This is a genomic window from Zoogloea sp. (assembly GCF_044344315.1).
In the GTDB taxonomy this organism is placed as follows: domain Bacteria; phylum Pseudomonadota; class Gammaproteobacteria; order Burkholderiales; family Rhodocyclaceae; genus Zoogloea.
Genome location: NZ_JBIJDC010000010.1, coordinates 1 through 55,771 on the forward strand (window position 1 = coordinate 1; position 55,771 = coordinate 55,771).

Here is a 55,771-nt window from a genome sequence, read left to right on the forward strand (position 1 = left end):
CACGAAGCGCAGGTACATGGGCATCAGCTTCTCGGCGTCATCCATGATGAAGACGCGGCGCACGTAGAGCTTCACCCCGTGGCGGGCCTGGCGGTCCCACATGTCGAAGGGGGCGTGACCAGGTACGTACAGCAGCTGGGTGTATTCGTGACGACCTTCCACCTTGCTGTGGGTCCAGGCCAACGGCGGCTCGTAGTCGTGGCCGACGTGCTTGTAGAACTCGGTGTATTCCTCGTCGCTCACCTCGGACTTGGAGCGGGCCCACAGGGCGTTGGCCTTGTTGACGGTCTCGTCTTCGTCGGTGACCACCTGCTCCTTCTTCTCCTCGTCCCACTGCTCCTTCTTCATCACGATGGGCTGGAGAATGTGGTCGGAGTACTTCTGGATGATGGAGCGCAGCTTCCAGCTGGACAGCAGGTCGTCCTGGTCATCACGCAGATGCAGGGTGATCTCGGTGCCGCGGTCGGCCTTGTCGATGGGCTGTACGGTGTATTCACCGGCGCTGTCGCCGGTCATCGAGCATTCCCACTGCACCGCGTCGGTGGTGGCGAGGCCGGCCCGGCGAGTGCGCACGGTGACCTTGTCGGCAACGATGAAAGCAGAATAAAAACCGACCCCGAACTGCCCGATCAGATGGGCGTCCTTCTTCTGGTCGCCGGTCAGCTTGCCGAAGAACTCCTTGGTGCCCGATTTGGCGATGGTACCCAGGTTGGTCACCACCTCGTCGCGGCTCATGCCGATGCCGTTGTCGGCGATGGTCAGAGTGCGGGCAGTCTTGTCGAGGGCCACGCGTATCTTCAACTCGGCGTCGTTCTCGAACAGCCCGCCGTTCTCGAGGGCTTCGAAACGCAGCTTGTCACAGGCATCGGATGCATTCGAGACCAGCTCGCGGAGAAAGATCTCCCGGTTCGAGTACAGCGAATGAATCATGAGGTGCAGCAGCTGCTTCACCTCGGCCTGGAAGTTCAGGGTTTGCGCAGACGACATTTGCTCGACAGTCATAAAGCTTGCTCCATGGGGACCGTTAACGACCCACATATGGGCCCGCCCTTCTGACTTTCAAGCCCCTCGCTTCCAACTTATGGAACGACTTCCACTGTCTTCCTCAATTCTCCCTGCTGCAAAGCCGTCCGAATCGGAGGCTGCACATGTCACCCAGACCAGCCCATCCCTGCGTCGCTTCCGCTTCGCAGTGTGGCTGGCCTTTGCCCTGCTCGCCTCGCTGATCGTCGGCGTGGCACTTTCCCTGATCCGCTTTGACCGGGAACAAGCCCTGCAGCGGGCCGAGTCCGAACTTCTGAGCCTGACCCGCGTACTCGAGGAGCACGTGGCACGCAGCTTTGGTGAAACCGAATCGGTCATTTCCGAGATTGCCGGTCACGTGGCCCAGCGAGGCGGCCTGGAAGCCTTTGGCGACCGGGAGCTTCAGGCCCTGCTGCGCCAGCGCGCCTCCAGCCTGCCCGAAGCCGACTACCTGTTTGTCGAGCGGGAAGACGGCAGCCTGGCCGCCGATTCAAATAACCTACCGGAGACCGCTCCGCCCACAGATCGCACGGGTGGCCATAAGCCGGCGATGCCCCAGCTACTGCGCGATGGCGTCGAGATTGGCAGCCCGACCCGCAGCCCGGCCAGCGGCCAGTGGGTAACGCCCCTCAGCCGGCAGATCTTCGATCCCTCGGGAAAATATCTCGGTACCGCCGGTGCAGCCATGAGCCACCGTTACTTCGAAGGGGTTTATCAGGAGCTGGACCTTGCCACCCGGGACACGATCCTGATCCTGCACGCGACCCGCGCCATCACCCTCATCCGGCACCCCCAAGCCGAAGGACAGATAGGCTCCAGCGTTACCGACTCACCGGCCATCGGCGCTGATCTGCAACAGCGCAGCATGATCGTCACGGCATCTACGGTGGCAGACCCGGTGGAACGCATCACCGCCTACCGCCGCCTCGCCGACCGTCCGCTGATCGTTGCCACCAGCCGGCCGGTGGACAGCGCCCTGAGCGACTACTACGAACACCGTGACCGCATCCTCGCCGCCGCCGGCGTCATGCTGGCCCTGCTCGGCGCCCTTGCCGTCCTGCTGCACCGGGACACCATGCGCCGGGACACGGAGCGTGCGGCCCTGGCCGAACTGAACGCCACCCTCGAACAAAGGGTGCTGCAGCGCACCGAGGAGCTCGAGCACTCCAACCGCGAGCTGCTCAGCTTCAGTTACTCGGTCTCCCACGACCTGCGTGCCCCCCTGCGTGCCATCAACGGCTTCTCCCACGCCCTGGCCGAGGACTACGGTGACCGCCTCGATGAAACCGGGCAGAGCTACCTGATACGCCTGCGCCGGGCCAGCCTGCGCATGGGCGAGCTGATCGACGAATTGCAGAAGCTCGCCAGCGTATCCCGCCACACCCTGCGCATCGAACACACCGACGTGAGCGCCATCGCCCATGAGATCCTCGATGAACTGGCCGCCACCAGCCCCGGGCGGGTCGTACAAAACCACGTGGAGGCCGATCTGAGTGCCGACGCAGATCCTGTGCTGATCCGCAATGCCCTGCAGAACCTGCTGGCCAACGCCTGGAAGTTCACCCGTGACAGCCAACCGGCCCTGATCCACGTGGGCGGACGCCCCCATGGCGATGAAAAGCTCTTCTACGTGACCGACAACGGTATCGGCTTCGACATGGCCCACGCCGCCAAGCTCTTCCAGCCTTTCCAGCAACTGCACCGGCGGGATGGCTTCGAGGGCTCGGGGATCGGGCTGGCCAGCGTACGCCGGGTGATCGAGCGCCACGGCGGCACGGTGTGGGCCGAGTCGTCACCGGGCACCGGCACGACCATGTTTTTCACGCTGCCCCGTAGCCCGGCGATGGTCCGCCGGCCCAGGGAAAAGCTCAACGCCTGACGCGCTCAGCCCTTACACGTAGCGGATCTCGACCACCTCGATCTCGCGCAGGCCGGCCGGGCTGGCAAAGCGGATCACGTCGCCCTCCCGCGCCTTGAGCAAGGCCCTGGACAGGGGCGCGATCCAGCTGATGCGCCCCTCCGAGGCATTGGCCTCATCCACACCGACGATCTGGTAAGTCTGCTCGTCCGCCCCGTCGATGTCACAGACGGTCACCGTGGCACCAAAGAAGACCTGCTCGGTGTTCTCCTGCTCGGAGGGCGTCACGACCGTTGAATTCTCCAGGCGCTTGATCAGGAAGCGGATGCGCCGATCGATCTCGCGAAGGCGTTTCTTGCCGTAAATGTAGTCCCCATTCTCCGAGCGGTCGCCATTGGACGCAGCCCAGCGCACGGTTTCCACCAGTTGCGGGCGCTCATCCCGAACCAGGTTATCGAGTTCCATGCGCAGCACTTCGTAGCCCTTGCGGGTCATATAGTTGCGGGTACCGGGCGGCAAGCTCGGCACACCAGGCAGTGACTCTTCGTCGTCCTGGTCGTTTTCCTTCACGAAGGCCTTGTTCACCCTGGCGAACTCCGAAGATGCAGATTGAGGGAGGCGAATGTTAGGGGCCACCCGCCGGGCTGGCAAGTTGCCGCGGCAGGTGGCCCCACTTGAGAATCAAAGCTTCAGTGGTAAATGGCTGGCTGGGTCATCAGGGTATCGTAATCGGCAATCCAGTTCTCGAAGTCATCCATTTCCGTCGCGGAAGCGCTCAACTCACGCAACTCCTGACGAAAACGGCGTGCTGCCTCGTCGCGAAAAAGCATCCCGACCCCTCGCCGTTTATCGATCACCTCGACCGCATCGACATTCGGGTAATCCACCACGTAAAGCACCGGATTGTTGAGCATGATGTTCATGGCCGTTCTCCTGATTGCTGGGTTTTACCGCGTGGGTACTATCGCTACTGCAGATGGGAACACAATGCACCACTTCAAGTTCCCCGCCAGCGTTGTATTTCGACGGCCCCGCGCCTAAGATTCACGAGAGCCCATCGCCCGTCCGCACCCCATCAGGCATGAATGACTGCATAGAACCCGACGCCGACGTAACCAGCCTGTCCTCTCGGCTGACTGCCCTGTCCACCGAGCATCGGGATCTCGACGCGGTCATCACCCAGATCTCCCATGCCCCGCCCCCCAACAGCGAGTTGCTGTTGCGGCGCCTGAAGAAACGCAAGCTCCTGCTCAAGGACCGAATCGCCCTGATCCAGCGCATGCTTGATCCGGACGTTCCCGCCTGAGTCCCCTTTTCATCTCCCGCTTTTCGATAACGCATGTCCATTCACCGTAACGCCGGGGCCGACACGCTCGCCCTGCACGCCGGCCAGACCCCCGACCCGGTGCATCACTCCCGCGCCACCCCGATCCACTTCACCACCAGCTACGTCTTCGAGGACACTGAGCAGGCCGCAGCCCTGTTCAATCAGGAGCGGGCCGGGCACGTCTATTCGCGCATCTCCAACCCCACCAATGCGGTCCTGGAAGAGCGCATTGCCGCCCTCGACGGTGGCGTGGGCGCCATCGCCTGCGCCAGCGGTCAGGCCGCCCTGATGCTGGCCATCACCACGCTGATGGGCAACGGCGGACACATCGTGGCCTCGCGCTCCCTCTACGGTGGCTCCCACAACCTGCTGGGCTATACCCTGCCCCGCTTCGGCATCCACACCACCTTCGTGCCGGCCGGTGACCACCAGGCGTGGCGTGACGCGATCCGCCCGGAGACCCGCCTGTTTTTCGGCGAATCCATCGGCAACCCCGGCCTCGAGGTGCTCGACATTCCGGCCATCTCGGCCATTGCCCACGACGCTCGTGTGCCGCTGCTGGTGGATGCCACCCTGGCCACACCAGTCTTGCAATGCCCTCTCGATCTCGGTGCCGATCTGGTCATGCACTCCGCCACCAAATACCTGGGAGGCCATGGCGTGGCCATCGGCGGTCTGCTGGTAGATGGCGGCAGCTTCGACTGGGAAGGCTCCGGCGGCAACTTTCCGACCCTGACCGAGCCCTATGACGGCTTTCACGGCATGGACTTCGCCGAAGAGTCGCCGATCGCCGCCTTCCTGCTGCGGGCGCGTCGCGAAGGCCTGCGCGATTTTGGCGCCTGCCTGTCGCCCATGAATGCCTTCCAGATCCTGCAGGGCATGGAAACCCTCGGACTGCGCATGGAACGTCACGTGGCTAATGCACGCCAGCTGGTGGCCCATCTGGTCAGGCACCCGCTGGTCGAGTCGGTGTCCTGGCCCGAGCTCGACAGCCATCCCGACCACGCCCTGGCTGCCCGCCTGCTACCCAAGGGTTGCGGTGGCGTGTTCAGCTTCAGCCTCAAGGGCGGGCGCAAGGGCGGCACCGCCTTCATCGAAGGACTGCGCCTGTTCTCCCATCTGGCCAACGTGGGGGATGCCAAATCCCTGGCCATTCACCCGGCCAGCACCACCCACTTCCGCATGTCACCGGAGGCCCTGCGGGCGGCGGGCATCACGGAAGGCACGATCCGCCTGTCCGCCGGACTGGAAACCGCTGCCGATTTGATCGAAGACCTGGACCGTGGCCTTTACGCCGCCCAGAAAGCCACCGCCTGAGCCCCCAACCGATGAAACACAGCCTTCCCATCTACCACTACACCGGTGGCCGCAAGACCGAAGCGGGCCGCCCCACGATCCTCTTCATTCACGGTGCCGGACACGATCACAGCGTGTGGACGCTGCAGAGCCGTCACTTCGCCTCCCATGGCTGGAACGTGATCGCCCCCGACCTCCCCGGCCACGGCCGCTCTGCCGGCCCACAACTGGGCAGCATCGAAGCCCTGGCGGAGTGGACGGTGGACTTCGCAGCCGGACTTGGCCTCGGTGGGGTCGCCCTGGCCGGCCACAGCATGGGGTCACTCATTGCCCTGGAGGCCGCAGCCCGCGCTCCCGAGCGAATCAGCCACCTCATGCTTATCGGCTCGGTCTTCCCCATGCCAGTGGCTGCGCCCCTGCTGGACGCGACCCTCTCGAACCGGGACAAGGCCCACGCCATGATCAACCAGTGGTCCTATGCTCCCCGCGCCCAGCTCGGCGCAAGCAGCATTCCCGGCATCAACCTGACGGCGCTCAATGAACGACTTATGCAACGCCAGGCTGCCGGTGTACTGCACCGGGACATGGCCGCCTGCAATGCCTACACCGGTGGATTCGACGCCGCCGCGCGGGTAGCCTGCCCCACACTGCTGCTGAGTGCCGCCCTTGATCGCATGACCCCGCCTAAGGCCACCGCGCCGCTGGCGGCTGCGTTTGCGGACACCACCACGGTTCGTAAAGCCATCATTCCCGACGCCGGTCACGCCATGATGTCGGAAGCACCCGGTGCCGTGCTCGACGCCCTATGGAACTTTGTCGGTGCTTTCCCCTCTTCCGCTCAGGTGCCGCGATGATCTGATCCTGCCCTGCCAGCCATCCCCATCCAAAAAACGATAACGGAGACAAACCATGGCTCAGCAACCCACCCCCGCAGACGAACAAGCCGGCGCCGGATTACCCTTCCCAACTATCCGCAACATTGGATTCGGCGCCCCCTTTCGCTGGATCGCCCGCGGTTTCTCCGACCTCAAGGCCTGCCCGACAGCCAGCCTGTTCTACGGCTTCTGTTTTACTGCCATGGGCTTACTGGTCACCTTCGTGTTTGAACACGCCTACCAGTACACCTCGGCAGTCACCACCGGCTTCCTGCTCCTGGCCCCGTTTTTTGCGATGGGCCTCTACGAACTGTCGCGCCGACGGGAGCTGGGGCAGGCATGCGCCCTGGTGCCAACGCTTACGGTGTGGCGCCGCAATGCCGGCAACATCGCGGTCTTTGCCGCCGTCCTGACCGTCATCTTCCTGATCTGGGCGCGCGCCTCGCTGGTCGTCTTCGCCATCTTCTACACCCGCGAGATGCCCAACCTCAGCGGTTTCCTGACCCAGGTCCTGAGTATGGAAAACCTGGAATTCCTGCTGGTTTACTGCGGGGTCGGTTTCATCTTCGCGCTACTGGTCTTCGCCGTCAGCGTCGTCTCCATCCCGCTGATGCTGGACCGTAACCAGGATGCCGTCACCTCGATGCTGGCCAGCATCAGGGCGCTTGCCGAAAATCCGCTACCGCTGCTGGTGTGGGCCGCCCTGATCGTCGGTCTCACCCTGCTGGGCTTCATGAGCTTCCACATCGGTCTGGCTGTGCTCATGCCAGTGGTCGGGCACGCTACCTGGCACGCCTACCGGGATCTGGTCGAGCCCCTGAAAACCTAGGCCCGGCTGCGGGCCAGCGCTATCACCGCAGTCAACACGATCACACCCCCCGCGACCTGGATGAGCGTCACCGACTCATCCAGGAAAAGAGCGGCGAGAACAAAGGTCACCACCGGCTCCAGCGTCGACAGGGTTGCCGCATCGGAAGCCCCCAGGCGCTTCATGCCCGCAAAGAAGCCGACCATGGCCAGCACCGTGGACACCAGCGCAATCGCCAGCACACTGCTCCAACCGGCGAGGGACGCGGGAAATCGCGGCGACTCCAGCACCACGCCCAGGCCAAAGACCACTGCCGCCGCCAGCATCACCACCGTGGCCGCCCCGAGGGGCTCCTCTTCCCGCAGGACCCGGCTGCCTACGAGGATGTACACCGAGTAGATCAGCGCGGCCGCCACCCCCAGAGCGATTCCCAGGGCGCTTCCGCCCAGGCCGGACCCGATGGTGAGGCCGGTACCCAGCAGCGCCGCCAGCACCGCAGCGGCCCGCAAGGGGGTCATGCGCTCCCCCAGGAACATCACGCCAATGAGCGTGACGAGAAAGGGATAGAGATACAGCAGCAGAGCTACCAGACCGGCGGAGGCATGATTGAGGGCCAGGAAGAAACACAGGGACTGGCCCACGTATCCCACGCCCCCCATCAGCACCAGTACCATCCGGTTGCGCCCATGGGGCCAGGAGCGCCGGGTCACCACCATCACTAGGGCCATCACCACGCCAGCGATCAGAAAGCGCAGGAAGAGCAGCGCCGACACCTCGACACCGTCCGCCAAGGCAAAGCGGGCGAAAATTGCCATGGCGCCAAAGGAAGCCGCTGACAGCGCCACCAGCCCAGCCCCCAACATGCGTGAATCCGCCATCACCAGCCTCCGGGCCCAAGCCCGCGCAAAAGGGGCCGATGCTGCCGTCCGCATCGCCGCGGGCCAACGCCAACTGTCTGCGTCACTTCCGGAGGCTTGCATCCCTTGCACGCTTGGCCAGAATGTCGGGGCCATGCTCCAATGCACTCCTGCATTCTGAATGAGGCTTCCATGACCCTTCGCCTGATCCGGCCCCTGGCGCTGCTCGCCGTCGGCTTCGCCCTTCCCCATGCCCAAGCCGCGGACACCCCCGCCACGCCGGCCCTGCCCACCGCTGACATCTCCGTTGAGAGCAGCCGCAGCGCGCCGAACGACCTGTTCCGCGCCCAGGTTTATGCCGAGGCCACCGACGCCAACCCGGGCGAAGTGGCCCGCAAGGTGAATACCATCGTGACCCAGGCCATCCAGACTGCCCGAGGCGTACCCGCAGTCAAGGTCCGCTCGGCGGGCAATTCGACCTACCCGGTCTATGGCAAGACCGGTCGCAGCATCGAGGCTTGGCGCATGCGCTCCACCCTGGCCCTTGAAAGCAGTGACGCCGCAGCCCTGTCGGAACTCCTCGGCAAGCTGCAGCAAAGCATGGCGGTGGCGGGGCTGAGTGCCGCCCCCTCGCCCGACACCTGGAAGAAGATCGAGGACGAAGCCATTGCCGACGCCCTCGGCGCCTTTGAAGGGCGTGCCCGCCTGGTTGCCGGCAGCCTGAAGAAGAAGTGGAAGATCAAACACCTGAGCATCAACACCGGCGGCATGCAACCCAAACAGGCGATGCCATACATGCGCGCCTCTGCCATGATGGCCGAAGCCGCCCCCCCACCGGCCCCCATCGAGGCCGGCGACAGCCCGGTGACAGTCAATGTCAGCGGTCAGATCGAGCTGCTTGAATGATCGCCCTGATCCAGCGCGTGCTCGAAGCCCGCGTCAGTGTGGCCGGGCAGACTGTGGGGGAGATCGGCCCGGGCCTGCTGGCCCTGGTGGCAGTGGAAAAGGCTGACCAATCGGCCAACGCAGCGCGCATGGTGGAACGCCTCCTGGGTTATCGGGTGTTCTCGGACGACGCGGGGAAGATGAACCGCTCCCTCACCGATACCGGGGGCGGGCTGCTGCTCGTATCCCAGTTCACCCTCGCAGCCGATACGGCCAAGGGCACCCGCCCGAGCTTCACGCCCGCGGCCGCCCCGGCCGACGCCGAGCGCCTCTTCAACGAGCTCGTCACCCTCGCCCGCCAGCGCCACCCCGTGGTGGCCACCGGCGAGTTCGGTGCCGCGATGACGGTTTCACTGGTAAATCATGGCCCGGTCACCCTTCGGCTCACGGCCTGAGCGCTGGGCTGCCGTGGTGCTGGTGGCGGTCCTGGCCGGCTGCAGCCAGACACCCCCGCGCCCAAGCGGGCCACCCACCGTCCGTACGGTGCCACCGGCAGGCGGCTGGTTCGCCCTGCCGAGCCACGACCACGCCCAGGAGGTCGTGCTCTATGCACTCGGACTGCTCGACACGGGTTACCGCTTCGGCGGCAAGAACCCGGAGGCCGGGCTGGACTGCAGCGGCATGGTGAGCTACATCGTCGAGCAGGTCAGCGGCCGCAAGCTGCCCTACAACGCGGCCGGTATCGCCGAGCGCACCCGCCCCGTAGCCACCCAGGCACTCCGCCCCGGCGATCTGGTGTTCTTCAACACCCTGGGCCGGGCCTATTCGCACATGGGCATCTACATGGGAGACGGCAAGTTCATCCATGCCCCCAGCAGCAAGGGCAAGGTGCGGGTAGACCGCCTGGACAGCCGCTATTTCTCCGAGCGCTTCGAGGGCGCCCGGACGCTGTTGCCGGACGGATGAACCCCTCCGGCAACAGGGATCAGGCCTCTTCCTTCAGCCAGCGGGCTGCATCCAACGCGTAGTAGGTCAGGATGCCGTCTGCCCCGGCCCGCTTGAAGGCCACCAGCGACTCCAGCACGCAGGCCTGCTCGTTCAGCCAGCCGTTGGCCGCGGCGGCCTTCAGCATCGCGTACTCGCCACTCACCTGGTACACATACGTGGGCACCTGGAGCTCGCTCTTCACCCGACGAACGATGTCCAGGTAAGGCATGCCGGGTTTGACCATGAACATGTCCGCCCCTTCCGAGATGTCCAGGGCCACTTCACGAATAGCCTCGTTGGAATTGGCCGGGTCCATCTGGTAGGTGTACTTGTTGCCCTTGCCCAGATTACCGGCCGAACCCACCGCATCCCGGAACGGTCCGTAGAAGCTCGATGCATACTTGGCCGAGTAGGCCAGGATGCGCGTATGGATCTGCCGGGCCTGGTCGAGTTCGGCACGGATGCGCGCCACGCGGCCATCCATCATGTCGGACGGCGCCACCACGTCGGCACCGGCCTGGGCGTGGCACAGGGCCTGTCTGGCCAGCACCTCCAGGGTTTCGTCGTTAAGCACGTAACCCGTATCGTCGATCAGCCCGTCCTGCCCATGGCTGGTGTAGGGGTCGAGCGCCACATCGGTGATCACCCCGAGCTCGGGGAAGCGCGACTTGAGGGCCTGAACCACGCGGGGGACCAGGCCGTCGGGGTTGAAGGCCTCTTCGGCTCCCAGGGACTTCTTGTCGCCCTCCACCACCGGAAACAGGGCCAGGGCTGGCACCCCCAGGGAGACAGCCTCTTCGGCCACCTGCAGCAGGCGATCCAGGGACATGCGGCTCACCCCGGGCATGGACGGCACGGGTTGGACGATCTGCTCGCCCTCGAGCACGAACACCGGGTAGATCAGGTCATCCGCCGACAGACGATGCTCGCGCATCAGGCGGCGGGAAAAATCATCGCGACGCATGCGGCGCATGCGGCTTGCGGGAAAGGCAGACTGGACTGGACTCATGAGGATCTCGTGTACTTACATCTGGAAACGAAATGGGGCAGGAACTTTCTTCCCCCACACATGCACAAAGCAGCAGATGGTGCTGAACCGTCTCCCGCTATACCTCCCTGAGCGGGGCCTTGAGCAAGCAAGGCGCTTTTGACCCCCGGCTCCCCTTGCCGGGGGTTTTTCTTTTCTGGCATCCCGCATCAGGCTTTCGGCTCGGCACAACTGAAGTCAGGATTCTATGCCCAAGCGCCCCTCCGGAACTTGATCCCTGAAAACACAAAACCACTCCATGGAGTGGTTTTGCCTGACATCGACCCCCGCCGCAGGGGATTTCACCGCCCTCAGTGCGGCTCACGCTGTGATGTACCTGCCGGCGTCTCTCCGCCGTCCGGCGGTGTCCGTACAAGAAAATGCACCGCACAGGAGTCCATGACACCTGCCCAATAATCCAGCCACCATGCAAACGGGCCCATCGCCTTCCCTTCCATTACAAGATCAAGCTGCCGGGTGACCGGAAGGCCACTCACGGAGGAGCAGGCAACTTGAAATGTTGATTTCCTGGAGACAGCTTGCACCCGGGCGGCAGGCGTAAGCGAGAACTAATGCTCACTACCCGTCAAATACCCATCATGCAGGGCACTGGCCGTGATAAAGCGCCTGCCGATAAAAGCGGGCTGGCCGGCACTGTCCTTGCTGAGGTCAGAGCACTTGTCTGTTTTTGGCATCATCCAGACATCGGCCCAACTGCCCCTTTGGAACACTCTGAATCCTGCGCAGGAGCGCATGGGACACATCGAGAACCCGGTAGCGGCCGCGCAGTTCGTCCTCAAGCCTGAGCAGCAGGCTGGCGGCCATTTCGGCATCGGCCAGCGCCCGGTGATAGCGACCGACCACAGGCAACCCGGCAAAATCGATCAGCACACCCAGCTTGTGACTGGGAGCCTGGGGAAAGACCCTTCTTGCCACCAGCATCGAGCAGGCAAACTCCTGATGTCGGCGACGGCCAATGCGAGCCAACTCCGCATCCCAGAAGCGGCTGTCGAATGAAGCATTATGGGCAACCAGCGGATAGTTGCCGACAAAATCGGCAACCTGCCCCATCACCGCATCCGCCGCGGGTGCGTCACGCACCATGGCATCGGAAATGCCCGTAAGCGCCTCAATGTGCGAGGGAATGCGCACGCCGGCGTTCATCAGGCTCTGGTAACGATCCACCACCTTGCCATCCTGCAGGATGACGGCAGCGATCTCGGTGGCACGGTCACCATGTGCCGGAGACAAACCGGTTGTTTCGAAGTCGATGACAGCGACAGGCTCCATGGCGTTTTCCTTCTGCACAACACAAGATCGTATGATCGACGAGCCTGCAAAGGCAGGCAGGTTACGAAACGCCAGTCTCTGAAGTAGCGACGAAGCACCCGAACGATATAGCCGTCGAGTGCGTGTCAGCCGAGCGGCTGATACAAAACAAAAGGCCCAGTCCGAAGACTGGGCCTTTTGTTTGTTTCTTTTGGTCGGGGCGGCGGGATTCGAACTCGCTACCCCTTGCACCCCATAAAGGTGAAAGCCTGTCTTGGCAGATCCAACGGCGAGTCTGAAAGACACCATAAGACTCTGTTTTGTATGATAATTAGCCCTTTACCTGTCTCATCCCGTCCCATACAATACAACCTGATCCACAGATTTTGTGGGGGGAAATGTGGGGGGAATTTTTAGCCTCTTCGAATTCCCCCCTGCACAGGGAAACGGAAATGGCAAAGCTCACCGTCAAGGAACTGGAAGCGCTCCGCGAAGCAGACCACGGCAAGAAGCTCCGCGAGGATGGAGGCCTGATCGGCACCGTCCGCGCCGGCACTGGCGGCGTATCGGTGTATTTCGATTGGCGCTACCGCTTTGAAGGCAAGGTGAAGCAGATCGCCGTAGGGGCATGGCCGAAGCTCAACATCGCAGCCATCCGGGCAGAGCGTGACCGCCTCAGGGTTGAAGTTGAAAGCGGCTCAGATCCGGCAGAGCGCCGTAAGGCCGAACGCCTCAAGGCCAAGGCCGACCAGCTCGAAGCCGTCGCAGAGCAGGAGCAGCGGATTACAGAGCTGGCAGCGCAGCAAGCACGCCTAAGCGTTCGCGACCTCTTCGAGCGCTGGGCATCGGTGGATCTGATCCGGCGCAGGGACGGCGGGAAGGAGATCCGCCGCATGTTCGAAAAGGACGTGCTACCCCTCGTTGGCGCAATTGCAGTTGAGGACGTGCGCAAAGGGCACATCACGGGAGTAACAGACGCCCTCCTCGCCCGCGGCGTACCTCGCATGGCGAAACTCATCTTTTCCCTGATGCGGCAGATGTTCCGCTTCGCAGTGGATCGCGACGTCATCGAAGGCGACCCAACCGCAGCCATCCGGAAGGCCAAGATCGGCGGCAAAGACGTGGAGCGTGACCGCGTGCTGTCCGAGGATGAAATCCGCCAGCTTGCCGCCCAGGCACCGCTGGCAGGCCTGATGCCGACCACCGAGGCGGCCATTTGGGTTGCCCTCTCCACATGCTGCCGCATCGGTGAGCTGCTGGCCGCACGCTGGGAGCACATCGACCTTGCGCAGGGTACGTGGTGGATTCCCCCGGAAGTCGCCAAGAACGGCAAGGCGCACACCGTCTATCTCTCGGACTTCACCAAGCAGCAGTTCCAACGGGTGAAGGACTTGAACAGCGCCGCGCCCTGGTGCTACCCCAACCGCAGCAGCACCGATTCCGTGTGTGAAAAGACCGTGACCAAGCAGCTGGGCGACCGGCAGCGCCAGGGTAAGGCGCCAATGTCTGGCCGAGCCAAGGCCGACTACACCGACAAACTCGTACTCCCCGGCGGGCGTTGGACACCCCACGACCTGCGGCGCACAGGCGCAACCCTAATGGTCGCGCTGGGCGTCCTGCCCGAAGTCGCGGAACGCTGCCTGAACCACACCGAGGAAAACAAGGTAAAGCGGATCTACCAGCGCCACAGCTACGAAGCCGAGATGCGCCAAGCCTGGAGCCTGCTAGGCGAGCGCCTGGACCTCCTCACCCGCACCGATGCAGGCAACGTCGTAACCCTTCGCCGAGCCTGATTTTTTATTTTTCCGCCCCCAAGGAATACCGGAAAAAGATCTACACGATCTACACATCGTCACAACCCCTTGAAAACCCGCGCCAGCACTGGGTTTCCAAGGGGCAGGCCCGTGAACATCTCTCCTAGCCGTGACGATCTTTCACCCGTTTCCACCATCACACGACTGCCCAGGAGGCACCATGTCCACCCAAGCCACGCCCGTTTACACCCGCTTCTCCGATGCCTACCCCGACGAGTTCGCCGAATGGTCCGACATCTTCGAACAGGAGAACATGACCCCGCAGCACCAGCGCATGGCAGCTATCATCGACGCCCCCGCGGTGATGCACGCCGCCAAGGCCGTTATCGACAGTATCCTGGCCGACGAAAGCGAACGGTGGCGCGGTGAGGATCGACTGACCCGCCTGGATGCGGTCTGGCAGTTCTTCGGCCGGGCATCTCATCTGCCGGAAGAGCAGCCCCCGGGTTCCCACCTGCGCCGCAAGGATGATGAACCGCTCGCCTTCTCGTCGCCAAGTCAACTGCGCCAAGGTATCACCAGCACCGCAGCCAAGGCCCTGGAGCTTGCCGCCCTGCTGCGCCAGACAGCCACCACAATCGGTGATGTGACCACCCTGGACCACGCCCCCGCCCTGGTCTCACAGTTGGAGGACTTGCACGACGCTGCAGTGATGGCCGCACACCTCTACCTTGACCACCCGCTGCCCAGCGCCGGGAGTTGGCACGGGTGGCTTCAATCACGCCTCGCCGTTCTCAGCATCTATCACCTGCGAGAGAACCACACGGCCCTTATCGCCGCGACGCAGTGCGCCCTCATCGCACATGAAGAGGAGCGCGGGGCATACTGACCGACTGCAGGGGCGGGCGTGGTGCCTGCCCTATCGAGGAAATCAGATGGCGCGCAACGAAGGATGAAGATTCACGAAGCCCACGTGCAGGAATGGCGAAAATGGCCCGGCCCCCCCGATCGTTTCGCCCAGGCCCTCGCATTGGAGGCATCGCACGCCTTTGCCGAATACCGCCAGCTTCATGAGGCGCGTGAGGAGGAAATTGCCCAGTCAAAAAGACAACGAGAGCAGGCCCGCAAGGCGTTGCAGCAGATACAAAAGCAGTTCTCCCTAGCAGAGCAAAACCCTGTTCTTGCACGCGCAATCATCGCGACATTCACCGGCACACCGCACGATAGCTGGGGGAGGGGATCGAGCCTAGAGCCCCCAGAGAGCACGGAAGGATTGCGCCTGTGCGTCGCAGTGCAACGTGAGGCAGCATTTAGCCAAGCCGTGGAACGGATGGCACAGACAATCGACGCCCTGTCGATGCCTGAGAACCCAGGGGGGCGCCCAGCAGAACCAGAACTAGACCGCCTGATACTGCGCCTCTCGGAGATGGTGTGCCGCGCAGGTTTCAAGCAAACAGAACCCCAAAGCATTGCCATCATCGAGAAGCTCATGAGGCAAGGCAAAGTTCCGCGCGCTGCCTTCAGCATCAAATCGCGGATTGCAGAACTGTCCGATCAACACTACCTGACGATACCCCTCACCTCCGCACAACGGGATGCCCTGGAACGGATTGCCGCCGCGCGTCAAGGCTGTGAAACCGAGGCGTAAAAATGGGGTGAGTTTCACTTTCTGGTGACAACTGAGGCCGCGCCAGACAATCACCGACATGTTCAACGAGGCTCAAGGAGTCACAACATGTCGCAGCAGATCCCCGCAACCGGCTTTGTCCGACTGCCCCAAGTTCTCAACGTCATTCCCGTATCCCGTGCATCCTGGTGGCGCGGGGTAAAGGACGGCCGCTACCCCCAGAGCGTAAAGCTAGGCCCGAACACCACGGTATGGAAGGCCGAGGACATCCGCGCCCTCATCGAGCGCATCGGGGGTGTCCAGTGAAACCCCCTCTCCTCATCCTGTTCAACGAGAACGGCACCCACACCGTTCACGTCTTCCCCAGCCGGCCGGCCTACCGCGCCCAGCTCGAAACCGAAGAGGCGCACGCCCAGGCCAAAGGCTTGAAGCTGTCCGGGTACGCAGGCCCGGCCGGCCTACGCAAGGCGAACTTCTACGTGACCCACCCCGCCGCCGCGCCCGCCCCCATGCCCACACCCAAGGAAGTGCGCGCCATTCTCAAGCAATACAAGGAGGCCAACCGATGAGCCCCGCCGCTATCGTGCCGCGCACGAAGAAGAAAGCCCCCAGCGCCCGGCCGAGTGTTGCCAATCCCGTGCAGGTGAAGCTCTTGAAAGGCAAGGCCAAAGGCATTGAACTGTCGTGCGTCGATTTCCTGGCCCATGTCTTCGCCGGTATCGGTGCAGATGAGGTGCCATGGCTGGCGGGCTTCCCTGGCGACGTTGCGAAGGCCCCGCACTCCGTCTGGTTTGGCTCGCCCGCTATTCCGATGCCTCGCTTTATCCGCCCCGACCACAACAATTACGTTTGCGTCAGCACATTCAAACGTGCCGAAGACGGCCGCTATCGACGCCGGAAAGACTGCTGGGCAGGGCTGCACATGGTGCTTCTGGATGACCTAGGTTCGAAGATCCCGTTCGACGCCCTGCGCCTGGAGCCTTCGTGCATCGTTGAGACCTCGCCCAAAAATTGGCAGATTTGGTATCTGTTGCAGCGGCCCGAACGCGACCCGCTCAAGGCGGAGGCCCTGATAAACGGACTCATCAAGGCCGGTGCCAGCGACCCCGGCGCCGGGGCCCTCACTCGGTACGGGCGCCTGCCGACGGGCAGCAACGGCAAGGCCAAGCACCAGGGCAAGGACGGCAAACCCTTCTCTCAAAGGGTGCATGTGTGGGAGCCTTCGCGCCGCTACACTCCCGAGCAGATCGCGCAGGCATACGGCTTCGACCTTGAGGCAGCCAGCAAGCCACGCGCCCAACGAAAGGGCACCAAGCCCATCAGCGCAAACCGCCATGTCGAGGTGCTCGACGCCGCCGGCCTCTACATCCGCCCCATCAGCGGCATGCACGGTGCGCACCAAATAATATGTCCGTGGTGGGAACAGCACACCGACAAAGACCAGACCGGCACAATCTACTTCATACCCGACGAGCATAACGGCGGGCGCGGGGGCTTCAAGTGCCAGCACGGCCACTGTGCAGACCGAAGCATTGCCGACCTTGATTACTTCATCCTGACGCTTCGGCGCCGGGCAGCGAGGGCCGCAGCATGAATGCCCGCATCTCCCCTGATCTGGTCAAGGCCGCAGCCGAACAGACCGCAGACCCCGAAAACCTCGTACGCGATGCACTGGCCCGCCAAACCACCGACAAAGGCGCTATCTTCGCTGACGATGTCATCGAAGCCCTGGCCACCATCCGCCGCAAAAGTGAAGCCGAATACATTCGCCTGATTGCCAACGTGAAGGGCGTCAGAACGAAACTCGACAAACTCACAAAGCCCCAGGGCCAAGCCGCCCAACAAGACAGCCTGCAATCGATGATTCTGGATGTTGCCCGAGACGGCGCCGAGTACGCCCACACCGCCGAGGGTGAAGGCGTCGCCCTGGTGGAAGTGGCCGGGCATCGTGAAACTCACTTGCTCACCTCGCAGACCTTCGATAAGTGGCTGCGCGGTGAAGTGTTCGACGCACGTGAAATAGGGATACCCGATTACGCCATGGCAACGGCCGTTGCCACCCTCAAGGCGATAGGCACTTTCAAGGGCCCGGAAGTGGAGGTGCATCGGCGAGTAGCGAAGCACGACGGCGCCTACTGGATCGACCTGTGCGACGACCAATGGCGAGCCATCAAGGTGCAGCCCGGAAAGTGGGAAGTGATTGACCGCCCGCCCGCGCTCTTCGTGCGCACCCCTGGCATGCGCCCGCTCCCCGAGCCTGCGAAGAAAGGGAATCTCACCCTGCTGTGGCGTCACCTCAACATCCCGAAGCAGGCGCAACCCTTGGTTCTGGCCTACATGCTCGACAGCCTGAGGCACGACACACCCTATCCGGTGCTTGAACTTGTCGGGGAGATGGGGAGCAGCAAGAGCACCACACAGCGCCGCCTGCGCGCCCTGATCGATCCTCATCAAGTGCCGTTGCGCGGTGCGCCGAAGTGCGTGGAGGACTTGCACATTGCAGCAGCAAACGCCCATATCGTCAGCCTGGAAAATCTGTCTCAGCTCAACGGCGAACAGCAGGACGCCCTGTGCATCCTGAGCACCGGGGGCGGATACGCAACGCGCCAGCTATATACGAACGGCGGCGAGCATGTGATGCAGAGTAAGCGCCCGGTGATGCTCAACGGTATCAACGCCGTGGCAACGCAGCCGGACTTGATCGAACGCACCATTTCGGTGGAACTGCCCACTATCACTGCGAAGGCGCGCAAGGACGAAGAGAGCATGGGGGCGGCATGGGAGAAGGAGTATCCCGCCATCTTCGCCGGCATGCTCGACCTCTTCGCCAAGGCCCTGGAGCGCTTGCCCGCTGTCGTCATCCCTGAAGGCATGGCAAAGCGCATGATCGACTTCCAAAGGCTAGGCGAAGCTATCGCCCTGGCTCAGGGCGGTAAGGCCGGGGAGTTCTCCAAGCAACTGGACACCCTGCACGGTGAATCAGCGCTGCGTGGCCTGGAGTCTTACGGCGTGGCGGTAGGGCTTCAGGTGCTGGCCGCACGCCCCGAGGGCCGAGAGTGGGAAGGCACCTACCTACAACTGCTCACAGAGTTGGGGCGACTGGGGGAGATCGACCGGAGCAACTGGCCGAAGTCACCGCGCCACCTATCCAGCCAGATCAAGCGGATTGCACCAGGGCTGCGCCGGGTAGGCATCCGCATCGAAACGGCAGGGCGCGGGGCGACAGGCGCCAAGGTGCGAATCGTCAGGGAGTGACACCACACGCTCAGGAAGACCGCACGCACGATCAATAGCGGGGTTCCGGCTCGCTCCGCCCTTCGAAAGGCACGAAGCATTCAACGATCACCTATAGCGCCCATTGTGAATCATCAATGAATGCTCACCACCGCCATCTGTCCGATATCGCCACATTGCCGACGTCTTTCGCCCGTCAGAGGATCTCACCTCAATGACAGAGCCGGGGGGGCCAACAACAGCGACAATCTCGGCCTCCGTCATTCCAGGTTTGATTTCGGAGAACTTCCAAGCTGGCACCAGCCCCTCTTGCGGAATAGGCTGCAACGGCGATGTTGGCACCGGTTCAGGGGCCTCAATAATTGGCCCTTCGAGTTGGATCGCGCGCGGCTTCAATTCAGCGGTGGGGCGAGATAGAGAACGGACTGATTCATCGTTAGCCGCAACCTCGATTACCGCCGCGTGGTTGGTGTAATACCATAGCCCAGCCGCGCCACACGCGACAACCCCCAGAACAACCCCCGCAGCCTTACCAGCAAAAGCGAGTATCTCGCCGGGGGTCTCGTCGCCCCCATATGGTGTGAGCTTCCACACCGCCGCCAGAGTGGCAGCAATCACGAAGAGCACATCAAGCCATCCGTATCGGTAGCTTCCTGTGATCGTGACAACCGCGCACCCGACAAGACCAATCAAAACGGCATAGCCGCGATTCTTCGCGAACAGGCACAGCACAAACACGGCGACAGCCTGCCAGAACGCAATCATCAGCACGGGGAGCGACATCGCCACATCCGAATCAAGATCGAGAGCCAAACCATGCCAGGGTATCGGGCGGCACCTGTATGGCTTGACTCACGCAGAATCGGTGCCGAAAGTCACAAAAGACCTACACATCTACACAGACATACACCCCTGAAACCCAGTATCGGCGCGGGTTTGTGTAGATGTGTAGGTGTGTTGGTGCTTCTTTTCTTTCTTAGAAAAAAAAAACAGCTATGCCCCACCCGATACCAGGGCGACCAGCTCTTCGTCGGGCATGGCTGCGATCTTGGCCAGCAGTGCAGACCCCGCCGGATTCACGGACATCCGATGCACTTCCGGTTCATTGAAGCCACACATGCGGGCCAGATCCCGGTAGCCGGTGAGCATTGCCGATGGATCGGAAGCCAGACGCGCCATCTCGATTGCCTCCAGAATCCCAGCAATCACACCCTGACGGGTGACTTCAAACTCCGCGGCCGTGCGCGCCTGCGCCGCCCGTATGGCCTCCAGAATTGCAGGTTTCTGCAAGTTCTCCGTGGCAATCGCACCCGCTGTCTTTTCGCTGTAGCCGGCACGGCGTGCGGCTTCGGATGCGTTGCCGCACAACACGAACTCATCGACAAAGCGTGTTTGCCGGGGCGTGAGCTTGGGGCGATCACCGGACATCTCAGCCATCCTCCTGCACCAGTTCGCCGTAGGCCTCCAGTAGCACCCGCTCCAGCACCTCGCGCTTCGATAGCTTGTGATGCTCCGCCAGCCGATCCAGGGCCAGGGCTGCGCCCGCATCCACCCAGGTGTTTATCCGGCGCTCGCCGTTCTCGCCGGCCGTAGCCCTTCGATCCCGGTACTCCGCTTGCCGCTGCGCTGCTGTCTTTGCCATTGCAAACCCTCTACGTTACTGCGTAACAGTAGAAGAGAGTCTACAGAAAATTTTGAAAAATATAGGGAAATTGTGGGGTATGCACCCCTCCCCCACCTTTCCGAACAGGCCGGGGCACTTCGGATTCGGATTCCGGTTCCGACCTGAAAGAATGCGGCTTCGCCGTTTGTTTTGAATTTCAATAGGGCGCTTCGCGCCGAGGGAACGAGAAGAACAGATCGAGGCGCCTGCGGCGCGAGGGATGGAGGCCGCTACCCACCAGGGGAGCCACCAGAGAGGCAGGAGGGGCACCGGCGCCCGTGTCTGCAGCCTGATGGCCTGTCACGGCGTAAGGGTCCCGGCGCGCTGCTGGCGTGGTCGGCATGGCACCGCTGAACCCGTGAGGGTTTGGCAGCAAGGAGGGCTGAATGGGCTGCACCAAGGCCCCAGGGCAGCGCCGCGGAACGCGCGAGGGCGCGCGCAGCTTTGCACCTTGTGGGGGGAAATGTGGGGGGAATTTCCTGATCGGGGGCTAGAAAAGACTTAGGCCACTCCGAAGAGTGGCCTAAGTCTTTGTTTCCATTGGTCGGGGCGGCGGGATTCGAACTCGCGACCCCTTGCACCCCATGCAAGTGCGCTACCAGGCTGCGCTACGCCCCGACAAGCTGCGCATTATAGACATCGTTTCGAGGTTTGCCAAGCCTCTTTTACATTCCTAGCCAGTAGTCGGGATCAGGAAGTCGTCGGAGATCCGGCAACCCAGGTCGAAGATGCGATCGCGGAAGTCTTCCAGGTACTTTCTGAAGCCACCTTCGAAGATACGTTCGATACGGCCGAAACGCAGGTGGGACTCCAGCTCTCCAGCCAGGCGCTCGGTTTCGGCCGAGCGGGCGTTGGAAACCCGGGTCAGGTTGGAATGCACTTCCTTCATGCTGCGGGCCAGAGAGCGGGGCATGTCGGCGCGCAGCACCAGCAGTTCGGCCACACGCAACGGGGTGATCTGGTCGCGGTAGACCTTGCGATATACCTCGAAGGCCGAGACGGACTGCAGCAGCGCACTCCACTGGTAGTAATCAGTAGCGTGAGCTTGCTCCTCGTCGGCGCCCGGCAGCAGGTTGAGATACTTAACTTCAAGGATGCGCGCCGTGTTGTCGGCCCGTTCGAGGAAGGTACCCAGGCGGATGAAGCGCAAAGCCTCGTCCTGCAACATGGTGCCGATAGTGACCCCGCGGGAGAGGTGGGAACGGTACTTGACCCACTCGAAGAAAGCCCCGGGCCCGGACTCGAGAAGCTTGGCAACGGTGAAATCGCGCATCTTGAGCCAGGTTTCGTTGGAGGTTTCCCACAGCTCAGATGTCAGGGTGCCACGCACGGCGTGGGCGTTCTCGCGGGTGGCACGCAGGCAGCGGAAGATGCTGCCAGGGTTGTCCCGGTCAAAGATCATGAACTCAAGGACAGCCTCGGTGGAATAGGCAGGGTGCTTCGCCAGATAGGCGTCCTGCAGCTCCATGATCTTTAGCATGCCGGACCACATCGCCTCCACTTCCTCGCCATTCTGCGGCAGAAGGGAAAGTCGATAGGTGACATCAAGAATGCGTGCTGTGTTCTCGGCCCGCTCCATGTAGCGGGCCATCCAGAAAAGGTGATCAGCAGTGCGGCTCAGCATGTTTTCAGGCCTCCAGTACCCAAGTGTCCTTGGTGCCCCCGCCCTGCGAGGAGTTCACCACCAGTGATCCTTCGCGCAGCGCGACGCGGGTCAGGCCACCCGGCACCATCTGCACTTCGGTCCCCGAGAGGACGAAGGGGCGCAGATCCAGGTGACGCGGCGCGATGCCGCTTTCGACGAAGGTCGGACAATTCGAAAGGGCCAGCGTGGGCTGGGCGATGTACTTCTCGGGGTTGGCGATCAAGTACTTGCGGAAGGTCTCGATCTGCTCCGCGGTGGACGCCGGCCCGACGAGCATGCCGTAGCCACCGGCACCGTGTACCTCCTTGACCACCAGCTCGGGCAGATGGGCCAGGGTGTAAGCCAAATCCTCAGGCTTACGGCACATATAGGTGGGCACGTTATTGAGGATCGGCTCCTCACCCAGATAGAAACGGATCATTTCCGGGACGTAGGGATAGATGGACTTGTCGTCCGCCACACCGGTACCGATGGCATTCGACAGCGTGACGCGGCCGGCCCGATAGGCATCCAGCAGGCCCGGCACGCCGAGCATGGAGTCCTTGCGGAAGTATTTCGGATCGAGGAAGTCGTCATCCACCCGACGATAGATCACATCCACCCGGCGCGGACCCTGGGTCGTGCGCATGAAGACCTGGTCTTCACTGACGAACAGATCCTGACCTTCAACCAGCTCGACACCCATCTGCTGGGCCAGGAAGGCGTGCTCGAAGTAGGCGGAGTTATGAGCACCAGGAGTCAGCACGACCACGGTAGGATCCGTCACGCCTACCGGGGCCAGGCTGCGCAGAGTGTGCAGCAGCATGTCCGGGTAATGCTCGACGGGCGCAACCCGGTGGCGGGCGAACAGCTCGGGGAACAAGCGCATCATCATGCGACGGTCTTCAAGCATGTAGGAGACGCCCGACGGTACCCGCAGGTTGTCTTCAAGCACGTAGAACTCCCCCGCCCCTGCCCGCACCACGTCCACACCGGCGATGGCTGCGTAGATATCGCAGGGCACATTGACACCCTGCATTTCCGGGCGGTACTGGGCGTTGTTGAGCACCTGCTCGGCGGGGATATGCCCTGCCTTGAGGATTTCCTGATCGTGGTAGATGTCATGGATGAAGCAGTTCAGCGCCTTGACGCGCTGACGCAAGCCAGTCTCCAGATCCTTCCACTCCTGGGCGGGAATGATGCGCGGAATGATGTCGAAGGGAATCAGACGCTCTGTACCCGATTCCTCACCGTACACCGCGAAGGTGATGCCGTAGCGATGGAACAGGGAATCTGCCTCTGCCCGCTTGCGGGCGATGCGGTCTGCCGGAGTCTCGCTCAGCCACGCGGCGTAGCCCGCGTAATGCGCACGGACACTCCCATCGTCCGCAGTCATTTCATTGAAGAATTTTGTGATGGCCATTAGCGCTCGCCTGTTATGTTGTGAAGCGGAGATACCACTTTATGCTTAGCTAAAAGCATGCCAATCAAAAAACCCTTATAAACAAAAGACTTTTTGGCACGCTGACGCGCTTTCGCACCAAGACAGTGCGAGCGCACCGAACTGGGGAAGCCCCCATGCCGCAACTCGGTGCGCCTCCTCCCCTGCCCTCCCGGAAATCACGCTCCCCCGGTCACCTATGAAAGTCTCCACAGGGTTGGCACCACCACGTCGGAATACGACACACGGCTGTGACGAATCTATTCCTTTAGTTATAGACAATGCCGATACAATCGCGCCCGGCCGCATGTGCTGCCCACCGGATTTCATCATGTCAAAGTCTCTCGCCAAGCCCTTGCTCATTGCCGCCCTGGTCGCCGCCACCCCAACGGTTTCCGCCGAGGACAGCCTGAGCGCACTCAAGCTGATGAGCCTCGACGAACTTGCCGACCTACGCGTCAGCACGGCCACCCATCGCAGCGAGCGGCTCGAGGACACAGCGGCGGCGATCCACGTACTCACGGCCGAAGACATCCGGCGATCCGGCGCCACCTCCCTGCCCGAACTGCTTCGCACGGTCCCGGGCCTCAATGTGGCCCGCATCAGCGCCACTGAATGGGCTGTCAGCGCACGGGGCTTCAACAACCAGTTTGCCAACAAACTACTCGTCATGGTGGATGGGCGCAGTGTTTACACCCCTTTCTTTTCAGGCGTGCTGTGGGACGAGTTGAACATCGTCATTCAGGACATCGAACGCGTCGAAATCGTTCGTGGGCCGGGGGGTTCCACCTGGGGGGCAAATGCGGTCAATGGCGTTATCAACATCATCACCCGTCATGCCGAGGATACCCAGGGGACACTCGTCAGTGTCGTCACTGGCGATCTCCAGTCCGAACTCGTCCTGCGCAATGGCTTCAAGGCCGGCGATAACGGTCACGCCCGGGTGTGGGCCAAAGTCCACCAGAACGACCGCCTCGCAGGTAGCGCCGACGACATCAGTGATATCCGCTGGCGGGGTGGCCGGGCCGGCTTTCGCGGTGACTGGGAAACGGGCGGCGGCAACCTGATGATCGAGGGCGAGAGCTTCCGCGAACTGAAGCGCCAGGAGCGCGCCTACTCGGGTGCTCACGTTCTCGGTCAGTGGTCTCGGAGCAGCGGCGGGGCACGTGACGAGTTGCGGGCCTACTTCAACCGCTTCACCCTCGATCACTGGATGGTACTCAACAATGGGGCCCGGGCAGAGCTGGACACCTTCGATCTGGGCTATCGTCACCATTTCACGCCCATCGGCGGACACAACCTCATCGCGGGTGTCGGCTACCGCAACATTGCCAGCGACGCCCAGATGACGCCTCCAGCCGGCGTCAGCCGCAGCAGTCGCACCGACCAGTTGTTCAGCGCCTTCGCCGAAGACACCCTGGCCTTGGCCGAGCGCCTTCAGGTCACAGTCGGTGTCAAGGTCGAGCACAATGAGTTCACCGGCGTCGAATGGCAACCTTCCGCCAGGATGCGCTGGTCACCGGCCAGGGGGAATACCCTGTGGGCTTCCGTGGCCCGTGCCGTGCGTACCCCGTCGATCATCGAAGACAGCGCGCGCCTGAGTTCCTACATACCACCCCGCGCCTTCACCGGCGGCCTGCCCCTGTTTGTCACCTCCCATGGCAACCCCAATCTCGACGCAGAACGGCTGATCGCCTACGAACTGGGTTATCGGGTCCAGATCAACCCCCGCCTCAGCTTCGACGCCAGCGTGTTTCTCAACGATTATGATCGCCTGCTGACGGTAGACCTGATCGGTGCCCCCCGACTGGTCGCGAGCCTGCCAAGCCCCTATCTCACCTGGAATGCCCTTGCCGGCAATGCCCTGAAGGGAAAGGCACGCGGCTTCGAACTGTCGATGGACTACCGCCCGAGCGACACCTGGCGCGTACAGACCAGCTACTCTCACCTTGACATGAACCTGGCCACCCAACCGGGCAACACCGAGATCAACCCCCTGCGGGCAACCGGCGAATCTCCGACCCACCAGGCCATGCTCGCCGTCCGTCACGACCTGCGTCACGACCTGGAGCTGGACCTGCAAGCCCGCTATGTGAGCGCGCTACACACCTACAGCATTCCGGATTACCTTACCGCAGACCTGCGCCTGAGCTGGCGCGCCACCAGCCGGCTCGACCTTGCCCTCAATGGTCGTAACCTGATCGGCCCGGCCCGGAAGGAATTCGGCACCAACCTGGTCAATGCCAGTGATGCCTACCTGATCCCGCGGGAGTACTACCTCACGGCCAATCTGCGCTTCTGACCCCTGCTTTGCTGCATACCGGCTTGCCGCTCCTTCTCGCTCGTCTGTTGCGCTGCCGCACCGCGGGTGTGTCGGTGCTGCTCGCCCTTTCGGCATCCCCCCACGCGGGCGACTCGAGCCCGGCAGCCTTTGCAGAAAACGAAGTGAAGGCCGCCTTTGTCTATAATTTCGCCCATTTTGTGCGCTGGCCCGACGGACACACCCTGCGGCCCGGCGATGCTTTCCGGTATTGCGTGTTCGACGAAACCCTTGCCCCCCTGCTCGCCAAGGCCGTTGCCGGTGAGACCCTGGACGGGCACCCCTTGATCGTCCAACGCCAGCCAGATATGCGCAACCTCCAGGAATGCCACTTGATCTATTTCGGTGAACAATCCGTGATTGGCCCTGTCTTCCAGGCAGAGCTGCTCAGGCGTCTGGCCGGCAGCGCGATCCTCACCGTCAGTGACCAGCCTGGCTTTGCGGCCCGGGGCGGCATGATCACCCTGACCCGCAAACGCGGGCGCATTCACCCGGTCATCAATACCGACGCCATTGAACGTGCTGACCTGAGGGTCAGCGCCAAGCTGCTCAACCTCGCCACCCTCACCCATGACGGCAAGGGAGGCACACAATGAAACGCCTGGGTGACTACCCGATCAAGCGCCAGGTGGTGCTGATCGCCCTGATCACCACCACCCTCGGCCTGGTCGTGGCACTGATGCTACTGGTTTACAGCGAGCTTCAGACCGCAGCCCGGGCCATGCAGGACAACGCACACGTCCTGACCCGTCTGGTGGGTGTCAACAGCACTGCCGCCGTCAGCTTCCAGGACCCGGAGGCCGCCCAGGAGATCATCAACGCGCTCGGCAGCGCACCGGACGTGATCGCTGCCACCCTGCGCAGCCCGGAGGGCAAGGTCTTCGCCGAATACCACAGCGAGTTCCCGGCGCACGCCGAAGTGCTGGCCATCGTCGAGGATCACCACAGTGATCACGCCCACGCGGGCGCCCCCTACGGCTCACCACGACATCCCCTCGGCCTGCTTCTCGGCGCCCCCTTCCTGGAGATCGCCAATCCGGTCATCGTCGGCGGCAGGCAGGTGGGCACCATTGAAGCCTATTTCGACCTGACCCCCCTGCGCAACCTTGTGCACAAGCGAGTCCTTACCGCATCCGGCGTGCTGCTGGCCGCCTCGCTGCTGGCCTGGCTCCTCGCCACCCGCCTGCAGCGACTGATTGCCAGCCCCATTGAGAATCTTGCCCGACAAATGCGGCGGGTGTCGGAAACCCGCGACTACGCCCTGCGCGTCAGCCCGGAGAGCAGCAATGAAATCGGCACGCTGATGGACGGTTTCAACACCATGCTCGACCAGATCGAAGCCCGGGACGGACAACTGCGCGTGGCCAAGGAAGCTGCCGAACATGCCAACCAGGCCAAGTCCCTGTTCCTGGCCACGATGAGCCACGAAATCCGGACACCGATGAACGGCATCATCGGCATGGCCGAGCTCCTCGCCTACACCCGCCTGGACACCGAACAGGAACGCTTCGTAGGGCATATCCGCAGCTCCGCCGACAGCTTGCTGCGGGTGATCAACGATATCCTCGACTTCTCCAAGCTCGAGGCCGGCCGCATGACCATCGAGGCCCTGCCCTGCTCACCCCGGACCATTGTCGAGGACATCACCGGCTTCTTCCTGCACAAGACAATCGAGAAGAAACTCACCCTGCACTGCCATATCGACGAAAATCTGCCCGAACGAATCGAGGCCGACCCCGACCGCCTGCGCCAGATCCTCATCAATCTGGTGGGCAATGCCATCAAATTCACCGTGAACGGTGACATCCACCTCCGGCTCTCCTCCCAGCCCGTCTGCGGAAGCAGCCCCCCGGCCGTCCGCCTGCACTTCAGCGTTGAGGACTCGGGCATCGGCATCGAAGCGGACATCCTGCCCCAGCTGTTCACCCCCTTCACTCAGGCCGACAACTCCCATGCCCGCCGTTACGGCGGCACCGGGCTCGGGCTGGCCATCAGCCATGAGCTGGTCCAACTCATGGGCGGAGAGATCGGCGCCTCAAGCCAGCCGGGCAAGGGCTCCACATTCTGGTTCTCCGTGCTTACACCCGTGCTGACCAGCGCGCCTATTAACGCTCCCATGCTCGAACCTGTGCCCCCAAAAAGGGATGTGCCAAGTCTGGCCGGCCTGCAGGTGCTGGTGGCCGAGGACAACACCATCAACCAGCTGTTAGCCACAATGCAGCTGGAAGAACTCCAGTGCGCGGCAAGCACCGTCGGCAACGGCAAGGAAGCGCTCCAGATGCTCGCCCAACAGCACTTCGACGTGATCCTTATGGATTGCCAGATGCCGCTCATGGACGGCTACGAAACCACCCGACGCATCCGTGCCAGTGAAAAGGATGGGCAACATATCCCGATCATCGCCGTCACCGCCAACGCAATGGAAGACGAACGCGAGGCAGCCCTTGCCTGCGGCATGGACGACTTCCTGACCAAGCCCTACAGCTACGCCGAGCTGCAGGAAACCCTCCTGCGCCTGGCCCGCCCGTAGGTCGCCCGCTGAGGCCGCCTGACCCAATTCAGGGCAAGCGGAAAAAATCCTTTCAAGGCATCCACTTGCCCCAGCCCCCCACACCTTGTCCACAGCCTTTCCCACTGCGGCTGTGGGCAAAGCCCGGGCCTGTGCAAAAATGCGCATCTCCCAACGCATTGCCCCCTCATGAGCCAACCGGCCGCAGCAACACTCGCCTCCGTCGATCCGCCACCGCCGATTGTCTATGCACCACCTGCAGGTGTGCCGCAAATCCTGTTCATGGACGAAGTCCTGTTGGTCATCGACAAACCCGCCGGCCTGCTGTCAGTGCCCGGGCGCGGCCCCGATCACGCGGACAGCCTGGCCAGCCGGATACAGGCCGAATACCCCGACGCACGCATTGTTCACCGCCTGGACCTGGCTACCTCGGGGCTGCTGGTGATGGCCCGGGGGCATGAGATGGAGCGTCGCCTCAGCATCGCCTTTCAGCAGCGGCAGGTCGACAAGTACTACGTGGCCGTGGTGGCCGGACATCCTCAGCCGGAGCGAAGCCAGATCAACCTTCCGCTGATTGCCGACTGGCCCAACCGGCCCAGGCAGAAAGTGGATCGGGAAACCGGGAAACCATCCCTGACCACCTACACCGTGATTGAGCACGACGACACAACCCTCACCAGCCGAGTCGAGCTCCAGCCCCTCACAGGGCGCACTCACCAGCTGCGCGTGCATCTGATGGCCATCGGACATCCAATCCTGGGAGACGATCTGTATGCCGACCCGGCAAGCCGGGCCGCGGCGCCGCGCCTGCTGCTGCATGCCACACGGCTGGATCTGCCGCACCCCGGAAACGGCCGGCGAATGACGTTTTCCAGTCCAGCCCCATTCTGAACGGCGGGGCTCGACACAAGGAGGGAAGCGATCAGCCTTGGCGGAAAGCGATCACGTGATCCGCCTCCAGGCGCACCCCGATCTTCTCGCCCAAGGCGTGGTTGTGATGCGACGGCACCAGCGACAACACCTCGGCACCGCTATCCAGCCGGAGCGTATACATAATGTCAGCGCCGCGGAAAGCCTTGTGCAGCACCTCGGCCCGGGTCGGGCTGGCGTCATCGTGAATCACGTCATCCGGGCGCAGCAACACCTCCACGGCACAGCCCTTGCCGCAGGCCCGGCAGCCCAGGCTGCACTCCACCGGCACGCCGGAGTTGAGCATGCCCAGTTCAATCTGCACATGGCGGTCGTCCAGCACCTCACCGGGCAGGAACACGCCCTTGCCGACAAAGTCCGCCACAAAGCGGTTGCCCGGCCGGTGATACAGGTTGTAAGGGGTGTCCCATTGCTGAATACGCCCCTCCGACATGACACCAATCTCGTCGGCCATGGCGAAGGCCTCGTGCTGATCGTGGGTCACCAGCACCGCCGTCATGCCTTCCTTCTTTAGAATCTCCCTTACCTCGACCGACAGGCGCTCACGCAGATCAACGTCCAGGTTTGAAAACGGCTCATCCAGCAATACCAGCTCGGGGCGCGGCGCCAGCGCCCGGGCCAGGGCCACGCGCTGCTGCTGTCCGCCCGACAGCTCATGGGGAAACTTCTGCCCTAGGCCGCCCAGACCCACTGTTGCCAGCAACTCCTCGACCCGCGCCCCCCGCTCGGCCGGCGGCATGGCACCCAGACCGAAGCCCACGTTGCGCTCCACGCTCAGATGAGGGAACAGGGCGTAGTCCTGGAAGACCATCCCCACCTGACGCTTCTCGGGCGGAACCCGATGCCCTGGTGCGCTCACCACCGCGCCATTGATCCGGATCTCGCCCCCGGCCACATCCTCGAAGCCGGCAATGCAGCGCAGCAATGTAGTCTTGCCACAACCGGACGGCCCTAGCAGGCAGGCGATACTTCCCTGCTCAAGCCGGAAGTCGACCCCATTCACGATGGTCTGGTGGCCATAGCGCTGGACAACCGACCTGAGTTCTAGTTTGGACATGGTATCGATTATAATTCGCAACAAGCCGAAAAATCTCATGATCGAACAACACTTTCGTCACCGCTCCGGACGCTTCTCCCCGCTTGTCGTCTCCGCCTTCGTCGTGGCGCTGCTGGCTGGCCTTCCCATTGCCAGCGTCGGTTTCAACCTCCTTCTGGGTGGCACCAGCGGCACCTGGGCTCACCTCGCCTCCACCGTCCTGCCCGAATATGTCCTCAACTCCCTGGCCCTGTGCGCTGGAGTCGGTCTGGGCGTGGCCATCATCGGTATTGCCACCGCCTGGCTGACGGCCATGCATGACTTCCCCGGGCGTCGCATCTTTGAATGGGCGCTGGTGCTGCCCCTGGCGGTCCCGGCCTATGTGATGGCCTATGTGTATACCGACTTCCTGCAGTTTGTCGGCCCTGTACAGACAGCACTGCGGGACTTCTTCGAGTGGCGGCGCGGCGACTACTACTTTCCCGACATCCGCACCCTGCCCGGGGCCATGCTGATGTTCGTGTTCGTGCTGTATCCCTACGTCTATCTCCTCGCCCGCACCGCATTCCTGGAGCGGGCCGGCGGTGTGCTGGAGGCCTCGCGGACCCTCGGCATCGGGCCCTGGCGGGCTTTCTTCACTGTATCGCTGCCCCTGGCCCGGCCGGCAATTGCCGCCGGCGTCGCCCTGGCACTGATGGAGACCCTGGCGGACTACGGCACCGTGGCCTACTTCGCCGTCAACACCTTCACCACCGGCATCTACCGCGCCTGGTTCTCCCTCGGTGACCGCATCGCCTCGGCCCAGCTCGCCGCCATGCTGCTCGGCTTCGTGCTGCTGCTGGTGGCCGTGGAGCGCATTACCCGCGGGCGAGCCCGCTACCACAACACCTCCAACCGGCATCGCCCGCCCCCCGGACGCCTGACGGGCGGCGCCGGCCTGCTGGCCATGCTGACCTGCCTGCTACCCCTGTGCATGGGTTTCCTGCTGCCCGCGGCACTGCTCCTGCGCATGGCCCTCGGCGAGGGCGACACCCAGTTCGGCGAACGCTTCCTGGTACTGGCCCGCAACAGCTTCACCCTGGCGGGCCTCACCGCCCTCATCGCCGTGGCCCTGGCCGTGCTGCTGGCCTACAGCGCCCGCCTCTCCAAAACCCTGCTGGCCAAAGGCCTCAACCGGCTTGTCGGCTTGGGCTACGCGGTGCCCGGCACAGTGATCGCCGTAGGCGTGCTGATTCCCGTCACCCGCCTCGACAACTGGCTGGCCGGCCAGTGGCAGGCCTGGTTCGGCAGCAACCCCGGGCTGCTCCTCACCGGCGGCATCGCCGCCCTGATCTACGCCTACCTGGTGCGCTTCCTCGCCGTGGCGCTGCAGACGGTCGAGGCGAGCCTCTCAAAAATCACCCCCAGCATGGACGATGCGGCCCGCAGCATGGGCCTGGGCCAGGGCGATACCCTGCGCCGTGTGCATGTGCCCATCCTGAGGGGCAGCCTGTTCACGGCCAGCCTGCTGGTCTTTGTGGATGTGATGAAGGAGCTGCCCGCCACACTGGTGATGCGTCCCTTCAACTTCGATACCCTGGCCACCCAGGCCTACGTGCTGGCCTCCGACGAACGCCTCACCGAAGCCTCCACGGCCGCCCTGGCCATCGTCGCCGTCGGCCTGCTGCCGCTGATCGCCCTGTCGCGCCAGATCTCACGCACCCGCAGGTAGGCCGACGCCAAGCCTACAGCGACAGCCCGCGGATGTAGCGATACTCCTGGGTCTCGCCCGAGTAGCCCCAAGCATCGGCACGGGGCTCGTGGATGGCGACATAGCTCGCCGGGTGCAGCCCCGCCAGTTGCGCCGCCAGCACTGCAAAAGCCGCTCGGATAAAGGCGGCCTTCTGCGCCTTGGTGTTGGTTCCGTCGGTAATGCGGATCTCCAGAACGGCACCGGACTGCCCGGGTGCCAGGGCCTGGCCTCCGACGAACCAGTGGTCGGCAGGCGTCCGGGTGATGTGGACCACAGTCAGCGATTCCTTCTTGCCCAGCAGATCCACCGTCAGTCCAGTCAGGGTGGCGGCCACTTCGGCCACCGCCAGGGCTTCAGGTGCGGCGTAGGACAGGTTCAGGTAAGGCATGCTCATCTCCTCCGAAAAAAGAATCAGCCAAGGTGCTCCCGACGACGGGAAACCTCCAGCAAAAGCGCACTACACAACAGGGCTGCCGAGGCCGCCAGCACCGGCAGCGCAAAGCCTCCGGCAGGCCCGCGCAGCGCCACCAGCAGGGGCCCGGCCACCTGGCCAACGCCGTAGCACGCGGTGATCAGGCCAATGCGGCGCGCCGTTACCCGGGGGTCGGGCACCCGGGCCAGCCACTGGGACAGGCCGGCGATACCCATGAAAGTTGCCCCCAGCAAGGCTGCCCCGGCCATCGCTGCTGTTACGCCACTCACCAGCACCGGCAAGGCAACCCCCACGGCCTGGATCAGGGTGGCGCTGATGAGGGCCGGATACACACCCCAGCGAAAGGACAGGCGCACCCAGAACAGCGTTGCCGGCAAGGCCGCCACGCCCACCACCAGCCAGCCGTCCAGGGCGGCGCTGGCCGTGCCATCCTGAGCGCGCAGCATCAAGGGCAGGAAGGTCGCATTGACGATGTAACCGAAGCCGGCCAGTCCATACGCAGCCGCCAGCCAGCCCATGGGTGGCCCGGCGCTTTCGGCCGGCACGGCCGGTTCGCCCAACGCAGGCGCTGACCGAGCGAGGGGCAGCAGCACGACAGCGACCGCCACCGCCCCCAACGCAGCCAGCAGACCCAGCCAACGCCAGCCCTCCAGGGCACTGCCGGCCACCATCATGTGACGGGCCAGCAAGGCTGACAGCACGATGCCGCCGCCCACGCCCATGTAATGCAAACCGCTCCAGCCGGCGGCCTGGCACGCCGCCAGGCTGCGCAGCACGATACCGGTGGCGTACACATAGACCGCCGCACTCGCCACGCCCGACAGGAAGCGCACACCGCACCACCACAGAAAGCCCAGCTCCAGCCCCATTGCCAGGGTCGTCACCACGCTCACCAGCAAGCCTGCCAGTAGGCGGTGCGCGGCATCAGCCCGGCGACTGAAGGCGGCCCACAAGGCACCGGCCAGATAGCCCAGGTAGTTCGAGGCCGCCAGCAACCCGCCACTGGCCACGTCCAGCAGTCCTTCATCGCGCATCTGGGGCAGCAGCGCCGTGAAGCCAAAGCGACCGATTCCCATGGCCAGCAGGAGAGCCAGCAACCCGGCCACAGCAATCGGCAGCGGGCCCGGGGATCGCTGCACACCGGAAAACGACGGGGAGAGAAGACGCATGATGCCGAGCCCTGTTGATCGATGGACACAGCCTAACAAGGGCAAATCAGCAATAAAAATGATTTAATAGAATGGTTTCAATCTCAAAAAGAGATGACCATGGATCTCTCCGACCTGCGCATGTTCCGCACCATCGTTGAGGAAGGCAGTGTCACCCGTGCTGCCGAACGTCTCCACACGGTTCAGTCGAATGTCACCACCCGCCTACGCCTGCTCGAGGAAGACCTGGGCACCCCCCTGTTCGACCGGATCAACCGGCGCCTGGTGATCACCCCCGCCGGCACCCTGCTGGTTGGCTACGCAGAGCGGCTGCTGAGCCTCGCCGACGAGGCCCGCGACGCGGTACGCCGGGCCGACCTGCCCGAGGGTCTGCTGCGCCTCGGCTCGATGGAAACCACCGCCGCGGCCCGGCTGCCAAGCGTCATCGCTGCTTTCCGGCGGGCTCACCCGCGGGTGGAACTGCGTCTCCACACAGCCCCCACCGCCAGCTTGGTGCAGGAGGTGCTGGCCCATCAGTTGGATGCTGCACTGGTGTCCGGCCCGGTTGTCCATCCGGAACTGGAAAGCCAGCCGGTGGTGGTGGAGGAAGTGGTACTGATCAGCGCCGCCGACTGGGCGACGATTGACAACGCGGCGGATCTGGCCCGGCGCGGGCCGGTAGAACTTTTCACCTTCCGGGAGGGCTGCAGCTACCGGCAACGCCTCTTCGACTGGCTGCGCCGGGACGGCATTCCGATTGCCCGCAGCAGCGAGTTCGGCACCTTCGAAGCGATTCTCGGCTGTGTCGCCGCCGGCATGGGCGTCAGTCTGGTGCCGAGGACGGTCATCGGCGCCCACCTGAACGAGGCCGACCCGGGCAGGGCTACCCTGCGCGTGCACCCCGTACCACCCGATCTGGCCTTCTCAACCACGGTGATGATCTGGCATCGGGCCCGCAGCCACCAACCCGCCCGACAGGCCTTCGCCGACTGCCTTGCCGAACAACTCGGCGACCCCATGGAGCACACGACACAATGATGCAGATCTTCGACAAACCCTATTCCCCGGCCTGTGATCGCAACAAGGACGCGATCCTGGAGGCCCTGCGCATCCACTTCGCCGACCGGCGCCAGGTGCTCGAGATCGGCTCCGGGACCGGTCAGCATGCCATCCACTTTGCCGCCGCCCTGCCCCACCTGATCTGGCAGACCAGTGATCGGCCCGCCTACCTGCCCGGCATCCGCCAGTGGCTGGCCGAGGCACGCCTGCCCAACACGCCACCGACCCTTGTTCTCGACGTGGTCGGCCCATGGTCGGCAACAGGCTTTGACGCAGTGTTCAGCTCCAATACCCTGCACATCATGGGCTGGGACGAAGTACAGACCTTCTTCGCCAAGCTCCCCGGCATCCTGACTGCCGATGCACGCCTGAGCATCTATGGGCCCTTCCACTATGGCGGACAGCCCACCAGCCCCAGCAACGCCGAGTTCGATGCAGCCCTGAGGGCGGAAGATCCGAAGTGCGGCATCCGGGATTTCGAGGCCGTCGATGCCCTCGCTCGCGAGCAGGGCTTCCGTCTGCTGGAAGACCGGGCCATGCCGGCCAACAACCGCTGCCTGAGCTGGCAGCGACACGGCTGAAAGCGCCGGTTCAAGAGCGCCCTGCCCTCCAAATGCAACGTGGCGGCGACGCCGGACTGAACCAGCATCGCCGCCACGCGGGCAGCCTGAGCGCGCTGCCGCAGGCGCTCAGGCGCGATTAAGCCCGAGCAGGCCCATCGGACCGTTGGACGTGTTCAGCACCACTGAGCCGATGCCACCGCCCTGTTGTTGCTGCACACCGTAGATGGACAGGTTGCCGGTATCGAAGGAGAACACGTCACCGGAAAGCTTGACCAGCAGCTTGCCGGCGTTCGGAAACCAGGCGTAGGCCATATCGTTCTGGCTGCCGGAGCTGGCCGGCGAGCCGAGCTCGGAGGGCCACCAGTTGGACGACTGGGCAAAGCCCCAGTTGTTACCCTGCGGCGTGGCCGGCTGGGGCTCCCGGTGCTGGGAAAGGTCGGTAAGCAGCGCGCCGACGCGCCACTTGAGGCTCTCGTTGAACATGTCGCCGATCATCATCATGCCGCCACTCATCCATTGCCCCATGCCACCGAACTCCGGGTGGTTGAACTGGGCCTGGCTGAAACCGCCGGATTGAAGTGCGGCATACGCGGAACGACCGGCGTCGGCACTGAAACCGTGGCGGGCAGCGATTTCTTCGATAGTACTCATGGGAATCTCCTGATGAAATGAAGGCGAAGACGCTGGGGGCGGGTCAGCAAAGGGGGGCAAGGCGGGTGCCGATCAACACGGCGGAGCCATCATCGGTGGACAGGGCTTCCGGGCGATGGCGAGGAATCTCGATACCCGCCATGGGGTCGGCGATGGCCTCGATGATGATCTTGGGCGGCTCGGCACGAACCGCCCCGAAAATGGTGGCGAAGGACACATCGGCGGCATCCCGGCCGCTGCCAAAACGCATCAGGCCCATGGGAATGGCGGTGGCCGAGGGATCGAACAGATACCAGCGGTCTCCCAGGAAGACCTCGACATAGGCGTGGAAATCACTCGGACCAAGGGCCGGATCGGCGCCATAGTCGATCCCCGCCACGAAGCGCGCCGGAATGTTGAGGGCCCGACACAGGGCGATCATGAGGTGAGCAAAGTCGCGGCACACACCCACCCGCTCGTTCAGCGTATCGAGGGCGGAGGTGCTGGCGTTGGTGGTGTTGGACTTGAACTCCACGTGCTTTGCCACCCAGGCGCAGATGCGCCGCACACGCTCGTAGCCCGGCGGCAAGGTACCAAATTCGCGATTGGCCACTTCGTAGAGGCGATCCGACTGGCAATAGCGGCTGGGATAGAGGTAAGTCAGCACATCGGCCGGCAGGCGCGACACGGGCACTTCGGGGATGCTCTCGGGCGCAGCGACGTGGTGCTGCAGTTCGACGGTGGCGCTGTAGCGCAGGCGAAGGGTGCCTGCTTCGGCCTTGAGGCGCATGTAGCGATTGCCGGTGGAGGCATCCGTATGGACCTGGGGCAGCAGAAACTGCCCGATCTCCATCATCTCGGTGACCACACGCTGGTGACGCGTATGGGCCGCATGGATGTTGAGGATGAAGTCGCAGCCCGGTGCTGCAACAGTGTAATTAAGTTCGACCGAGAACTTCAGTCTGACCATGGGCGTCCCTGGAAACATTGCCTTGCCGCGAAATTGCGGGTCATCCGGCGAAAAAAATGACCGTCGCAGTGTGGACGCACGTGCGCCATCTGCGACAAGGCCTCCATCCTACGCTGCGGCAGCGCAGCATGCCTGCCTTTCTGCGCTGCCCGGTCGCTGTCAGACCGCCGGGGAGCGGTACAGATTGACCTCATCCCGGGTCGCCTGCGCCACAGCGCGGGCCTTTGCAGCGAAATCCTCGCCAGCGCCGGCGTACAAAATGGCGCGGGACGAGGAGATCATCAACCCGGCCCCAGACGCCGTGCGACCGGCCTTCACGGTGGCCTCAACATCGCCGCCCTGGGCGCCGATCCCTGGTACCAACAGGGGCAGATCGCCGACGATGGCGCGCACATCAGCGAGTTCCTCGGGAAAGGTGGCACCGACCACCAGGGCGTTCTGGCCATGCACATTCCATTTGCCGGCCACCAGCTCGGCCACGTGCTGGTAGAGCTTGCGGCCCCCTTCCACCGTGAGGTTCTGCAGGTCGGAGCCGCCGGGGTTGGACGTGCGACACAACACGATCAGCCCCCGATCGGAGAACTCGAGGTAGGGCTCCACCGAGTCGAAACCCATATAGGGATTGACCGTCAGCGCATCGGCGGCGTAGCGCTCGAAAGCTTCCCGGGCGTACTGCTGGGCCGTGGCACCAATGTCGCCACGCTTGGAGTCCAGCACCACCGGCACAGCCGGATGGTGTTCATGGATGTAGGCAATCAGGTCCTGCAACTGATCCTCGGCTCTGGCCGCCGCAAAGTAGGCGATCTGCGGTTTGAAGGCGCAGGCCAGATCGGCGGTGGCATCGACAATGCCCTTGCAGAAGGCCAGCACCGCATCGGAGCGCCCCTTCAGATGCGCGGGCAAACGCGACAGATCGGGATCAAGCCCAACGCAAAGCAGGGAATCATGGCGCTGCCAGGCGGCAGCCAGCTTGGAACGAAAGTCCATGGAAGTGGGGGCACTGACAGCCCCGGCGTGTGGATTCTGGGCCCGGAGTTTACCAGCCCGGCCACCAAATCCTAATCGGCCGCAAGCTTGCCGGCACAAAGGGGCGACGCAGTGCGATGTTGCGTCACAGCATGCTCCAGACCCTGTCACGGATTGCACCACACCTTCCGTAACGTCACAGCAAACTGCTCAGTTAATGAACACCCCCGAACAGGCCATCCTGACGCGGACGCCCTGTTCATGAGGAAAATTAATCCATTAATAAATAATATCTTAAAAAAATATTATGGATATTTTGAGGCTCTGACACACAGACTGGCACAGGGCTCGCTGAAGGAATCATGCTCCGTAACGGCGTGTTTCAAGGGAAATGCGACCAAGGGAGGAACGAAGTAGCGGCGCTGGATAGCCCGCGCTTCGGTGGTGATATCAACGACAAAATTCCGGAGACAATCGTTATGAAGAAGACCCTTCTGGCCCAATCCGTCGCCCTCGCCTGCCTGGCTGCCGCTGCCGGCAGCGCGCAAGCAGTGAGCTTCACCCAGAATGACGTGACCATCGACATCAATGGCACGATCAATGGTTTCTACGTTAACCGCGAGTCGAAGACCTCGATTGCCGGCGGCCCCGAAACCAAGACCCAGAACAGCGCTCTCACCAACGGCCTGCTGCCGGGCTGGATCAACTTCGTGATGACCACCAAGCAAGCTGGTCAGGACATCAAGGCCCACTTCAGCTTCGCCCCTGGCATCAATGACTCCTCCAGCGTCATCGGCCTGCCCTCCGACCCGGGCGCCGGCGCCACCGGTGGCAAAAACAGCCCCTTCAGCCAGGTGGACGTGCGTAACGTGTATTTCCAGTTCGGCAACAACGACTGGGGCACCCTGAAGTTCGGTCGTGACATCGGTCTGTTCGGTCAGAACATCATCCTGTCGGACATGACCCTGCTGGGCGTCGGTGGCACCTCCAACGCCGGCATCCCCTTCAACACCACCTTCGGCATGATCGGCCACGGTTACATGTACACCGGCTTCCAGGCCCAGATCACCTACACCACCCCGAACTACAACGGCCTGCAAGCCGCTGGCGGCATCTTCCAGCCCAGCTCCTTTGCTGGCGACCAGACCAAGACCCCCGGCTTTCAGGCCAAGGTCGATTACGACTGGACCGGCAACATGCCCGGCAAGGTCTGGGGCGGCCTGATCACCCAGAGCACCAGTTGCTCCAAGGGCTCCACCTGCAATGGCGTTGGTGCCAACCCGGACAAGAGCTTCACCGCCACCGGTTATGAAATCGGTGCCAAAGCCAGCGCAGGCAACTTCGGTGCGGTCGCCTACGCCTTCTCCGGCAAGGGCCTGGGCCTGTCCACCGTGGGCGCCCAGTTCTACGGCGGCAGTGATGGCCTCGGCAACAAGACCGACTCCAAGGGCTACTTCCTGCAAGGCACCTACCAGCTTAACAAGACCAAGTTCGGCATCAACTTCGGCCAGAATAAGGACAACGACGGCGTGCTGGGTGCCGGCAACGAGCGCAAGAACAAGGCCTACACCCTGGGCGTCTATCACAGCCTGAACAAGTTCGTGACCCTGGTCGGCGAACTGAACCAAGAGAAGATCACCAGCACCGTGGACGACAGCGAGACCAAGAACCGCACCCTGTCCGCCGGCGCCATCCTGTTCTTCTAAACCGTTTCAAAGCATTTTCGCCCTCGGGCGACGCTGGTCCCTGTTGTGTTTCTCCCTCCTTCTGGCGCCCTTCGGGGCGCCATTTTTTTGACTGCGTTTCGATGGCCAGGGCAGGCCCGGATGCAACGCGCGGAGGTCGAACGAACTCGCCCCCACAGGGAGCGCCGGCACGGCCCCGATGTTTTGAAAAGGAGCGAGTTCATCTTCAAAGTTCGGGGAGTGCTATCGTCAGCCCCTCCTGTGGCCACTTTTTTCACCCCCATCACATTCATGTTTGCGGTCTCGCCCATGCAACGTGCACTACTCTTCACCATCGCCCTGGCCTCGCTCCCCCGCCCGGCCCTGGCTGACGCCCTCGTCCACCTGGCCATCAGCCCCAGCCGCTACGCCGATGCCCGCGAAGCCCTGGTGGATGCCATCGAGACCGAAGGGCTGGTACCCTCGCCACCGAGCCGCTTTGGCGACATGCTGGCGCGCACCGGTGCCGCCCTCGAGCAGCCCGTGCCGGTGTACGCCGAAGCCGAGGTGATGCATTTTTGCAGCGCCCGCATTGCCTGGCAGCTGGCCCGCGAGAACCCGGTCAACGTAGCCCAGTGCCCCCTGTCCATGGCCATCTACACCTTGCCGGGCGAAGCCGGCGTGGTACATCTGGCCTGGCGCACGGCCGCGGGAGACTCTCCCGGCACTCGGGCCGCCGACGCCCTGCTGCAGCGTATCGCCCGCCAGACTGCCGACAACGCCGGACGCAGCAGCCTCGGCCGCTGATGCAGGCACAGATGCCAACCTGGCCGCGCTCCTTAACCCCTCGCCCTGCGCCGGGCGGCACGGTATAGTTCGCAGCGCTCCGGAACCCCACCTGTCTTTATTTCCAGCATGACCCAGAAGACCTACAACGCCGACTCCATCACCGTGCTGAAGGGCCTCGAGCCGGTCAAGCAGCGACCGGGGATGTACACCCGCACCGAACATCCGCTCCACATCATCCAGGAAGTCATCGACAACGCCGCCGACGAGGCCATGGCCGGCTTCTGCAAGAAGATCGGCGTGACCCTGCACCTGGACGGCTCGGTCAGCGTCTCCGACGACGGTCGCGGCATTCCCGTCGAGATCCACCCGGTGGAAGGCGTGTCCACCGTCGAGGTGGTATTCACCCGCCTGCACGCTGGCGGCAAGTTCAACAAGACCGACGACGACTCGGCCTACCGCTTCTCCGGTGGCCTGCACGGGGTCGGCGTGTCCGTCACCAACGCCCTGTCCCACCGCCTGGAGGTGGAAGTGGTGCGCGACGGCGGCCGTCACCGCCTGGTGTTCTCCGGCGGCGACGTGATCGAGCCCCTGGCACGCATCGGCGACACGCCGAAGAAGGCCAGCGGCACCACCGTGCGCGCCTGGCCCAACGCCAAATACTTCGACGCCGCCGACCTGCCCCGCGGCGAGCTGGAGCGCCTGCTGCGCTCCAAGGCCGTGCTGATGCCCGGGCTGGAAGTGAGCCTGGCCATTGAAGGCGGCGACACCCGGACGTGGCTGTTCGAGCAGGGCATGCGTGGCTACCTCTCCGAAGCCCTCAACGACGAGCCGCTGATTCCGCTCTTCGCTGGCGAGAAATACGCCCCCAAGGGCGACGAGACCTTCGCCTCCGGCGAGGGCGCTTCCTGGGCAGTGGCCTGGACGGCCGAAGGCGCCCCGGTGCGCGAGTCCTACGTCAACCTCATCCCCACCCCGGCCGGCGGTACCCACGAAGCTGGCCTGCGGGACGGCATCTTCACCGCCATCAAGGCCTTCATCGACCATCACGCCCTGCTCCCCAAGGGCGTCAAGCTGACCGCCGACGACGCCTTCGGACGCGCCTCCTTCCTGCTCTCCGCCCGGGTTCTCGACCCCAGCTTCCAGGGCCAGACCAAGGAGCGCCTGAACAGCCGCGACGCCGTGCAGCTGGTATCGCGCATGATCCGCGACCCCTTCGAGCTGTGGCTCAACGAACACGTGGATTATGGCAAGAAGCTCGCCGAGCTGGCCATCAAGGCCGCCCAGGCCCGCGCCCGCGCCGCCCAGAAGGTGGAAAAGCGCAAATCCTCTGGCGTGGCCGTGCTGCCGGGCAAGCTCTCCGACTGCGAGTCCGAGGACATCGAACGCAACGAGCTCTTCCTGGTCGAGGGCGACTCCGCCGGCGGCAGCGCCAAGATGGCCCGGGACAAGGACACCCAGGCCATCCTGCCCCTGCGCGGCAAGGTCCAGAACGCCTGGGAAGTGGACCGGGAGCGCCTCTTCGCCAACGCCGAAATCCACGATATCGCGGTGGCGCTGGGCGTGGACGCCCACACCCCCGACTCCTCGCCCGATTTGGCCGAGCTGCGCTACGGCAAGGTCATCATCATGTCGGACGCGGACGTGGACGGCTCCCACATCCAGACCCTGCTGCTGACCCTGTTCTTCCGCCACTTCCCCAAGCTCATCGAGAAGGGGCACATCTACGTCGCCCAGCCGCCCCTTTACCGCATCGACGTGCCCGCCCAGGGCAAGAAGCGCCCGCCGCGCCGGCTGTACGCCCTCGACGACCAGGAGCTCGGCGCCCTGCGCGACCGCCTGACCCACGAAGGGGTCAAGCCCGAGCACATCGAGGTCGGGCGCTTCAAGGGCCTGGGCGAGATGAACCCCGACCAGCTGCGCGAAACCACCATGGACCCGGCCACCCGCCGGGTGCTGCCGGTGCACGTGCGCGCCGAAGCCTTCGACGACACACTCAAGATGTTCACCCTGCTCATGGGCAAGGGCGAAGCCTCCGGTCGCCGGGCCTGGATGGAGGAAAAGGGCGACTCGGTGGATGCCGACGTCTGATCCCGAGAAAGGCCACGGCGGCAAGGTGTAAAAGGCCCTGACTGACCGTACGCCATCGCGCCAGCGGGCTTGTGCTTTCGGCTGCTACCATCCGGCCATGAGCGACAAACCACTTTCCATGAGCAGCCTGCACGATGGCTACACCGCTGTCGTGCTGGGCGCCAGCGGCGCTCTGGGCAGGGCCTGCCTGCAACACCTCCAGGCCGACCCGCGCTGCGCCCGGGCGATTGGCCTTTCACGCAGCACCCAGCCCTCCCTGGTGCTCGAAGACGAATCCAGCCTGGCGCGCTGTGCGGCACATCTGCGTGAACACGCCCCCTTGCATCTGCTCATTGATGCCACGGGCGCACTCACCCTCGACGGCCGGGGGCCCGAAAAGCGTCTTGATGAGCTGAACATCGACAACCTGTTGCAGGCCATGGAAGTCAATGCACTGGGCCCCCTGCTCGCGATGAAGCACCTGCTTCCGCTTCTCGCCACCGGAGAGCGCGTGATCTGGGCCAAGATGTCGGCCCGCGTCGGCAGCATCGAAGACAACCACAAGGGTGGCTGGTATGGCTATCGCGCCTCCAAGGCCGCCCTCAACATGCTGCTGCAAACAGCCGCCATCGAAACGGCACGGCGTCGACCGCTGGCCGTCATTGCGGCCTTGCAGCCGGGCACCGTGCGCTCCCGGCTGAGCCAGCCTTTTGTGGGTGACGAAGGTTTGGCGCCCGAAGAATCCGCCCGACGCCTGCTTACCGTCATCAATCGACTGCAGCCGAATGGCCGGGCACACTTCGTCGATCATCTGGGCAACAGCATTCCCTGGTAAGCGCCAGGATGAAGCGCCGACGCCACCAACCCTGATCCAGCGCCAGCCACGTAAAGCGAACCGATCTGACGCACATGTCGGCGCCGATCACATCGATTGCCAGAAGCCCGTCGAGGCCGCCGGGCTCGACCCCGCCATTCCCTGGTATCAGATCATTGGCAACCACGACCAGATCTGGATGGGCTCGGTCTACGAGAATGCCAAGACCTGGAGCGCCCATGCGGGCAGCACCATACTCAATATGTCGAACAGCCCTGCCCCGTCGGCAGGCGGAGTCAATGGATCCGGCTTCTACATGGGCGCGGTGGACGGTGCCAGCCCTTACGGATACATCGTCGGCACGGGCTCGCAGACGGCCTTTGCCACACCGCCAACGGTCGTTGCCGATCCCGCCCGCCGCTCGCTGGCGACCACTGCTTCATCGACCCCGAACTGGATGCGCGAGTTCTTCGAGACCACCTCGAATCCCCCCGGGCATGGCCATCATCGCCGGGCTTTGACCGGCTTCTATGCCAAACTGCGGGCCGCTTTCCGTTTTTCGACGCCCGTTTGCCTCATGTCCAGCGCCAACCCCCTTACCATCCCGCGCCCGCCGATCCGCGCCACCATCCTTACCGGCTTCCTCGGGGCGGGCAAGACGACCCTCCTCAACCGCTACCTGGCCACCACGCCGCTTAGAAAAGTCGCCGTGCTCGAGAACGAGTTCGGCGCTGTCGGCATCGACGGTGGCCTGATTGCCGGCTCACCTGCCGTGGAGGTTGTTGAACTTACCAACGGCTGCATCTGCTGCAGCGTGCGTGGCGAACTCAGCAACGCGCTCACCGATCTGGCCGACCGCCGGGACCGCGGCGAACTCGACTTCGACCACCTGGTCGTGGAGACCACCGGCCTCGCCGATCCGGCGCCGGTGGCCCAGGCCTTCTTCGTCGATCAAGGGGTGGCAGGGCGCTATGAACTGGATGGGATCGTCACGGTGGTGGACGCAGTGCATGCCCACACCCAGCTGGCTGCCAACAAGGTGGCCGCTGCCCAGATCGGTTTTGCCGACCGGGTCCTGATCAGCAAGAGCGAACAGGTGGATGCCACCAGCCGCAAGGCCCTCGAACAGCGCCTGACCCGCATCAACCTGCGAGCCCTCATCCAGCCCGTCCCCGATGACGGCCCAGCCCTCAAGGCCCTGTTTGCCCTCGACGCCTTCCGTCTTGATGACGTGCTGGAACAGATCCCGGCCTTCCTGGACGCAGCGGCGCCCAGTGGCTTGCGTCGGGGGGGTGGCGAGCACCGCAGCTTTGTCCGCCACGACGACGAAATCCAGTCCCTCGCCCTGATCCATGACGGCCCGGTGGACTCCCGTCTGATGGCCGGCTTCGTTGAAGAGCTGCTGATCCGCCAGGGCCCGGCCCTGCTCCGCTACAAGGGCGTGCTCGCCATCCGCAACGAGGCGCGCCGGGTGGTGCTTCAGGGCGTTCATCGTCTGAGTGGGTCGGACTACGGCCGCCCCTGGGGCCCGGGTGAGCCCCGCAACTGCACCCTGATCCTCATCGGACGCAAGCTCGACGAAGAAGGCATCCGCAACGCATTCCGCCTGGCCTGCCGCTGAGACAGGGGTCGTCGTCGGCTGGTTATGATCCGAAATGCATAGGCAATGCACTGGATCTGCCTAAAATATGACAATTGCATTATCATTGACGCTCGCCGATACGAGATCAATGAGCACTTCATTTTTTTGCGCCGGCTTCAACACCCTTCTCGCCAACCCTGCTCCCTGCCATGCAGTCTTCCAGGTGTCCAATGAAAAAAGCCCTACTCGTCTTGCTCCAGCTCGGCATGGTGGCAAGCCTCGTCTCCGGTTGCGCCGTCAATCGGGCCACCGCGCACGTCGAGCCGACGACTCGACTCTCCGAAATCAAGACCGTACATGTCAAGAAGTTCGCTGATGACAATGCCGACACCAATGTCCTCATCGTCAACAAGCTCCGAACCAAAGGTGTCAGTGCCACCACCGGCTCCGACGCCCCCCAGACCAAGGTGGATGCAGTCGTCACCTACGTTGAAAAGTGGATGTGGGACATCACCATGTACATGCTCGAGCTCACCGTGGTGATCCGCGACCCTAAGGACGACTATCCCTTGGCGACGGGCAATTCCTACCACACCTCCCTGACCCGCAAGTCTCCCCAAGAGATGGTCAGCGAAGTCATCGACAACATCTACAAGGAACAAGGCCAATGAGCTCTCCCCTGCACTCACGTCCCGGCTTGACCAAGGCCTCTCTCATGGTGCTTCTCGCGAGCCTGTGGCTTGCGGGATGTGCATCCCCTGCAAACCGCGAAGCAATGGTGCCGACAGACATCAACGCAGCCAGGCCCCATCCCTACAGCGTGAGCGTGCTGACCTCGGGAGGCGCCGACACGGGCGCACTGGATAGCAGCAATATCACTGACGACGACCTCAAGGCCGCCATCGAACAAGCCGTCACCCAGAACAAGGTGTTCAAGAGTGTCGTGCAGGGCAAGAACGGAGACTACGAGCTGTCAGTCCGTGTGACCCGGCTCACCAAACCGCTCTTCGGCATGACATTCACCGTGGAGATGGAAGCCGCCTGGTCGCTGACCAAGATTGCCGACCGCTCCGTGGTCCTGCGCAAATCCATCAACGCATCGGGTAGCGCTGGCGCTGGCGACTCTCTGATCGGCGTCAAAAGGCTGCGCCTCGCGGTCGAAGCGGCTGCCCGTGCCAATATCGCAGAAGGCCTCAAGGCCATTTCCACCCTCACGCTTTGAGATGTCGCCCCGTCGGGGCGAGTTCGAGGGTATTCCCCTGTCCAGGTCCCCAGTCGGCTCGAGCCCACTGGGGACTTTTCCTTCCAGGCGCATCCAGAAGCCCTGAAAGCACCCATTGAACCGCCCCGGGCCAGAGCACACCCGGACCCCGCCTGATTCAGGCAGTCGCCGCAGCCAATCGCCCGCAGAAATTTCCCCGGCCTGTGGTATTTTTGCCGACTTCGCCGCGCACGACAGGCGCGCGCAACTCCGCTAACTCCGCCGGCCTGCAGCACAGAATGAACGACACTCCGGACCTCTTCGACTCCCCCGCCCCCGACCACGCCGAACCGCCTCCACCGCCACCAGCCACACCGCTGCTGGGCAGCGACGACGCCCTGCCCCTCGACCTCTACGCCGAGCGCGCCTACCTCGCCTACGCCATGAGCGTGGTCAAGGCCCGCGCCCTGCCCCAGGTCGAGGACGGCCTGAAGCCGGTGCAGCGTCGCATCCTGTTTTCGATGAACGAGATGCGCCTGTCGCCGGGCTCCAAGCACGTCAAGTCGGCCCGCGTGGTCGGCGACGTGATCGGTAAGTACCACCCTCACGGTGACTCCAGCGTCTACGACGCCATGGTGCGGGTGGCCCAGGACTTTTCCCTGCGTTACCCGCTTGTGGATGGTCAGGGCAACTTCGGCTCCCGGGATGGCGACTCGGCAGCGGCCATGCGCTACACCGAATGCCGCCTCACCCCCATCGCCGAGTTGCTGCTGTCGGAGATCGACCGGGGCACCGTGGATTTCCGCCCCAACTACGACGGCGCCTTCGAAGAGCCCCAGTTGCTGCCGGCGCGCCTGCCCTTCGTACTGCTCAATGGCGCCTCCGGCATTGCCGTGGGCATGGCCACCGAGATCCCGTCCCACAACCTGCGCGAAGTCGCCAGCGCCGCCATCCACGCCATCGAGAACCCCGAGGCCACGGTGGCCGACCTGATGACGCACATCGCCGGCCCCGACTTCCCGGGTGGCGGTCAGCTCATCTCCCCGGCGGCCGACATCCGCCAGGCCTACGAGAGCGGCCGCGGCAGCCTCAAGCTGCGGGCGCGCTGGATCATCGAGGACCTGGCCCGCGGCCAGTGGCAGCTGGTGGTCAATGAGCTCCCGCCCGGCGTGTCGGCCCAGAAGGTGCTCTTCGAGATCGAGACCCTCACCAATCCCCAACCCAAGACCGGCAAGAAATCCATCGACGCCGACCAGGCCCAGCTCAAGGCCGTGATGCTCGGCGCGCTCGACCGGGTGCGCGACGAATCCGGCAAGGATGCGCTGGTGCGCCTGGTCTTCGAGCCCAAGAGCCGCAACCAGGACGTCACCGAGTTTGCCAACCTGCTGCTGGCCCATACCAGCCTGGAAAGCTCCTCGTCCATCAACCTGGTGATGATCGGCCTGGATGGCCGGCCCGGGCAGAAGAACCTGGCCGACATCCTCCACGAGTGGGGCCGCTTCCGCGTCGTCACCGTGCGTCGGCGCACCGCCCACCGCCTGGGCCAGGTGGATGACCGCATCCACATCCTGGAAGGCCGTCACATCGTCTTCCTGAACATCGACGAGGTGATCCGCATCATCCGCGAGTCGGACGAGCCCAAGCCGGCCCTGATCGCCCGCTTCGACCTGTCCGACCGCCAGGCCGAGGACATCCTCGAGATCCGCCTGCGCCAGCTGGCGCGCCTGGAAGGCATCAAGATCGAGCGCGAACTGGCCGAACTGCGCGGCGAGAAGACCGAGCTGGAAGCCCTGCTGGCCAACGAGGGCAAGCTGCGTCGCCTGGTGATCAAGGAGATCCGCGCCGACGCCGACAAGTACGGCGATGCCCGCCGCACCCTGGTGGAAGAAGCCGTCCGCGCTGGCGTCACCCAGACCGTGGTGGACGAGCCCGTCACCGTGATCGTGTCGGAAAAAGGCTGGGTACGCTGCCGCAGCGGGCACGGGGTAGACCTGGCCAACGTCGCCTTCAAGGATGGCGACCGCCTGGGCAGCGCCTTCGAATGTCGCAGCGTGGACAGCCTGGTGGTGCTCACCGACGGCGGCAGGGCCCTGACCGTGGCCGTCGCGGCCCTGCCCGACGGGCGCGGCAATGGCGTACCGTTGGCGTCCCTGATCGAGCTGCCCTCGGGCAGCCGCGTTGCCCATGTGCTGGCCGGTTCGCCCGAGCGTCGCGTAGTGCTGGCAAGCGCCGATGGCTACGGCTTCCTGTGCGGGCTGGGCGACATGATCGCCAGCAAGCGCGCCGGCAAGCAGTTCGTCAGCCTGGACACGGGCGGACGCCTGCTCCAGCCGGTGTTCTTCGATCCGGCCGAAGGGCAGCACCTGGCCGCCCTGTCGTCCACCGGGCGCCTGCTGGTCTTCCCCCTCGATCAGATGAAGTCGCTTTCAGGCGGCGGCAAGGGCGTGATCATCATGGGCCTGGATGAGGGCGAGGCGCTGGCCGCCACCTGCGTGGTGCGCCACACCCTGACCCTGCTCGCCAGCACCCGCGGTGGCAAGGCCGTGGAGCTGGCGGTGGGGCCCAAAGACTGGGAAGCCTGGATTGGCAAGCGCGCCCGCAAGGGCAAGCCTGCGCCGGGCCGCTCCGAGGCCAACGGCCTGCGCGGCGACTGATGAAGCAGGCGCCGGCCCCGCCCCGGGGCCGGCAAGCTCACACCGGCAGCCTGAGCGCCTCGAGCAGGCGCTGGCGATTGATCGGCTTGATCAGTACATCGTCGAAACCGGCGGCGAGTATTTCAACCCGCTGTTCCGGCAGGGCATGGGCGGTGTAGGCGACGATGAACAGCCCGGCGAACGCAGGGTCACTGCGCAAACGCCGGCATACCTCGGTGCCGCTGATACCCGGCATGCTGATGTCGAGGAGGATTGCATCCATCGACACCCCCTGCATGGCAATCAGCGCCGCCTCACCGGAATCGGCCTCGACCACCTCACAACCAACTTGCCGCAACAGCACGCAGGGCAGCGTACGGTTGACCTTTTGGTCATCCACAACAAGCACTTTCATGGATGCAGTCCTTCCTGAGTGGCAGAGACGCGAGGCACGACAGGCAGGCTGACCAGGAACTCGCTCCCCTCGCCCTGACGGGAGTTCAGCACCACATCCCCGCCCATGAGAGCAGCCAGCTCCTTGACCAGGGCCAGGCCCAGACCGGTGCCCTGATGACGCCGGGTCAGAAACCCATCCACCTGGCGGAAGCGCTCGAAGACATGGGGCTGCATGTCGGGATCAATGCCGCAGCCCGTGTCGGCCACCGCGATGCGCAACATCCCGTCATCCTGCCCGATGCGCACCGTCACCGCGCCGATGTCGGTAAACTTGATCGCGTTATTGACCAGATTGTTGAGGATCTGCGCCACCCGGGTGGCGTCGCAGGTAATGAACTCCGGTAGCGCCGGGTCAATCACCAGATCAAGCGCCAGCCCCTTCTCCTCGGCCGGCGGGCGATGGGTGCGCACAATGCGCTCGAGCATCGGACGCAGGGCCTCGGAGCGCAGTTCCAGCTCCATCTTGCCGGATTCGATCTTGGCCAGGTCGAGGATGGAATTGACCAATTCAAGCAAGTGGTTGCTGCTGTCGAGAATGATGCCGGCGAACTCCCGATTGGTTTCGTCCGCGTTGTCCTTGAGAAACTCGGCATAACCCATGATGCCGTTGAGCGGCGTGCGCAGTTCATGGGACATGGAGGCGAGGAATTCCGATTTCATCCGGTTGGCCGCCTCTGCCTTGATCTGACTGTCGCGAAGGGCCGCCGAGATGCGGAACTGGCGATCCAGCAGGTGAATCGCCATCCCCCCGAAAAGCAGCATCAAAAAAGTCATCCCGGCGGCGTAAGCCGTGTAGCCGGCGCGACGCTCACGATACTCTGCAAGGGCAGCATCTTCACTGACACCAACGGCGACGAGCAGCGGATATTCCTTCAGGGCGCGGTAGCCATAAAAGCGTCTGACCCCGTCAGCGTGACTGCTGTAGCGATAGCTGCCCATTTCGGCTCTGGCCAGATTCTCCAGTAGCGGGCTTCGGGATAAATCTTGCCCCACGACCTTGTTGTTGCCCGAACGCCGCGCCCGCACGATGCCGTCCCGGCCGACCAGGCTGACTACGCCATCCTTACCCAGATCGACACCACTGTAGAAATCGGAGAAATAGAAGGGATCCACCGAGATGACCACCACGCCGCCAAAGCTGCCGTCCGGCTTGTTGATTCGCCGGGTCATCTGGATCGACCATTTGCCAGACGCCCTGCCCAGCACTGGCTTGCTGATGAACAACTCGTTACTGTCACGCTCCTTGTGGACACGGAAGTGCTCCCGGTCCGACAGATCCATGGTCTTGTGATTGGCCAGGTTGCTGAGAATGTAGGTTCCATGCTCGTCGATCACGCCGAGCTGGTTGAAGATGCTGCTGATGATCATGCCCTCACGGACATACTCGGTGATATTCACCTGGTTACCGATTTTCTCGTACTGAAACTTGAGAAACAGCACGGACTGATCGACGCTCTTGATCGTGCGAACGGTGTGCTCTTCGAAAGCACGGGCCAGGTTGAGGTTGGATGTGTTGATGGACCGAATGACCAGTTCCTCTTCGGCGCGAGCCTTGTACAGGACAGCGGCCCAGACAAGCACGATCAGCGCCACGACCAGAGCAGCAATGGGCAGAAACAGGCGCAGGCGGCCCTGGGCGGAAACGGGATGACTGATTGATGACATGAAACGGGAAATGAATGGGCGCTTCAGCCCCTTGACGGAGCGGAGCTGAGAGCAATGCACTAACGTCTGAACAGCCCGCAGACTTAACCCCAGAACGCAAAAATCCCGAGCCCGACCCCAGGACAAGAGCGCAAAGCACGCAGCTTCTTCCTCCCCTATCCTGAACGCAGTGACGCTGGCCGCCCCATAAGCATCCTGTGGGCCATCATCCACGTGCTTGGCCGATGGCACGAGGGCGTCAGGATTCTGCATTCCTCTTCACGAATAGTGACGACTTATAACTTTAGTGATAGAAAGGCGCGCCGTTATAGAGATCCGGGTAGCTCATCACCCGAGACCCCGCAGCCAGCCCGGACCCCCATGAAACTTGCCGTCACAGACCGGACCCTGCCCCGATACCACCTAGTGGGGACGCTGCTCGTCGTCCTTGCCCTGGCCCTCGCCCTTGGCGCCAGCTTCCTGTGGATCGCCCACGCGGAACACCAGGAAGCCCTGCAACGCCTCGAACGCAGCTTTGAAAGCAAAAAGGAGGAGCGCCTGCGCGCCGAAATGGCCTCGGCCATCGGCTACCTGGATTTCGTGCATTCGCGTACTGAGGCTGTCCTTCGCGACGCCCTGAAAGAGAAAGTCGCAATGGCGATGCAGACCGCCCAGGGCATCTATGCCCGGGAGCACGGGCGCCGCCCGGAGGCCGAAGTCAAGCGCCTGATCATTGAGGCCCTTCGCCCCCAGCGCTTTTTCGAGGGTCGCGGCTATTTCTTCATCGATGACAGCGAAGGACGCTGCATCCTCCTGCCCACGGCCCCGGCCCGGGAGGGCAGTTCCCTTTGGAACAACCAGGACGACACGGGGCACTACATCAGGCGCGGGCTGCTGGAAGCCGCCCGCAGCGGCAGCGAAGGGGGTTTCTCCAGCTACCGCTGGTACTCACCGGACGATCCGGCCCGGATGTCTGACAAGCTCGCCCATGCCCGCCTCTTCGAACCCTACGGCTGGGTCATTGGTACCGGCGACTATCTCTACAAATGGGAAGATGCACGTCTGAAGGAGGGTCTGGACCGCCTGCGCGCCTGGAATTTCGGCGACACAGGGCATTTCATGGTGATGGGCAGTGACGGCCGCATGTTGCTCCTGCCGCCCGCCGGCCGGGACACTGAAGGCCTGCATTTCGGTCGCGCCGGTACGCCGGCCGAGCAGGCCATCCGGCGCCAATTGCTTGACCTTGGCCAGCACGGCGGCGGGCTCCTCACCTACTCATGGCAGGGCGGCCCCGACGAAGCCTCCAAGACACGTTCCGCCTATGTAAAGGCCTACACGCCTTGGAAGATCGTGGTCATCGCCAGTATCTTCGAGCAGGAAATGCAATCTGCCCTGGCCGCCGAACGGGATGCTGCCGGCACGGCCCTGTCAGCCCGCCTTCCCTATCTGCTGGTGGTCGTGGCGGTCACCGTCGGGGTCGCCCTGGCCGCCTCGCTGCTCTTTTCGCGCTGGATGAGCCGACTCTTCGGTGCCTATCACAAAGCACTCGACACCCACACCCGGACCCTCGAGAAGCAGGCGGGGGAGCTGCGTCTGGCAGGGCACGTGTTCGAGAGCAGCCGCGAGGGCATTATGGTCACCGATCCGGAGACCCGTATCCTCGCGGTGAATCCGGCCTTCTCCGAGATCACGGGCTACTCTCCGGCGGAGATCCTCGGCGAGACCCCGTCCTTCCTGAGCTCGGGCAATCACGAGGCGAGCTTCTACAACGCCATGTGGAAATCAATCCGCGAGAGCGGCTCATGGACCGGTGAAATCTGGAACCGCCGCAAGGATGGCCGCCTGTATCCGGAGCAGATCAGCATTGGCACCGTCTGTGGCCCAGCGGGCGAAGTGCGCCACTATGTCGGCACCTTTCTGGATATCACCGACCGCAAGGAAGCCGAGAGCCGAATCCGTCACCTGGCCGAGTTCGACGTGCTCACCCAGCTGCCCAATCGGGTACTCCTGGGTGACCGCCTGGCTCAGGCCATCGCCGCCGCCCAGCGCACAGGCGACCAGTTGGCCGTGCTGTTCATCGACCTGGACCGCTTCAAGAACATCAACGATTCCCTCGGCCATGCCATGGGCGACCGCGTTCTACGGGAGGTGGCAACCCGCCTGCACCGGCTGGTTCGCCAATCCGATACGGTGAGCCGCCTCGGCGGCGACGAGTTTGTCGTACTGGTCACCGGTCTCGAGCAGCCCGGCTTCGCTGTGACCACAGCCCAGAAGATCCTCAATACCCTGGGCCAGCCCTATCTCATCGATGAGCACGAACTGCAGATCACCCCAAGCATCGGCATCGCCATCTACCCCGACAACGGCACCGATATCGACAGCCTGCTGAAGAACGCGGACGCGGCCATGTATCACGCCAAGAGCTCGGGGCGAAACAACTTCCAGTTCTTCACCCCCGAGTTCAACCACTGGGTCACCGAGCGTCTGCGCATCGAGAACGGTCTGCGCCACGCCATTGAACGACAGGAGTTACGGATCCACTACCAACCCCAGGTGGACCTGGCCAGTGGTCGCATCATCGGCTGCGAAGCGCTGCTGCGCTGGCAACCCGAGGGTGGCGACCTGGTTCCTCCCGACCGCTTCATTCCCATCGCCGAAGAGACCGGGATGATCCACGCCATCGGGCACTGGGTAATCGATGAAGCCTGCCGTCAGCTCGCACGGTGGGACATGGAAGGCGCGACACCGATACGAATGGCAGTCAACGTGGCCGTGCCACAACTGCGCCGGCAGGACTTCGTGACGCATGTGAAAGAGGCCCTGGCGCGTCACGACCTGGCGCCCAGGCGCCTGGAGATAGAAGTGACCGAGAGCGTATTCCTGGACCTGGACAGTCAGATCCGCCAAAGCCTGCGCAGCCTCACCGATCTGGGCGTAAAGCTGTCTCTCGACGACTTTGGCACCGGCTACTCGAGCCTGTCCTACCTGCGCAACTTCCGCTTCGACGTGCTCAAGATCGACCGCTCCTTCGTCTCCGAACTGCACCGCAACCGGGACGACGTGACCCTCATCCGCGCCATCGTCAGCATCGCCCGGGACATGTCCCTGATCACCGTGGCCGAAGGCATCGAAACAGCCGAACAACAACGCATGCTGACGGAGCTGGGCTGCAGCGTCGGCCAGGGCTACCACTTTTCCCGCCCCGTACCGGCCGCCGAGCTGGCCGTGCAGCTTCTCCTCCCGGCACCCACGACAGCAGGCGCCACTGCACACTAAGCTGGCGTACCATCGCCGGTCCTTATGTCGCGGAGCGCCCCTCTCATGATCAAGGCCATCGTCACCGGCCACAGCGGCGGCCTGGGTGCAGCCCTGGCGGCAGACCTGCTGAGCAGAGGCATTGTCGTTCTGGGCCTCGCCCGGCGCACCCACGCCCCCCTTGGCGCGGCCCACGCGGATGCCCTCCAGCAGCACGCCCTCGACCTGTCCGATGCAGACGCGCTGAGCGCCTGGCTGGCAGGGCCGACGCTGGCCGGCTTCCTTGCCGACGCCAGCATGGCCCTGCTCATCAACAATGCCGGCATGCTCCAGCCCGTCGGCCCCTGTGGCGGGCAGGACCCGATGCAGATCACCGCCGCCGTCCAGCTCAACCTGGGTGCCCCGCTGTTGCTGGCCAACGCCTTCGTGGCCGCCAGCGGGCACTGCGCCGAGCGTCGCATCGTGCACATTTCAAGTGGTGCCGCCCGCAATGCCTATGCCGGCTGGGGCATTTACTGCGCCACCAAGGCCGGTCTCGACCAGCATGCCCGGGCGACTGCCCTCGACGGACTGCCCCGCCTGCGCATCGCCAGCCTGGCGCCGGGCGTTGTGGATACCGGCATGCAGGCCGAGGTGCGGGCCAGCGACCCGACGGGCTTTCCCCAGCAGGCTCGCTTTGCCGCCCTCAAGGCCGAGGGCCAGCTCAGCGCGCCGGCCGATGCGGCCCGCCGCCTGGTGGATCACCTGCTAGGCGACGCCTTTGGCCGCGAACCGACCGGCGACCTGCGCACGCTGTCGGCCGCCTGACGCTCAGCTACCCGCGACGATGCGGTAGCAGGGGTTGTAGGTCTTGCCCGGCAGCTTCATGCGACCCTGGGCCACGAAGGAGGCCATCAGCTCATCCATCGGTCCCATGATCTCCGGCTCGCCCTGAATCTCGAAGGGGCCGTGCTTCTCAATCTCGCGGATGCCTTCGTCCTTCACGTTGCCGGCCACCACCCCCGAAAAGGCACGACGCAGGTTGGCTGCCAGCAGGTGGGTAGGCTGGCGCCGGTGCAGGGTGAGATTGCGCATGCGCTCGTGGGTCGGGCGGAAGGGCTGCTGGAATTCGTGCTCGATCTTCAGCAGCCAGTTGAAGTAGTAGGCGTCCCGCTGATCCTTGCGGAAATCACGCACCCGCCCGATGCCCGCGTTGATCTCCTGGGCCACCGCTTCCGGGTCGTCGATGATGATCCTGTAGTGCCGGCGCGCTGCCTCGCCAAGGGTCTGGACGATAAAGCGGTCGATGCGCAGGAAGTACTCCTCGGCACTGCGCGGGCCGGTAAACACCAGCGGGAAAGGCAGCGCGGCGTTGTCCGGGTGGAGCAGGATGCCCAGGATGTAGAGGATCTCCTCCGCAGTGCCGACGCCCCCCGGAAAGACCACGATGCCATGGCCGGTGCGCACGAAGGCCTCCAGACGCTTCTCCACATCGGGCAGGATCACCAGCTCATTCACCACCGGGTTGGGCGCCTCTGCCGCGATGATGCCCGGCTCGGTGAAACCCAGGTAACGCCCGTTGGTGATGCGCTGGGTGGCATGGGCCAAGGCGGCGCCCTTCATGGGGCCCTTCATCGCCCCCGGGCCACAGCCGGTGCATACGTTCAAGCCACGGAGGCCGAGCTGATAGCCCACCAGTTTGGTGTACTCGTACTCCTCCTGCTTGATCGAATGGCCGCCCCAGCACACCACCACGTTGGGCTGGGTGATGGGCTGAAGTACATTGGCGTTGCGCAGGATGTGGAAGACCGCATCGGTCACCCCTTCCGAGGTGGA

General features: G+C 63.7%; 52 protein-coding genes and 1 tRNA gene (1 of these 53 cut by a window edge). 32 read left to right on the forward strand and 21 right to left on the reverse strand.

Features of this window, described 5'->3' with window-relative positions; all coding sequences use genetic code 11:
* Positions 1-1,002: molecular chaperone HtpG (gene htpG, locus ACIQ09_RS03590; RefSeq protein WP_398306236.1), on the reverse strand; the 1,002-nt coding region annotated here is incomplete at its 3' end.
* 79 nt (positions 1,003-1,081) lie between these two features.
* Here htpG and ACIQ09_RS03595 point away from each other — a divergent pair.
* The gene (locus ACIQ09_RS03595) at positions 1,082-2,902 is read left to right on the forward strand and encodes an ATP-binding protein (protein WP_398306239.1); all 1,821 of its coding nucleotides are present in this window, start codon (positions 1,082-1,084) and stop codon (positions 2,900-2,902) included.
* 12 nt (positions 2,903-2,914) lie between these two features.
* Here the strand turns inward: ACIQ09_RS03595 and greB are convergent, their stop codons facing one another.
* Together greB and ACIQ09_RS03605 are read right to left on the reverse strand one after the other, a co-directional pair.
* Entirely contained in the window at positions 2,915-3,466 is a 552-nt protein-coding gene (greB, locus tag ACIQ09_RS03600) for a transcription elongation factor GreB (protein WP_398306242.1), read from the reverse strand.
* Between the two features lie 104 nt (positions 3,467-3,570).
* A complete protein-coding gene (locus tag ACIQ09_RS03605; RefSeq protein WP_398306245.1) occupies positions 3,571-3,804 on the reverse strand; it encodes a DUF3567 family protein in 234 nt (77 codons plus the stop codon).
* Between the two features lie 158 nt (positions 3,805-3,962).
* On the opposite strand from ACIQ09_RS03605, the gene ACIQ09_RS03610 reads away from it, so the two are divergent.
* The 4 genes from ACIQ09_RS03610 to ACIQ09_RS03625 are packed head-to-tail and all read left to right on the forward strand — an operon-like array spanning position 3,963 to position 7,208.
* The gene (locus ACIQ09_RS03610) at positions 3,963-4,187 is read left to right on the forward strand and encodes a DUF465 domain-containing protein (RefSeq protein ID WP_398306248.1); all 225 of its coding nucleotides are present in this window, start codon (positions 3,963-3,965) and stop codon (positions 4,185-4,187) included.
* A gap of 33 nt (positions 4,188-4,220) precedes the next feature.
* A complete protein-coding gene (locus ACIQ09_RS03615) occupies positions 4,221-5,525 on the forward strand; it encodes an O-acetylhomoserine aminocarboxypropyltransferase (protein ID WP_398306251.1) in 1,305 nt (434 codons plus the stop codon).
* A gap of 11 nt (positions 5,526-5,536) precedes the next feature.
* Complete coding sequence (locus ACIQ09_RS03620) at positions 5,537-6,358, forward strand: alpha/beta fold hydrolase (protein ID WP_398306254.1); 822 nt, start codon at positions 5,537-5,539, stop codon at positions 6,356-6,358.
* Positions 6,359-6,413: 55 nt separating this feature from the next.
* Positions 6,414-7,208 carry a DUF2189 domain-containing protein gene (locus ACIQ09_RS03625; RefSeq protein ID WP_398306257.1) on the forward strand — a complete coding sequence of 265 codons (795 nt, stop codon included), beginning with the start codon at positions 6,414-6,416 and terminating at the stop codon, positions 7,206-7,208.
* Here the strand turns inward: ACIQ09_RS03625 and ACIQ09_RS03630 are convergent.
* Entirely contained in the window at positions 7,205-8,065 is an 861-nt protein-coding gene (locus tag ACIQ09_RS03630) for a DMT family transporter (protein ID WP_398306260.1), read from the reverse strand. The genes ACIQ09_RS03625 and ACIQ09_RS03630 overlap by 4 nt on opposite strands.
* Before the next feature lie 171 nt (positions 8,066-8,236).
* On the opposite strand from ACIQ09_RS03630, the gene ACIQ09_RS03635 reads away from it, so the two are divergent.
* Genes ACIQ09_RS03635 through ACIQ09_RS03645 form a run of 3 tightly spaced genes read left to right on the forward strand, consistent with a single transcriptional unit; the run spans position 8,237 to position 9,895 of the window.
* The gene (locus ACIQ09_RS03635; RefSeq protein ID WP_398306263.1) at positions 8,237-8,950 is read left to right on the forward strand and encodes an SIMPL domain-containing protein; all 714 of its coding nucleotides are present in this window, start codon (positions 8,237-8,239) and stop codon (positions 8,948-8,950) included.
* Complete coding sequence (dtd, locus tag ACIQ09_RS03640) at positions 8,947-9,384, forward strand: D-aminoacyl-tRNA deacylase (RefSeq protein ID WP_398306266.1); 438 nt, start codon at positions 8,947-8,949, stop codon at positions 9,382-9,384. The genes ACIQ09_RS03635 and dtd overlap by 4 nt, the downstream gene beginning before the upstream one ends.
* Complete coding sequence (locus ACIQ09_RS03645) at positions 9,353-9,895, forward strand: C40 family peptidase (RefSeq protein WP_398306269.1); 543 nt, start codon at positions 9,353-9,355, stop codon at positions 9,893-9,895. The genes dtd and ACIQ09_RS03645 overlap by 32 nt, the downstream gene beginning before the upstream one ends.
* 19 nt (positions 9,896-9,914) lie before the next feature.
* Here ACIQ09_RS03645 and hemB read toward each other — a convergent pair whose 3' ends face one another.
* Both hemB and ACIQ09_RS03655 read right to left on the reverse strand, forming a co-directional pair.
* Positions 9,915-10,925, reverse strand: coding sequence for a porphobilinogen synthase (hemB, locus tag ACIQ09_RS03650; RefSeq protein WP_398306273.1), 1,011 nt, complete (start codon positions 10,923-10,925; stop codon positions 9,915-9,917).
* 687 nt (positions 10,926-11,612) lie between these two features.
* On the reverse strand, positions 11,613-12,233 hold the full coding sequence (locus tag ACIQ09_RS03655; RefSeq protein ID WP_398306276.1) for a PolC-type DNA polymerase III: 621 nt from the start codon (positions 12,231-12,233) through the stop codon (positions 11,613-11,615).
* A 431-nt stretch (positions 12,234-12,664) separates the two neighbouring features.
* Between ACIQ09_RS03655 and ACIQ09_RS03660 the strand changes: the two genes are divergently transcribed.
* The 7 genes from ACIQ09_RS03660 (at position 12,665) to ACIQ09_RS03690 (ending at position 18,848) form a co-directional block, all read left to right on the forward strand.
* Positions 12,665-14,005, forward strand: a complete 1,341-nt coding sequence (locus ACIQ09_RS03660; RefSeq protein WP_398306279.1) for a tyrosine-type recombinase/integrase — start codon at positions 12,665-12,667, stop codon at positions 14,003-14,005.
* Positions 14,006-14,186: 181 nt separating this feature from the next.
* Positions 14,187-14,855, forward strand: a complete 669-nt coding sequence (locus ACIQ09_RS03665) for a hypothetical protein (protein ID WP_398306282.1) — start codon at positions 14,187-14,189, stop codon at positions 14,853-14,855.
* 63 nt (positions 14,856-14,918) lie between these two features.
* Positions 14,919-15,614, forward strand: coding sequence for a hypothetical protein (locus ACIQ09_RS03670; RefSeq protein WP_398306284.1), 696 nt, complete (start codon positions 14,919-14,921; stop codon positions 15,612-15,614).
* An 87-nt stretch (positions 15,615-15,701) separates the two neighbouring features.
* Positions 15,702-15,899: a helix-turn-helix transcriptional regulator gene (locus ACIQ09_RS03675; protein WP_398306287.1), complete on the forward strand. Its 198-nt coding sequence runs from the start codon at positions 15,702-15,704 to the stop codon at positions 15,897-15,899.
* Positions 15,896-16,162 (forward strand): hypothetical protein, encoded by a 267-nt coding sequence (locus ACIQ09_RS03680; protein ID WP_398306290.1) that lies wholly within the window; start codon positions 15,896-15,898, stop codon positions 16,160-16,162. The genes ACIQ09_RS03675 and ACIQ09_RS03680 overlap by 4 nt, the downstream gene beginning before the upstream one ends.
* Positions 16,159-17,187, forward strand: a complete 1,029-nt coding sequence (locus ACIQ09_RS03685; protein ID WP_398306293.1) for a DNA-primase RepB domain-containing protein — start codon at positions 16,159-16,161, stop codon at positions 17,185-17,187. Before ACIQ09_RS03680 ends, ACIQ09_RS03685 begins: the two co-directional genes overlap by 4 nt.
* Positions 17,184-18,848, forward strand: coding sequence for a hypothetical protein (locus ACIQ09_RS03690; protein ID WP_398306296.1), 1,665 nt, complete (start codon positions 17,184-17,186; stop codon positions 18,846-18,848). The genes ACIQ09_RS03685 and ACIQ09_RS03690 overlap by 4 nt, the downstream gene beginning before the upstream one ends.
* An 87-nt stretch (positions 18,849-18,935) precedes the next feature.
* On the opposite strand, the gene ACIQ09_RS03695 is transcribed toward ACIQ09_RS03690, so the two are convergent.
* The 6 genes from ACIQ09_RS03695 to ACIQ09_RS03720 all read right to left on the reverse strand — a co-directional run bounded on the left by ACIQ09_RS03695 (position 18,936) and on the right by ACIQ09_RS03720 (position 23,537).
* Positions 18,936-19,610, reverse strand: a complete 675-nt coding sequence (locus ACIQ09_RS03695; protein ID WP_398306299.1) for a hypothetical protein — start codon at positions 19,608-19,610, stop codon at positions 18,936-18,938.
* A gap of 210 nt (positions 19,611-19,820) precedes the next feature.
* Complete coding sequence (locus ACIQ09_RS03700) at positions 19,821-20,255, reverse strand: terminase small subunit (protein ID WP_398306302.1); 435 nt, start codon at positions 20,253-20,255, stop codon at positions 19,821-19,823.
* Position 20,256: 1 nt separating this feature from the next.
* Positions 20,257-20,469, reverse strand: coding sequence for a hypothetical protein (locus tag ACIQ09_RS03705; protein WP_398306305.1), 213 nt, complete (start codon positions 20,467-20,469; stop codon positions 20,257-20,259).
* A gap of 562 nt (positions 20,470-21,031) precedes the next feature.
* A tRNA-Pro gene (locus tag ACIQ09_RS03710) sits at positions 21,032-21,108 on the reverse strand.
* A gap of 55 nt (positions 21,109-21,163) precedes the next feature.
* Positions 21,164-22,114 (reverse strand): alpha-E domain-containing protein, encoded by a 951-nt coding sequence (locus tag ACIQ09_RS03715; protein ID WP_398306308.1) that lies wholly within the window; start codon positions 22,112-22,114, stop codon positions 21,164-21,166.
* A 4-nt stretch (positions 22,115-22,118) separates the two neighbouring features.
* Positions 22,119-23,537 carry a circularly permuted type 2 ATP-grasp protein gene (locus ACIQ09_RS03720; RefSeq protein ID WP_398306311.1) on the reverse strand — a complete coding sequence of 473 codons (1,419 nt, stop codon included), beginning with the start codon at positions 23,535-23,537 and terminating at the stop codon, positions 22,119-22,121.
* A 349-nt stretch (positions 23,538-23,886) separates the two neighbouring features.
* Between ACIQ09_RS03720 and ACIQ09_RS03725 the strand changes: the two genes are divergently transcribed.
* From ACIQ09_RS03725 to ACIQ09_RS03740, 4 genes are all read left to right on the forward strand, one after another.
* Positions 23,887-25,857: a TonB-dependent receptor plug domain-containing protein gene (locus ACIQ09_RS03725; protein ID WP_398306314.1), complete on the forward strand. Its 1,971-nt coding sequence runs from the start codon at positions 23,887-23,889 to the stop codon at positions 25,855-25,857.
* A gap of 23 nt (positions 25,858-25,880) precedes the next feature.
* Entirely contained in the window at positions 25,881-26,471 is a 591-nt protein-coding gene (locus ACIQ09_RS03730) for a YfiR family protein (protein ID WP_398306317.1), read from the forward strand.
* Positions 26,468-28,405, forward strand: a complete 1,938-nt coding sequence (locus tag ACIQ09_RS03735; RefSeq protein ID WP_398306320.1) for an ATP-binding protein — start codon at positions 26,468-26,470, stop codon at positions 28,403-28,405. Before ACIQ09_RS03730 ends, ACIQ09_RS03735 begins: the two co-directional genes overlap by 4 nt.
* 168 nt (positions 28,406-28,573) lie before the next feature.
* Entirely contained in the window at positions 28,574-29,275 is a 702-nt protein-coding gene (locus ACIQ09_RS03740; RefSeq protein WP_398306323.1) for a pseudouridine synthase, read from the forward strand.
* Between the two features lie 31 nt (positions 29,276-29,306).
* On the opposite strand, the gene ACIQ09_RS03745 is transcribed toward ACIQ09_RS03740, so the two are convergent.
* Positions 29,307-30,371 carry an ABC transporter ATP-binding protein gene (locus tag ACIQ09_RS03745; protein ID WP_398306326.1) on the reverse strand — a complete coding sequence of 355 codons (1,065 nt, stop codon included), beginning with the start codon at positions 30,369-30,371 and terminating at the stop codon, positions 29,307-29,309.
* Between the two features lie 37 nt (positions 30,372-30,408).
* Here ACIQ09_RS03745 and ACIQ09_RS03750 point away from each other — a divergent pair, with 37 nt between their 5' ends.
* A complete protein-coding gene (locus ACIQ09_RS03750) occupies positions 30,409-32,061 on the forward strand; it encodes an ABC transporter permease (protein WP_398306329.1) in 1,653 nt (550 codons plus the stop codon).
* Between the two features lie 13 nt (positions 32,062-32,074).
* On the opposite strand, the gene ACIQ09_RS03755 is transcribed toward ACIQ09_RS03750, so the two are convergent.
* Together ACIQ09_RS03755 and ACIQ09_RS03760 are read right to left on the reverse strand one after the other, a co-directional pair.
* Positions 32,075-32,470 carry a 4-oxalocrotonate tautomerase family protein gene (locus tag ACIQ09_RS03755; protein ID WP_398306332.1) on the reverse strand — a complete coding sequence of 132 codons (396 nt, stop codon included), beginning with the start codon at positions 32,468-32,470 and terminating at the stop codon, positions 32,075-32,077.
* Between the two features lie 23 nt (positions 32,471-32,493).
* On the reverse strand, positions 32,494-33,684 hold the full coding sequence (locus ACIQ09_RS03760) for a YbfB/YjiJ family MFS transporter (RefSeq protein WP_398306335.1): 1,191 nt from the start codon (positions 33,682-33,684) through the stop codon (positions 32,494-32,496).
* A gap of 99 nt (positions 33,685-33,783) precedes the next feature.
* Between ACIQ09_RS03760 and ACIQ09_RS03765 the strand changes: the two genes are divergently transcribed.
* Both ACIQ09_RS03765 and ACIQ09_RS03770 read left to right on the forward strand, forming a co-directional pair.
* Positions 33,784-34,701, forward strand: coding sequence for a LysR substrate-binding domain-containing protein (locus ACIQ09_RS03765; protein WP_398306338.1), 918 nt, complete (start codon positions 33,784-33,786; stop codon positions 34,699-34,701).
* A complete protein-coding gene (locus ACIQ09_RS03770) occupies positions 34,698-35,303 on the forward strand; it encodes a DUF938 domain-containing protein (RefSeq protein ID WP_398306341.1) in 606 nt (201 codons plus the stop codon). Before ACIQ09_RS03765 ends, ACIQ09_RS03770 begins: the two co-directional genes overlap by 4 nt.
* A gap of 108 nt (positions 35,304-35,411) precedes the next feature.
* On the opposite strand, the gene ACIQ09_RS03775 is transcribed toward ACIQ09_RS03770, so the two are convergent.
* From ACIQ09_RS03775 to pyrF, 3 genes are all read right to left on the reverse strand, one after another.
* A complete protein-coding gene (locus tag ACIQ09_RS03775; protein ID WP_398306344.1) occupies positions 35,412-35,936 on the reverse strand; it encodes a hypothetical protein in 525 nt (174 codons plus the stop codon).
* A gap of 43 nt (positions 35,937-35,979) precedes the next feature.
* Positions 35,980-36,885: a transglutaminase family protein gene (locus ACIQ09_RS03780; RefSeq protein ID WP_398306347.1), complete on the reverse strand. Its 906-nt coding sequence runs from the start codon at positions 36,883-36,885 to the stop codon at positions 35,980-35,982.
* Between the two features lie 159 nt (positions 36,886-37,044).
* The gene (gene pyrF / locus ACIQ09_RS03785; RefSeq protein ID WP_398306350.1) at positions 37,045-37,872 is read right to left on the reverse strand and encodes an orotidine-5'-phosphate decarboxylase; all 828 of its coding nucleotides are present in this window, start codon (positions 37,870-37,872) and stop codon (positions 37,045-37,047) included.
* A gap of 458 nt (positions 37,873-38,330) precedes the next feature.
* Between pyrF and ACIQ09_RS03790 the strand changes: the two genes are divergently transcribed.
* The 8 genes from ACIQ09_RS03790 to parC all read left to right on the forward strand — a co-directional run bounded on the left by ACIQ09_RS03790 (position 38,331) and on the right by parC (position 48,622).
* Positions 38,331-39,557 (forward strand): porin, encoded by a 1,227-nt coding sequence (locus ACIQ09_RS03790; protein ID WP_398306352.1) that lies wholly within the window; start codon positions 38,331-38,333, stop codon positions 39,555-39,557.
* A gap of 288 nt (positions 39,558-39,845) precedes the next feature.
* Positions 39,846-40,322, forward strand: a complete 477-nt coding sequence (locus tag ACIQ09_RS03795) for a DUF302 domain-containing protein (RefSeq protein WP_398306354.1) — start codon at positions 39,846-39,848, stop codon at positions 40,320-40,322.
* A 108-nt stretch (positions 40,323-40,430) separates the two neighbouring features.
* Positions 40,431-42,392 carry a DNA topoisomerase IV subunit B gene (gene parE / locus ACIQ09_RS03800; RefSeq protein ID WP_398306356.1) on the forward strand — a complete coding sequence of 654 codons (1,962 nt, stop codon included), beginning with the start codon at positions 40,431-40,433 and terminating at the stop codon, positions 42,390-42,392.
* 97 nt (positions 42,393-42,489) lie between these two features.
* The gene (locus tag ACIQ09_RS03805; RefSeq protein ID WP_398306359.1) at positions 42,490-43,206 is read left to right on the forward strand and encodes an SDR family NAD(P)-dependent oxidoreductase; all 717 of its coding nucleotides are present in this window, start codon (positions 42,490-42,492) and stop codon (positions 43,204-43,206) included.
* Positions 43,157-44,806 (forward strand): GTP-binding protein, encoded by a 1,650-nt coding sequence (locus ACIQ09_RS03810; RefSeq protein ID WP_398306362.1) that lies wholly within the window; start codon positions 43,157-43,159, stop codon positions 44,804-44,806. The genes ACIQ09_RS03805 and ACIQ09_RS03810 overlap by 50 nt, the downstream gene beginning before the upstream one ends.
* Positions 44,807-44,997: 191 nt before the next feature.
* Positions 44,998-45,438: a hypothetical protein gene (locus ACIQ09_RS03815; protein WP_398306365.1), complete on the forward strand. Its 441-nt coding sequence runs from the start codon at positions 44,998-45,000 to the stop codon at positions 45,436-45,438.
* Entirely contained in the window at positions 45,435-45,989 is a 555-nt protein-coding gene (locus ACIQ09_RS03820; protein WP_398306368.1) for a hypothetical protein, read from the forward strand. The genes ACIQ09_RS03815 and ACIQ09_RS03820 overlap by 4 nt, the downstream gene beginning before the upstream one ends.
* A gap of 278 nt (positions 45,990-46,267) precedes the next feature.
* The gene (parC, locus tag ACIQ09_RS03825; protein ID WP_398306371.1) at positions 46,268-48,622 is read left to right on the forward strand and encodes a DNA topoisomerase IV subunit A; all 2,355 of its coding nucleotides are present in this window, start codon (positions 46,268-46,270) and stop codon (positions 48,620-48,622) included.
* A 37-nt stretch (positions 48,623-48,659) separates the two neighbouring features.
* On the opposite strand, the gene ACIQ09_RS03830 is transcribed toward parC, so the two are convergent.
* Together ACIQ09_RS03830 and ACIQ09_RS03835 are read right to left on the reverse strand one after the other, a co-directional pair.
* Positions 48,660-49,016 carry a response regulator gene (locus ACIQ09_RS03830; protein WP_398306374.1) on the reverse strand — a complete coding sequence of 119 codons (357 nt, stop codon included), beginning with the start codon at positions 49,014-49,016 and terminating at the stop codon, positions 48,660-48,662.
* Positions 49,013-50,722, reverse strand: a complete 1,710-nt coding sequence (locus tag ACIQ09_RS03835) for an ATP-binding protein (RefSeq protein ID WP_398306377.1) — start codon at positions 50,720-50,722, stop codon at positions 49,013-49,015. Before ACIQ09_RS03835 ends, ACIQ09_RS03830 begins: the two co-directional genes overlap by 4 nt.
* Before the next feature lie 360 nt (positions 50,723-51,082).
* On the opposite strand from ACIQ09_RS03835, the gene ACIQ09_RS03840 reads away from it, so the two are divergent.
* Together ACIQ09_RS03840 and ACIQ09_RS03845 are read left to right on the forward strand one after the other, a co-directional pair.
* Positions 51,083-53,977, forward strand: a complete 2,895-nt coding sequence (locus ACIQ09_RS03840) for an EAL domain-containing protein (RefSeq protein ID WP_398306380.1) — start codon at positions 51,083-51,085, stop codon at positions 53,975-53,977.
* Between the two features lie 45 nt (positions 53,978-54,022).
* Entirely contained in the window at positions 54,023-54,763 is a 741-nt protein-coding gene (locus tag ACIQ09_RS03845) for an SDR family oxidoreductase (RefSeq protein ID WP_398306383.1), read from the forward strand.
* A 3-nt stretch (positions 54,764-54,766) separates the two neighbouring features.
* On the opposite strand, the gene ppnN is transcribed toward ACIQ09_RS03845, so the two are convergent.
* A protein-coding gene (gene ppnN, locus ACIQ09_RS03850; protein ID WP_398306386.1) for a nucleotide 5'-monophosphate nucleosidase PpnN crosses the window boundary here: on the reverse strand, positions 54,767-55,771 show its 3' portion. It continues 372 nt past the right edge of the window; the window shows 1,005 of its 1,377 coding nt (coding positions 373-1,377); its start codon lies beyond the right edge, outside the window; it ends in the stop codon at positions 54,767-54,769.

What these genes read in the sequence shown, in the direction of transcription:
- ACIQ09_RS03705 (WP_398306305.1), bottom strand. Translation starts at nt 20,469, where the DNA reads ATGGCAAAGACAGCAGCGCAGCGGCAAGCGGAGTACCGGGATCGAAGG.
- ACIQ09_RS03790 (WP_398306352.1), top strand. Translation starts at nt 38,331, where the DNA reads ATGAAGAAGACCCTTCTGGCCCAATCCGTCGCCCTCGCCTGCCTGGCT.
- ACIQ09_RS03745 (WP_398306326.1), bottom strand. Translation starts at nt 30,371, where the DNA reads ATGTCCAAACTAGAACTCAGGTCGGTTGTCCAGCGCTATGGCCACCAG.
- ACIQ09_RS03795 (WP_398306354.1), top strand. Translation starts at nt 39,846, where the DNA reads ATGCAACGTGCACTACTCTTCACCATCGCCCTGGCCTCGCTCCCCCGC.
- hemB (WP_398306273.1), bottom strand. Translation starts at nt 10,925, where the DNA reads ATGAGTCCAGTCCAGTCTGCCTTTCCCGCAAGCCGCATGCGCCGCATG.
- ACIQ09_RS03685 (WP_398306293.1), top strand. Translation starts at nt 16,159, where the DNA reads ATGAGCCCCGCCGCTATCGTGCCGCGCACGAAGAAGAAAGCCCCCAGC.
- ACIQ09_RS03610 (WP_398306248.1), top strand. Translation starts at nt 3,963, where the DNA reads ATGAATGACTGCATAGAACCCGACGCCGACGTAACCAGCCTGTCCTCT.
- ACIQ09_RS03675 (WP_398306287.1), top strand. Translation starts at nt 15,702, where the DNA reads ATGTCGCAGCAGATCCCCGCAACCGGCTTTGTCCGACTGCCCCAAGTT.
- ACIQ09_RS03635 (WP_398306263.1), top strand. Translation starts at nt 8,237, where the DNA reads ATGACCCTTCGCCTGATCCGGCCCCTGGCGCTGCTCGCCGTCGGCTTC.
- ACIQ09_RS03655 (WP_398306276.1), bottom strand. Translation starts at nt 12,233, where the DNA reads ATGGAGCCTGTCGCTGTCATCGACTTCGAAACAACCGGTTTGTCTCCG.
- ACIQ09_RS03665 (WP_398306282.1), top strand. Translation starts at nt 14,187, where the DNA reads ATGTCCACCCAAGCCACGCCCGTTTACACCCGCTTCTCCGATGCCTAC.
- ACIQ09_RS03780 (WP_398306347.1), bottom strand. Translation starts at nt 36,885, where the DNA reads ATGGTCAGACTGAAGTTCTCGGTCGAACTTAATTACACTGTTGCAGCA.
- ACIQ09_RS03815 (WP_398306365.1), top strand. Translation starts at nt 44,998, where the DNA reads ATGAAAAAAGCCCTACTCGTCTTGCTCCAGCTCGGCATGGTGGCAAGC.
- ACIQ09_RS03670 (WP_398306284.1), top strand. Translation starts at nt 14,919, where the DNA reads ATGAAGATTCACGAAGCCCACGTGCAGGAATGGCGAAAATGGCCCGGC.
- ACIQ09_RS03645 (WP_398306269.1), top strand. Translation starts at nt 9,353, where the DNA reads ATGGCCCGGTCACCCTTCGGCTCACGGCCTGAGCGCTGGGCTGCCGTG.
- ACIQ09_RS03840 (WP_398306380.1), top strand. Translation starts at nt 51,083, where the DNA reads ATGAAACTTGCCGTCACAGACCGGACCCTGCCCCGATACCACCTAGTG.
- ACIQ09_RS03845 (WP_398306383.1), top strand. Translation starts at nt 54,023, where the DNA reads ATGATCAAGGCCATCGTCACCGGCCACAGCGGCGGCCTGGGTGCAGCC.
- ACIQ09_RS03630 (WP_398306260.1), bottom strand. Translation starts at nt 8,065, where the DNA reads ATGGCGGATTCACGCATGTTGGGGGCTGGGCTGGTGGCGCTGTCAGCG.
- ACIQ09_RS03765 (WP_398306338.1), top strand. Translation starts at nt 33,784, where the DNA reads ATGGATCTCTCCGACCTGCGCATGTTCCGCACCATCGTTGAGGAAGGC.
- ACIQ09_RS03810 (WP_398306362.1), top strand. Translation starts at nt 43,157, where the DNA reads ATGGCCGGGCACACTTCGTCGATCATCTGGGCAACAGCATTCCCTGGT.
- ACIQ09_RS03820 (WP_398306368.1), top strand. Translation starts at nt 45,435, where the DNA reads ATGAGCTCTCCCCTGCACTCACGTCCCGGCTTGACCAAGGCCTCTCTC.
- ACIQ09_RS03760 (WP_398306335.1), bottom strand. Translation starts at nt 33,684, where the DNA reads ATGCGTCTTCTCTCCCCGTCGTTTTCCGGTGTGCAGCGATCCCCGGGC.
- ACIQ09_RS03775 (WP_398306344.1), bottom strand. Translation starts at nt 35,936, where the DNA reads ATGAGTACTATCGAAGAAATCGCTGCCCGCCACGGTTTCAGTGCCGAC.
- ACIQ09_RS03805 (WP_398306359.1), top strand. Translation starts at nt 42,490, where the DNA reads ATGAGCGACAAACCACTTTCCATGAGCAGCCTGCACGATGGCTACACC.
- ACIQ09_RS03690 (WP_398306296.1), top strand. Translation starts at nt 17,184, where the DNA reads ATGAATGCCCGCATCTCCCCTGATCTGGTCAAGGCCGCAGCCGAACAG.
- parC (WP_398306371.1), top strand. Translation starts at nt 46,268, where the DNA reads ATGAACGACACTCCGGACCTCTTCGACTCCCCCGCCCCCGACCACGCC.
- ACIQ09_RS03695 (WP_398306299.1), bottom strand. Translation starts at nt 19,610, where the DNA reads ATGTCGCTCCCCGTGCTGATGATTGCGTTCTGGCAGGCTGTCGCCGTG.
- ACIQ09_RS03725 (WP_398306314.1), top strand. Translation starts at nt 23,887, where the DNA reads ATGTCAAAGTCTCTCGCCAAGCCCTTGCTCATTGCCGCCCTGGTCGCC.
- ACIQ09_RS03755 (WP_398306332.1), bottom strand. Translation starts at nt 32,470, where the DNA reads ATGCCTTACCTGAACCTGTCCTACGCCGCACCTGAAGCCCTGGCGGTG.
- ACIQ09_RS03735 (WP_398306320.1), top strand. Translation starts at nt 26,468, where the DNA reads ATGAAACGCCTGGGTGACTACCCGATCAAGCGCCAGGTGGTGCTGATC.
- ACIQ09_RS03740 (WP_398306323.1), top strand. Translation starts at nt 28,574, where the DNA reads ATGAGCCAACCGGCCGCAGCAACACTCGCCTCCGTCGATCCGCCACCG.
- ACIQ09_RS03615 (WP_398306251.1), top strand. Translation starts at nt 4,221, where the DNA reads ATGTCCATTCACCGTAACGCCGGGGCCGACACGCTCGCCCTGCACGCC.
- ACIQ09_RS03660 (WP_398306279.1), top strand. Translation starts at nt 12,665, where the DNA reads ATGGCAAAGCTCACCGTCAAGGAACTGGAAGCGCTCCGCGAAGCAGAC.
- ACIQ09_RS03595 (WP_398306239.1), top strand. Translation starts at nt 1,082, where the DNA reads ATGGAACGACTTCCACTGTCTTCCTCAATTCTCCCTGCTGCAAAGCCG.
- ACIQ09_RS03715 (WP_398306308.1), bottom strand. Translation starts at nt 22,114, where the DNA reads ATGCTGAGCCGCACTGCTGATCACCTTTTCTGGATGGCCCGCTACATG.
- ACIQ09_RS03620 (WP_398306254.1), top strand. Translation starts at nt 5,537, where the DNA reads ATGAAACACAGCCTTCCCATCTACCACTACACCGGTGGCCGCAAGACC.
- ACIQ09_RS03720 (WP_398306311.1), bottom strand. Translation starts at nt 23,537, where the DNA reads ATGGCCATCACAAAATTCTTCAATGAAATGACTGCGGACGATGGGAGT.
- ACIQ09_RS03605 (WP_398306245.1), bottom strand. Translation starts at nt 3,804, where the DNA reads ATGAACATCATGCTCAACAATCCGGTGCTTTACGTGGTGGATTACCCG.
- ACIQ09_RS03770 (WP_398306341.1), top strand. Translation starts at nt 34,698, where the DNA reads ATGATGCAGATCTTCGACAAACCCTATTCCCCGGCCTGTGATCGCAAC.
- dtd (WP_398306266.1), top strand. Translation starts at nt 8,947, where the DNA reads ATGATCGCCCTGATCCAGCGCGTGCTCGAAGCCCGCGTCAGTGTGGCC.
- pyrF (WP_398306350.1), bottom strand. Translation starts at nt 37,872, where the DNA reads ATGGACTTTCGTTCCAAGCTGGCTGCCGCCTGGCAGCGCCATGATTCC.
- parE (WP_398306356.1), top strand. Translation starts at nt 40,431, where the DNA reads ATGACCCAGAAGACCTACAACGCCGACTCCATCACCGTGCTGAAGGGC.
- ACIQ09_RS03830 (WP_398306374.1), bottom strand. Translation starts at nt 49,016, where the DNA reads ATGAAAGTGCTTGTTGTGGATGACCAAAAGGTCAACCGTACGCTGCCC.
- ACIQ09_RS03835 (WP_398306377.1), bottom strand. Translation starts at nt 50,722, where the DNA reads ATGTCATCAATCAGTCATCCCGTTTCCGCCCAGGGCCGCCTGCGCCTG.
- ACIQ09_RS03700 (WP_398306302.1), bottom strand. Translation starts at nt 20,255, where the DNA reads ATGTCCGGTGATCGCCCCAAGCTCACGCCCCGGCAAACACGCTTTGTC.
- ACIQ09_RS03750 (WP_398306329.1), top strand. Translation starts at nt 30,409, where the DNA reads ATGATCGAACAACACTTTCGTCACCGCTCCGGACGCTTCTCCCCGCTT.
- ACIQ09_RS03625 (WP_398306257.1), top strand. Translation starts at nt 6,414, where the DNA reads ATGGCTCAGCAACCCACCCCCGCAGACGAACAAGCCGGCGCCGGATTA.